Consider the following 57,671-nt stretch of genomic DNA (forward strand, 5'->3'; position numbering starts at 1 on the left):
ATACACGTTAAACCGGTTCAATAAGTGCAACTCAAATCATGAATGAATAATTCAGGATACAATAGAACTGTAAGTGAAAGCATTGCTTTTTAATACAGAGATCTAAGGGGGATTCACAATGATTAAGAAATCACGTGTTAAATATTTAGGTGTGGCCGCAGCGGCTTTATTAGCCGTGGCACCCGCCGTTACAACTGCAGTATCACCTGCATTTACAGGGAATAATATTTCAATAGCACAAGCCGCAGATACGACTAGTGGGGTTAGTGGAGAATTTGATTCCACTAAAGAAAATCTGATTTATGTTAAGGCTAAGTCTTATAATGAACAGGCAAAGACGGGTTCAGTATATGCTGATGCGTCTCTCAGTGGGACAGCAACGAAAAAAGTTACCGATGGCCAATTCTTTACAATAACAGGCGTTAATTTAAAAAATGGCGTTGTTTCAGCTTATCAGTTATCTGATTCAGGTGGTTCTTCAGTTTATGGATGGATACAGGCTTCCGATTTCGCTGGATTCTTTGACAAGAAGTGGGGATTTGTACCAATTCCAGGTGATCAAAATACTAAAGATCAAGTATTTAACTTAAGTACAAACCCAACGCTTTATAAAACATCTGATGGTTCAACGTTTACTGTTGCATCTCTGACACTGAACGGAAGTGGTGCAATAACTACATTTACTTCTAATACAGGTGCCACTGCTGCACCTACAGATTTGGTTGCTAAAGATCCATTGGTTGAGGCTGGAATTGACTCCAAGAATTCTTTTGTAAAGCCTAATGCTAGTACTACACCAAAGATTTATAAAGACATGCATACGTCACAAGATACCGGTGAAACCTTAGCTAGTGCAGGGCAAGTAGCCATTGGTACTGTCAAGGATGGTAATGGGAATATTGTCGCTTACAAGTTAGCTGATGGTCAGTATGTTAAAGCTAGTGAGGTTACACCAGGACCAGTACCAGTGGGGAGTTTCGTTGAAGACCCTAATATTTTAGATGGCAAATCACAAGTTGTCGCTAAGGGCTCTACAGCCCAAGTTTATTCTGATAATACAACACAAAATAAAGTAGACGGCAAAACAATTGATAATAAGACACCTCAAAAGGTCTTAGCTTATGTTCGGCCAACTGAAGGCGCAAAAGCTGTAGCTATCAAGATTGGTGACAAACAGTACGTTAAAGTTTCCGATATCAAGTATTACACTGACGCTTCTTCAGGCTTAACCACAGACACTGATGTTCCTGCTAGCAAGTCTGTTGCTAAGACCAAGGGTACGGACAAGGTTCAAGTCTATTCTGACCCTGCCGCAACCCAAGCTATGGACGGCAATATGATTACACCAGGTAATCCTTACAAGGTTATCGGGATTGTCAGTGACGCTGATGGCAACGTGGTTTCTTACATGTTGGCACCGGGTCAATACGTTAAAGCTGGCGACGTGAACGTTTCTGGTGATGGTTCTACCACTGGTAACTACACTGAATTCTTGGAAAATGGTTCGGTGAACGTTAAGAAAGACGCCACAGTATACAGTGACAACAATTTCGCCACTGCTGAAGATACGAAGATCACTAAGGGTCAAACTATTAATTACACCTCTGTCTTGAAAGCCAACGACACTGGCAAGATTTTAGGCTATGGCTTCAAGAATGGCGATCATACTTCTTATATCAAAGTTGCGGATACGGGCGATACGGTTGATACTAACTTAACCATCACCGTCGTCCCTGCTGGTACCTTGACCGTAGATTCAGCTAACAAGGCTGTCAAAGTCTATGACGATGCCGCTACTAGCAAGGATTCCGGTGCGACTTTGGATACCAGCTACAACACTTGGACCGTTACTCGCACGGCTAAGAATGCCGACGGCAAGGTTGTGGCTTATGACTTAGGTAATAACCAATGGGTCAAGGCCGCTGATGTGACTGAAGGTTCTACTGCTAGCAAGGCTACGGTTTCTGATTTGCCAACGGGCACAGCTTTGTACTCTAACTTCATTGGTGCCACGATTTACAGCGATCCTGATACCACGAAGTCCAATGGTTCTTTGAACACCAGCTACGATGAATGGTCTGCTTTCAAAGTTGCCAAGGATAGCAATGGCAATCCGGTTGCTTACGAATTAGGCAGCAACCAATGGGTTAAAGCCATGGACTTGCAATTGCAAAAGAATTTGAACGGGACCTTTGCTGCTAATGCCGGGACTGCTTTGTATAGTGCTGATGGGACTTTAACTGGCACCATTTCTACCAGCGGTTTGTACAAGGTCTTTGCCGTTACTTATATCAACGGCCATCAAGCTGTTAAGCTGGGCAACGATAGTCAATGGATTATCGCAGCAACTGGGGATTACTATCCAGCTTAAAGTGATGTTTTCAAAGCCAGGGATTGGCTGAAATGATTTTCGATAGATTTTATAATCAAGGGGCAAACCAAACTTTGCCCCTTGATTTGTACATAGGATAGTGCACCTTTGCACGAACACATAGGAGGAGAAAAAATGGGCAAGTCTAGTAAAAAAGTAAAATATTTGGGGACCGTTGCGGCAGCTTTGTTGGTTGTTGCGCCGGTGGTAACAACTAGTGTGACACCAGTTTTTGGCAGTGATGGTTTAACGCAGGTGCAAGCAGCGACAACTGCGGGGATTAATGGGGAATTTGCGTTAGAAAAGAATGATATTAATGTTAAAGGTACAGATGGTAAACCTATCTATGCGGACACAACGCTAGATCCAAAGAAGATTAGTAGTGAGCGCAGTAAAATGGGATTGCTTGACACATATAAACTAATAGGCGTTGAAATTCAAAATGGTGCAGTTCATGCTTATGAGATTTCTGATTCGAATTACAAAACGCCTTATGGTTGGATTCCAACACAGCCAGATGGGTTTTACGGATTCTATCAGAGTTGGCATTTGAATCCAGACAAGAATGATCAGACTTATCAACTAACGGTGCCAACAAATCTGTATAATCTAGAGGATGGCACGACATTTAAAGCTGCTAAATTAACATTTGATAAAAATGGCGTATTAAAATCAGTCACAGCCGATGATGGTAAGACTACAGTAGCACCAAGTACGTTAACCTCTGAAAATCCACTGTCTGAAGATGCACAAATTGATCCTGCGAATCCATATTTAAAAGTTAATGCCCAAACTGCTCAAATTTATGGTGACATGGCTACTTCTCAAGCAACTGAAGGTCAAAGAATTAACACAGATACCAAGATTGTGGCTTATGTTAAAAATTTAGATGGCAAAATTTTAGCTTATAAGATTGGTGACGAGCGTTATGTTAAAGCTGGGGATGTGACCCCTGAAGCGACACCGCTACATGAAGATACAGAGGTTTCTATGGCTAAACCTTACCTCAAACCAGTTAAGGACCCAGCTCAAATTTATGAAGATATGGCAACCACTACGCCAATTAAAGACCAAACGTTAAAAACTGATGTAAAAATTGCTGCCTATGTAAAAGATCCTGATGGCAAGATTGTGGCTTACAAGATTGATAAAGGACAGTACGTTAAAGCTAGTGAAGCGCAAGATGAATCTGTGCCATTAACGGAAGATATCAATATTGTTGCTGATAAATCATATGTCAGAACCAATAATGGTGCTAATATTCAAATTTACTCTGATGCAGCGACTACTGATGCAATATATGGGTTAGTGACAGATAAAACTCACAAAGTGCTAGCTTATGTTAAAAATCCAGATGGAAAAGTAGTGGCCTATAAAATTGCGGAAAATCGCTATCTTGCTGCTTCTGATGTATATGTAGGCGGTGCACCATTAACAGTAGATGCTAATGTTGACGCTACAAAGCCATATTTGAAGTCTAAGCCTGGAATTAGTGCACAAGTTTATGAAGATCCTGAGACAACTGTGCCAAATGGAAATCAAAAACTTATTGTAGAAACCAGAATCCAAGCCTATATTAGGGACGCTGATGGTAATATTGTGGCTTATAAATTAGGCTACGCTGGCTACGTTAAAGTCGCTGATGCGATTGAAATACCAATGCCTCTCACAGAATCAACAGATATTAAAGCTGATTTTGCTTATGTACAACCTAGATTAGGACAGTCCGCACCAATTTATTCAGATATGGCAACGACTAAAAAGACCACAGATGAGTTTATTAGTGGTAAAAAAATAATGGCTTATGTATTGTCTCCAGAAGGAGAAACAGTAGCGTATAAGATTGCGGAGAATCAATATGTTAAAACTGATGATGTATACGCAAGTGAAATTCCAACAACGAAACCTGAATTTACTGAAGACACCAATATTGACAAGGCAAAGTCCCAACTAACTGCCAGAAATACACAAGGTACGTTGATTTATCGAGATAATACTTTAAAGGATTCAAGTGGTAACTTAATAAATAATAAAACGAAATATCCAATTTTAGCCTATGTCAAAGATGAAAATGGCGTGCTTGTTGGCTATAAGATTGGAAAAAATCAGTATGTTAAAGCTGAATACGTACTAGTCTCTGGAGATGATGGCTCTACGACACCTAACACTAATACCGAAACCAACGCCACCGGTTCCGTCACCACCACTAAGGCAGCCATCCCCTACCGGGACAAAGATTTGACCATCGTCTTAGGCGCACCTGTAGCCAAGGGCTTGACCTTCACTTATAGTTCCGTGGTCAAAGATGCCAATGGCAAGATCGTGGCTTATGGTTTCAAGAATGGGGCGCTGACCACTTACTTGAAAGCTAGCGATGTGAAAGTTAATAGCGATGATTCCGGCAACAATGGCGGTAATACCGGTTCTGGTGATAACAACAATAATGGCAATACAGGCAGTGATGACAATGAGGATAACACCGGCAATACTGGCGAAGATGATACGGATGACAGTAACGATGCCAATCAGAATTTAACCATTGTCCGGATACCTAAGGGTCAAGTCACAGTGAGCACTGGCAACAAGGCGTTACACGTGTACACGGATGGGGCGACGACTAAGGATTCCGGGGCGAAGCTGGCCACGGATTATGATCTTTGGACAGTGACCCACGTGGCTAAAGACGCTGGCGGCAACGTGGTGGCTTACGACCTGGGGAACAACCAATGGGTCAAGGCCAGCGAGGTGAAGTTGTTTGCGGTGCCAAATCCAGGGGCTGACCAGACCCAGGTGGACGCTATGCCTAAGGGGACGGCGATTTATTCTAATTTCAAGAATGCCAAGATTTACAGTGATGCCGCTGCCACCAAAGCCATCGGCCGGTTGAACACCCAGTATGACGAGTGGTCAGCTTACAAAGTGTCCAAAACCGCCAACGGCAACATCGTGGCTTACGACTTGGGGAATAACCAATGGGTCAAGGCCAGTGATTTACAGTTGCAAAAGAATTTGGCTGGGACTTTTGTGGCTAAACAAGGGACCGCTTTGTATCAAGCTGATGGCACATTAGCGGGTGTCCTAGGTGCTAGCAATGCCTACCGGGTCTTTGCCGTGCGGTATATTAACGGCCATCAAGCGTTGAAACTGGGCAATGACAGCCAGTGGATCATCGCGGCTACTGGGGATTATTACCCCGCTTAAGACGCAAAAATAGCCCAGTGCAGAAGTACGCTGGGCTAAGGAGATAAAAATGTGGCGGCCGGCTGGCGTTAGATAAGTGACATGCCAAGGCAACACTTATCAGAGCCAATCGTTTAGGAGACGATGCGGATTTTTTTTAGATGATGTTTTCAGACTTGATAGGCGCGACCTTGTCATGGTGAAAGTGATTTGGCGGCCGTCAACGCCTTTATTGTAGTTCAGGCAGTTGGCCTAAGACAATCCGGCAAAGGGGTCAATGTGTCCGCAATCGTTGCGTTAGTTAAGATATTAACTGCAAAAAACAGCTTTAAAAGTAAATTAGTGTTGGCCCATGATTTTAATTGTGGGGCAACACTTTTTTTAGTGATTTGATATGATTTTGGCGCACCAAAATAGCCTAGCGTTGCGGGCGTTAGGCTATCGGCTAATGAAGTGGTAACTCATCAGGAAAGGAAATTTTTGAAGTGCTTTAAGCTACTTGTTAATTGCTGAAGGACTGTGAACAACGGTGTTCGTTGCTTGTTTTGCGGCGAAATAACTTACAGACTAATTTGAAAATAACAATATTTGTGTTAGGGACTAGTATGATGTTCGGACGGCATCAAGCGATTTCGTTTCAAAACAATAGCGCACACCGCGTAACAGCTCACTGCTAAATTGGGGCAACTCTGATGGCATACCCCCCAAGGCACAGATTGATTGGAATCAATAGAGCGACAGTTGTCTCATGCTAAAATCTAAGGTCGTGGTAGACCAGATCTTGTCACAATAATAAATGAGGATTTGGCTGACTTATAACACATGCGGTTGATTTGTTGTGTGACCCAATTTAGCCAGATTTGCCAGCAAGGCCTAGCCGCATTCGGCGTGACGGCTAGTCGCGGACAAGTAGCTTTTGTTAGGCATTCCTAACAATATTCATTGTAGCGCTCAGAATTGATTCCGTGAATGAACAGAAAGTGCCATATGTCCGGTTGGTGGGCATGCTCAGTCGGTTCAAATGGGTCATTACAAGGTAATGGTGCACACGCTGATAGCGGTTGATAATGTTAAATCATTACACTGGCGTGATAGACGCCGTGATGGTATTCTTGCAGAGATGACGTTGGGCTGTACTAAAAATAGATAAGACGTAATACGTAAAATCCAGAAGGAGGTTTCAATATGGATGATCTGTCTGCAAAAATGTCGGCAAAGGGTCAAGTTATAATTCCGGCTGAACTGCGTCGAAAATTAGGGTTAGAACCAGGAACGAAATTTACAGTATATACTGATGATCAGGATAATATTGTCTTTGCCAAGGTACCAGCGATGTCTGATTGGGGAAAAGTCTTGGCTAATATTCCAAACGAAGATGTTGCCATTGATGAGAAAGGTCATTTCGATTCTAAAAAATCGCCGAACTTTGCTCAGTGAATGAAAGAGGGCTAGTTAGTTAAGACAACTTCAAAAACCTATCATGGCTATCTAAGGGTTGCAGTAACCGTAGGACCATAGGATTCCTTGTTCCTCAGAAAAACATCTGAGGAGTAAGGATTTTTTTTGATCCACACTCACCCATAAGCAGAAGAAATCAAAGAAAACAACCAACCAGGAAAAGGAAGGTGATTGGTGGTCTAGCAGGAAATATAAATAGCCTTAGGGGCAGGTAATGATTAAATGGCAGTAGGCATTAATATTTTAATACTGTTATCGAAATGACACAAAATTGTTACTGGTTAATGATATTCTTTGGCCACATTCTAAGCTACAATTATTCTACAGCAGGTGGAGACGTTCAGCAGTTGGCAGTTTTAGGAGAATGGGGAAATTATGGGGATGTTATTTGGGGTAGCTACGGCTAAGTTAGAATTTTCGAAAAAACTTCATAACTATGGCGCAGGTTCTTCGTTATTTTATCGCGATTTTCCCACAACTGGTCCTTATACTTTAGTTACTAAGTAAAACAAGGGACTTTTGTGTGATGAAATTTGCGAATATCAAATTTAAATATGTGGGCTTGACCATGGCGGCATTATTAGCCACAGCGCCCATTACCACCACGGCTTTGACAGCGATTGCCGGGCAAAATAATCGCACGGTGCAAGCCGCAACTACCACCAGTGGGGTTACCGGAGAGTTTGCCTTCACCCCAGATAAGGCCAATGGTGCCCATTTTAACGACGGTGCTAAGATTTTTGCTAATTCGGCGTTAAATTCAGATACGGGACGGACCATTCAGGGGCCGGCAGTTTATACCATGGTTGGCGTTGCCTTGGATGCGGGGAATATCACCGCCTATCAAGTGGCTAATCCGGATGGCCAGGTAGTGGGTTGGGTAGCCGCTGCTGATTTCAAAGCTTATCTGGGCCCAGAATCCACCCACACAGTAGATTTGAGTACACCGGTGATTATGTATGCCCAGCCGGATTCCACCTGGCGCAGTGTGTCGGATATCAGCATTATCATCAAAGCTGATCCCGGGGCAGCTTTAAAAGTGAAGAGTTTTGTGCTAAATAATCGCGCCCAAATTTCCGGGGTCATCGGCACCAATAATGCCGGCACCCGGTATGCGGCCGATGTGGTGAAATTAACCAATAACAAGTAGAACCATTAGTCATTTGAGCCACTAGCAATTTGCCTGGGGACTGACAGAACGCAGGCAAGTATATTAATTATTGCAAGTTACAACTTTGAGCAGCATGCACCCCAGTCGCAAGCTTTAGGACTAGCGATGAATGTAGATGTAAGCAATTGAGCGATTCGGGTTCGTGCTAAAGTTGGCTGGCGGTGCATGTAGAAGCGTTGATACGGGAAATTTGCCTGTATTGGCGTTTTTTTGTCCGCAAAGCTTATTGGTAACTTTAGCCACAATAATTTGGTATAATTTGAGTGTTACATAAACTCAACATTGGAGGGATTTTTATGGCAGATGATCAAATTTTAGTGGTAACCACCGAACATATTCCAGGTAAAGATTACGAGGTCATTGGTGAAGTCTTTGGCTTGACCACCCAATCTAAAAACGTGTTTAGTAACATTGGGGCCGGTTTGAAGAACATTGTGGGTGGCGAAATCAAAGCCTACACTGACATGTTGCACGAATCCCGGGATGAAGCCGTTGCCCGCTTGCGTCAAGCGGCGATTGATCGTGGCGGCGACGCCGTGGTCATGATGCGCTTTGATTCTGGTTCCATTGGCGGTGAAATGCAATCCGTTGTGGCCTACGGCACAGCTGTTAAATTCAAATAATTAGTTTCAGGGACACCTGATTGGGTTTTTCAAACCCGGTCGGGTGTTTTTTTGTTTTTTTATAACAGTCGTTGTTTGATCGAAATCCCGTTATATTAGGCTTATAAGTGAGTTTAGTCTCTTTTGCAGACTAAGTTTGATACAATTAACTTATAGTGTTTATAAGTGTATTCGTAAAGGACGTGAACTGGATGAAGCGAGACAATATCGTGAAATTAGCCGTGTTAGGTCTAACGACCATTGGGCTAGTGGGCACCGCTGCTTTGATCCCCGTTAAGACCGCCGTTTCTGAAACACAACCGGTCACTTTGCGGGCAGGTAAGATCAAAACGGCCCGGGTCAAAGCTACCATAACGCCTCAAGAACCAATCCCTAGTCTGACTGCAGGTTCCCACCGCACCGTACAGCCCTGGTACCAAGCCGGCAGATATCAAAATACTTATGATGCGTTCTTAGAATAAGGTATCGTCGGGCTTTTGAAAAAAATAACCCAAAATGTGGTCATTGCTTGACTAGATTTTGCCGGTAAAAATTAACTTAAGAAAACAAAATATTTGGCTAGCAAATTAGCCAAATTAAACGTACCAAATTGAAATGAGCCTTGGTATAACAAGGTTTCAACTGCCTTAGGCGTTTGATTTCTGTTCGGAATTTCCCCGGTAACTTTGAAAAAATAAACACCAAATAAGGGCTAATATCACTGCTGTTATTTTTCGAAAACACTGTTATATCAAGCCTCAATGGCATTTTTATAAGAATTTTTTTTCGACTTGCTATACTAATTGCCATAGATAAATCAATGTTATCTATAGCCAAATTTTTTCAATCCATTAAAGGAGGACTTTACGCAATGAAAAAGACGCATAAACTCAGATTTTTAGGTGTGACGGCAGCCGCATTATTGGCAGTAGCCCCCATGGCCGCCCCAGCTATCACCACTGCCTTACCGGGCCCCCATATGGGTGTGGTCCAAGCAGCAACGGCCAATGTGACCTCTAAGTTTAATGTTCCAGCCGGTATGGACATCACCCTAGAGACCGGAGCCTTGCAGTATGACGGGCCGAATTTGCAAAATCCTGGGGAAGCAGTGGCTGACCCGAATGTGAAAATTGATGCCATTCATGTTGTGGATGGTAAAATCACGATGCTTAAACTGGTGAATACTGTCGATACCTGGGTCGCTTTCTCGGATATCCGGATGTCGACGACTTCTTTAAACTTTGTGATTGCTGAGCCGAGCGATGATGGTGAAGCTGAAACGCTGCCATTGTTGACTGCTAATGCCAATACTGTTTGGACTGATTCTGGCAATCCAGCAGTGACTAGGACGACCGATGCCGGTGTGACTGTTAAAGCTACAACGTTAGTTACTTCTGGGGGTGTCATCACCCGGGCCCTCGTGGCTGAAAATGGCCGAACTTGGTATGTCCGCGGTGCAGATTTAACCACTGATCCAGCCGCTTTGAACAATTATGAAGATGGCAATGTGGCTTCTAAGGACACCAGTGTCAGTCCGAAATATGTTTCTGGTGCCCAAGTTTACTCGGATGTGAATTTGAAGAACCCAATTGCTAACGACGTCATCAGCTATGGTACCCGGGTGCCGGTAATCGCTTATGTCCGGGATGTGAACAAAGCCATCGTGGGCTACAAACTGGCTAATGGCCGGTATGTGAAAGCCGAGCTAGTAACGCCAAATGCGGTGACCTATACCAAGGTCTACCAAAGTGGCACGGTGACCACGAAGAATCAAGCGGTCACTTACAATTACAACACTGACGGCAATGCGACCCCGACGAATAATCGGATTGGCGCCAAACAAAGCCTGAACTATGTGGCGGTGCTCCAAGACGCCAATGGGGAAATTTACGCCTATGGTTTCCGGGATACCAGTATCAATAACGATATCCCCGGCACCGACGGCTTGGTTTATGTCCGGGCTAGCGATGTGACCACCGGTGCCCCAACGAGTGATCTGACCATCACGGTGGTACCAGCCGGGACCTTGACCGTGGATTCTGGGAAGAAAGCGGTTAAAGTTTACGACGATGCGGCTACCACCAAGGATTCTGGGGCCACTTTGAGCACTGATCATGATACTTGGACCGTCACTAGAACTGCCAAAGATAAAGACGGCAAAGTTGTGGCCTATGATTTGGGCAATAACCAGTGGGTAAAAGCTGGGGATGTGACCGAACATGAAGCTGAGAAATATGAAGTGTCTGACATGCCTAAGGGGACAGCCCTTTATTCCAGCTTCCGAGCTGCAGCGATTTACAGTGACCCTGAGACCACCCAAGCCAACGGCAAGCTGAATACCAGCTATGACGAATGGACAGCCTTCAAGGTGGCTAAAGACGCTGATGGCGTGGCCCATGCTTATGACCTGGGGAATAATCAGTGGGTGAAGGCCTCAGACCTAGCTCTGGTGAAAGATTTAGGCGGGACTTTTGACGCCAATGCCGGCACACCGCTGTATAATCGCGACGGTGAGCGGACTGGCCGCATCAATACTGATGGGCTGTATAAAGTCTTCGCCGTGACCTATATTGATGGCAAACAAGCTGTCAAACTGGGGAACGATAATCAATGGATCATTGCTTCTGCTGGGGATTACTATCCTTAAGCCACAATTACCACCGGTTTAAAACTGGCCTGCCACTGGTTTTAAGCGAACCGACTTCCTAGATCAGTTATTAAGTTCTACTGCTTGCAACACATTCAGCCTAGTATGATCTTGACACCGATAAATTGCACCATCTGCAACTACCTTTTCAGCAACACCATCCTAATATGTGACACGTCAGTCCAAGCTGGCGTGTTTTTTTGGGTCATCTGAAACAAGGGATGGCATACACGTCCGATAATTAAGCTATAATAGAATTAGACATTTAAAATTAGGAGGTTTTAATTGATGAAAAAAGTTCAATTTGGTTTATTGGCGGCAACTGCGTTATTAGCAGTTAGCCCAGTGGTTGCTGTTTTGGGAACACCCACTGTGCACGCGGCGGCGATTCCACCAATTACCACCCCTGGGCCGGAAGTGCCCACCAAACCAATCACGGATAGCTATACCTTGGTGGACTATACTGACGGCACCACAGTGGATACCCATAAGCAGGCCGTAACGATCTATCAAGACCCTAAGATGACCCGGGATACCGGTAAAAAGCTGAGTACGACCCAAGCAATTTGGACGCCCACCCAAGTGGCCCGGGATAGCAATGGCGTTGCTGTATCTTATAACTTAGGGGATAATCAGTGGATTGCTGCCAGTGGGGTCACCGTGATCAAGGGCACGCCAGATACCGATTTAACGGTTGCCAAATATACCAGCAATGACCCACTATATAGCATTGGCAGTGCCGTGACGGTTTATAGTGATCCGGACACCACCAAAGCCAGCGGCACCTTAGCCACTGGTGTGACGGAATGGCAAGTCAACCGTACCGCTGCTGACCCCAAGACTGGGACCATTGTCGCCTATGATTTGGGCAAGAACCAATGGGTAAAAGCCAAGGACTTGAGTGCGCAAAAGGCATTATCTGGGACCTTTAATGTCAACGCCGGTACGCCATTATTAGCCGATGATGGCAGTCAAGTAGACACCATTGCAACTAGCGGCAGCTATCAAGTTATTGCCGTCAGCTATTTTGATGGCCAGCAAGTGTTGAAATTAGCTGAAAATAACCAATGGGTCCAAGCCACTAAAGGGGCTTTTTACCCAGCCTGAACAATATGCTAGAATAAGACTAGGATCTAGTTGATAGATAAGACAATCTTTTCGGTAGTGACGAAGAGGTTGCCTTATTTTTAATGGTTACAATTATATGAAGAAATAGAGGGCAAATATGTTACAAGCAATTGATGTGTCAACCAAAATGGCTGATTATGAATCACTAAAACAACTGTATTTACGGGCTTTCCCCCGAGAAGAACGTTTTCCGTTGTTCTTTTTGATCCGCCAGACTAAAAAAGCCGGCATTCGCTTTCAAGCTTGGTATGATGGCCCAACTTTTGTGGGCTTGACCTATATTATTACTTACCAAGGGATGACGTATCTGTTATTTTTGGCGGTGAATGATCAAATTCGCTCTAAAGGCTATGGCAGCCAAATTTTAAAAGCCATTGCCAAGATTTACCGAGGCAATACCATCACTTTATTGATGGAAGAAGTAGTAACAAGTGCCCCTAATTATCAACAACGACTGAAACGGCAAGAATTCTACTTTAAAAATGGTTTTCGGGATAGCCGCCACACCACGGTGGAATATGGGGTGAAGTATCAAATGTTAGTATTAGGGTCTGATTTCACCGCCAAACAATACCGGGATTTGTTCATTTACTTTGTGGGACCCTTTGTTTACCGCTTTTACGGCACGGATGTGGTGTAATAGTTCCAAGCTAGTTTTAAAAAGCTAGGGGAGTGGTAATATTTCCCGGGAAATTTTAAGCAATGATCGGGGATTTGACGGCTATTTTGAAGCTGACAACCAGTTTGACTTGTTGCGCAACAGCTAGCGTTATGTTGTGACTTTATTACAAGCAAGTGGCTTTCAAAGACCCCATTTTTCAGGTTGTTTGCAATCATATTACAGTTTCGTGAATGTGAATTTTCCATGACGAGAATATGTTATTGTTGTAGCTAGAGTTGGGCCGATATTTTTAAAAAAGCATGTTATTTTCTAAACATGCACCAGGTCCCTAAAAGATTTGGCAGTTACGCTTATTATAGGAATTTAGGAGAATTTATAGATGAAGATGAAGAAGTCAAAGCGCGTCCTGGTTTCGCTATTTAGTGCGGCTTTATTAGCTGGCGCGGGTAGCTTTGTGACCAATGAAGTACAACAACAACATGACCCCCAAGCCGGTAAGGTGCAGGCGGCCAGTTATATCAATGATTACATTAACAGCCAACAATTTGGGAATCCCCAAATCACCACTTATAACTCCAGCTTCACCAATTATTTTGGGTATGAAAACGGGGTGGGCCGTCCTGAAGGTATCGTGGTCCATGAAACGGCCAACCCAAATTCCACCATTGATGGGGAAGTCAGCTACATGATGAACAACTGGAATTCCATTGGCGCTTATGTCCATGCCTTTGTGGACCACAGTCGCATCATCAATATTCACCCTACGGATTATGCCGTTTGGGGTGCTGGGCCCCAAGCCAACAAGCGCTTTATTCAAATTGAATTAGTTCGGGAACATAGTACGGATAACTTTGCCCGCTCCATCAACAACGATGCTTACTACGTGGCTTATTTGTTGAAGCAATATGGACTTTATCCATCTTTAGCTGACAATACCGGTAGTGGCACGGTTTGGTCTCATAACGCCGTTTCTTATTGGTTGGGTGGGACCAACCATACGGATCCCGTGGGCTACTTCAGCCAATGGGGTTATGACATGAACCAATTCTATGCCATGGTTGAACAAAAATATGGCGAGCTCACCGGCAATGGCGGTGGTGGCGGCACCGTTGCCCCAAGTTACGATTCCCCAACGTCTATTTCTGATGTTTCCAAACGAGCCGTGGTCCATGGTAACGCCAATAACGGCGTGTATTATTTGGTGAATAATCAATTCCAACCATTTGGGACCAGCATGGATTATGATGGCCAGCCTTATGATGTCTATCAAATCGCTAAGACCAAAAATGGTGTGGAAATGGCTTTGATTGGTAGCGGTGGTACCCCAGCGCTTTGGATCAATGCCAAGAACTTGGAATATACTTCAGCAGACAAAGTTAAAGACCAAACCAGCTTTGTGGGCACAGCTAAAATGAACCCTAACGTGCAAACTTATTACTATATAAATGGTGGCTTCACCGGTGCGGATCGCTTTGGCAATCAGAACGTGAAGATTCAACAACGTATCACTACCACTGACGGCAAAATTTACTACCTGGTTCAAACTAACCGGGATTTACGTTGGGTCCGCAACTATGACTTAAGTGGCATCACCCAAGATAAAATCACCAACCATGACACTTATAATGGCACGGCTTGGCTGAGCAACGGTCAGACTTATTACTTTAATGGCAGTGGCTTTGATGCTGCCGATGATTTTGGTGGCGAAAATGTGACCCTCCAACAACGTATCCAAACTCAAAGTGGAGCCATGTATTATTTGGTCAGCACGAGTCATGGGGATCGTTGGGTCCAATCTAATAGCTTATCCAACATTGTCTCTGATGCCATCCAATCCATTGACAACTTTGGTGGCACGGGCTCGATTGGCAGTGATACCCAGACGTATTACAACGTTAACGGCATCATGACCAAAGCCGATATCCAAGGCAAAACCAGTGATCCAATTACCAAAGTGGCTAAAACTAGCAATGGCAAGACCTTCTACCTATTTACCCGGGCGGATGGCGATTGGCGCTGGATCAATGCCGACGATGTGACTTTAAACTAATACAGTTTAATCAGTAAAATGAGACAGATGCACAACCCAAAAGGGCGGTGCATCTGTTTTTTAATGGCCATTTTAGGGCGGTCAAAAGCTGATTATGAATGTTTTTTAATCTAAAATAATTAAATCTCATATTCTTAAAATATTCATATTGTAGAATGGATATCGGTGAACTTTCAGATAACATTTCCTATCATTCTTGTTTTAATAACCGGTTAATCAAAGCCAGCAGAGTTGTTATTTAAGGAAGTAAGCGTTTACATAAATCCTGAGATATGATAAGTTGGCGGTGTTACGAAATAAATAGTTTGTGAAAGGATGGTTCCAGTGACTAAAGAATACGGCTTCTCAACGCAACAGATTCATGCAGGACATCTTAAGAATAGTGCAGGGGCTTTGACCAGTCCAATTTATCAGTCCTCCACGTTTGTGTTTGATAATGCCCAACAAGGGGCGAATCGTTTTGCGGGCGAAGAAGACGGCTTCATTTACACCCGCCTGGGGAATCCCACGGAACAAGAGATCGAATTGAAATTAGCAGCCTTAGAAGGCGCAGAAGCAGCCTTATTTACAGCCTCGGGGATGGGCGCTATCAGTGCCACCATGCACACCTTTTTACAAAGTGGCGACCACGTGATTTCTTCAGAAGTGGTTTATGGCTGTACCCATGCCTTGTTTGATGAAGGTTTGCGGAAATATGGCATTGATTTCGCTTTTGTGGATACCACTAAAACAGACGCCATCGTCAAAAATATCAAACCTAATACCAAAATGATTTACATAGAGACGCCCGCTAACCCAACCTTAGACATCTCGGACATTCAAGCAATTGCGGCCATTGCCCATGAACATGACTTATTATTCGTGGTGGACAATACATTTTGTACCCCATATCTACAACGGCCCATTGAATTAGGGGCTGATTTAGCGGTTTATTCGGCGACTAAATACATCAATGGTCACGGCGATGTGGTGGCCGGGGCCGGGACTGGGAAACAAGATATGATCGACCAAATTCGCATGGTGGGCTTAAAGGATATGACCGGTTCGGTGATTTCCCCATTTGATGCCTTCTTAGTGAATCGGGGCATGAAGACCTTGAGCTTACGCATGGACCGCCATGTGCAAAATGCCCAGAAGATTGTTGAATTCCTGGAAAGTGAAGCTAAAGTGCAACAGATTTTTTATCCCGGCAATCCTAACTTTGCGGGTTATGCCGTGGCCCAACAACAAATGAGCCAGCCGGGGGCGATGATTGCTTTTGATCTCAAGGGTGGCCGGGCTGCTGGGGAGAAATTCATTAATTCCGTTGAATTAATGTCCTTGGCGGTGAGCTTAGGGGATGCGGAGACCTTGATCGAACATCCCGCCAGCATGACTCACTCCACTTATTCCGAAGCTGATTTGAAACAAGCTGGGATTTCCCAAGGCTTGATCCGGGTTTCGGCGGGCTTAGAAGACGCGGCAGACCTGATCAACGATATGGCCCAAGCCTTCGCAAAGTTGGATACGGTTATCCCGGTATCCTAGGTTGGATGTGATGAATAATGAAAGATGATGTCACAACAGATAAGGGGAATTTCATTGGCCTAGTGCCCTTGATTTTCTTCTTAGCCCTTTATATTGGTTCCGGGATCATCACCAAAAATTTCGATTCGATGCCGTTACTGGTTGCCATGGTCATGGCCTGCATGTTGGCCTTTGCCTTAAAGGGGGACAACAAACAGGACAAGTTTGAAGACAAGCTGAAGGTATTTTGTAAGGGGGCCGGGCAAGAGACCATGATTTTGATGATCGTGATCTTTATGCTGGCGGGGGCCTTTTATTACGTCACCAAGTCCATGCAAGCCGTGGACACCATGACCAACATTGGCCTGACCTTCTTGCCCAAGCGGTTTCTGATTCCCGGGATTTTCATCCTGGGCTGTATCATCAGTTTTGCCATGGGGACTTCCATGGGCACCGTGGCCGCTTTGATGCCCGTAGCCGCCAACATTGGACAAATGGCCGACATCAGCATGCCTCTGCTAGCCGGTGTGGTGGTGGGGGGCGCCTTGTTCGGGGATGACTTATCCTTGATTTCCGCGTCAGCCATCATTTCCGCTAAGACCCAGGACGTGAGCATTTTTGCTAAGTTTAAGACCAACGCCATCATTGTGACCCCGGCTTTTATTATCACCGTGTTGCTGTTGATGATTCCCCACGTGGGGGTCATTTCCCTGACCAGCCTGGGGCATATTCAATGGATCAAAGCCTTGCCCTATGTGGTGGTGATCGTGGCCTCGTTTTTAAATATCAATGTGCTGATGGTCCTAATTTTAGGCATTGTGTCCGCCGTGGTGATTGGCTTAGTGGGTGGTGACTTTACGGTGATTCAAGCTATGGGCGCCATTCACAAAGGCATGCTCTCCATGGCTGATGTGAGTTTTATCTCCATCATCGTGGGCGGCTTGGCCAGCCTCATGACCCATATGGGCGGGGTAGCCTGGTTGCTGCACAAAATCACCAAACGGGTCCGGGGACCTATCGGCGGTAAGATTTCCATTGCCTCGCTAATTTTATTGTTAGATGTGATCACCACTAATAATACGGTGTCCATCATGATCGCCGGCCCCATCGCCAAGAAATTGAGCAAAGCTTACAAGATCTCCCCATCCTATACCGCCAGTATTTTAGATATTTATGCCTGTATAGGCCAGGGGATGATTCCTTACGGGGCCCAGCTGCTGATGGCAGCGTCCATTGTGGGGGTATCTGCGGCGGCTATTGTGCCGTATAGCTGGTATTGCATGGTATTATTCGTGGTTTCCACCATTTTCTTATTCACGAAATTCTCCCCCCGTGATAAACTGGATGAGGCTAGTGCAAAGGTCGCCGAAAAAGCGGCTGAACCCAAGCCGGCCAAAGCCTTAGATACGCTTTAAAGTTTCTGAAAATTGATAAAAAAGGACAGAATGAATCATGACAAAAGTTGCAATTATTGGTATTGGCCACGTGGGCAGTACCGTGGCTTATACCTTAGTAGCCCGCCAGTTATGTGATGAATTGGTCTTATTAGACCAAGACAAAGACTTAGCGGAAGCTGAAAAACAAGATTTACTCACCGGCCAAGTGGGTCGCACCGGGGCCGTGGCTATTACCGCCTCCAAACCGGAAGAATTAGGCAGCTGTGATTTGATTATTTTTGCAGCTGGGGATATCACCATTTTGCAAAACAACACGGACCGGTTTGCGGAATTGACTTATACCCGCACCACCGTGGAACAATGGGCGCCAATTATTAAAGCGGCTAATTTTAAGGGTGTGATTTTAAACATCACCAATCCGTGTGATGTGATCACCCAATATATGCAACAACTCACCGGCTTTTCTAAAAACCGGGTCCTGGGTACCGGGACGACTTTAGACACGGCCCGGATGCAATTAGTCGTGGGCAACCACTTTGGGGTTAGTCCTAATGCCATCACCGGTTATGTACTAGGTGAACATGGCAATTCTCAATTCGTAGCTTGGTCTGGGGTCCGGGTGGGCAGTGAAGATATCACCAAACTCAGTGATGCCAACACCTTGGCCGGCTTTGAAGATGCGGCTAAAGCCGATGCTTGGCATACCATTAAAGCCAAGGGTTATACCTCTTATGGGGTAGCCGATCAAGCGGCCATCGTGGCGGAAGCTATTTTGAAAAATAGCAAGCTGATTTTGCCAGTGACCCATTATAATGAAGCGGTGGCTTGTTACCTAGGTCATCCCGCGATCATCGGCAAAGATGGCATTATCGCCAGCACCGAATTGACCCTGACTGCCGTGGAACAACAACGGTGGGTTCAATCGGCTAATAAAATCAAAGACATGTTTGGCACGCTTTTTGTGGCGGCCAGCTAATTGGCAACTCGGAAGACAAAATCAGTGAATTTTGTCTTCCTTTTTTTAAAAAGTGGTCGTTGCGCAAGCGAATTGCATTTCAAACCGAGGCAACGGCCCAATTTATTATGGCAGAACAAAAAAATTTTTTTGGTATAAATAACTTGCAGTTGGTGGGAAAATCAGGCAAACTAAGAAGTGTTCTCATTAAAACTTAATCTTTTAGAGGAGAGGGACCAAAATGTATAAACGCTATAAAGAAGTGTCGTTGATTTTAAAAATTGTGATCGGGATTATTGTGGGGGCAATATTAGGGATCGCCGTCCCGTCCTGGTCGTTTATTGATATTCTGGGGAAACTATTCGTCGGTGCTTTGAAAGCGATTGCGCCATTGTTAGTCTTTTTCTTAATTATGTCCGCTATTTCCAAGTATCGGCCGGGGGCCAAGAACCATTTTGGCACTGTCATTATTCTTTACCTTAGTGCCACGCTGTTCTCATCCATGGCGGCCGTTGCTGCTTCCTATATGTTCCCCATCAAATTGGTGTTGCCTGGCGCTATGAAAATCGCCGAAAGTGCCCCCAAAGATTTGGGCACCGTGGTCACGGGTTTACTGACCAACGCCGTTTCCAATCCCATATCGGCTTTGGTTGAGGGGAATTACTTAGCGATTCTTTTCTGGTCCCTGTTGATTGGGTCCGGCCTGCGTATGACCAGTAAAGCCACCAAGCATGTGGTGTCAGAACTGTCTGAAGCTATCAGTTCTGTGGCTCAAAACGTCATCCAATTTGCCCCTTTTGGGATCGTGGGGCTGTTGCACGAATCTCTGAGTAAAACTGGGATCAAAGGGGTCATGGCTTACGGCCAAGTGCTGCTTTTATTAGTGGGTACCATGGCTTTTGTTTACCTGGTGGTGTATCCGTTGATGGTTTGGGTGATGACGCGCCAAAATCCGTATCCATTGACCTTCTGGACGTTGAAAACCAGTGGGATTCCGGCCTTCTTCACCCGAAGTGGCGCCGTGAATATTCCCATCAACTTGAAAGCTGCTAAAGACCTGGGTTTGAATGAAGAAAGCTATGCCATTTCCATTCCCCTAGGCGGTTCGGCTAACTCTGGGGGCGCGGCCATCACCGTGTCCATCATGACCTTAGCTGCCGCCAATACCATGGGCGTGCAAGTTAGCATTTTCTTAGCCTTACTCCTATGTTTCATGTCAGCCATTGCTTCCACCGGGGTTTCCGGGATTGCCGGGGGCTCCTTGCTACTGATTCCTATGGCCGCCTCGTTATTCGGAATTTCCAACGACATTGCCATGCAGGTCGTGGGTATCGGTTTTATCATCGGGGTGGTCCAAGACTCCGTGGAAACGGCCGTTAACTCCGCCTCTGATTTACTGTTCACCGCTACCGCTGAATATGCCGATAGTCGCAAAGAAGGTAATCCCGTTGACATTCGGGCGGCCATCAAAGCGGCCGGCAACGGCAAGCGCAAAGCCGGTGTGCCGGATGAAGTCAGTCAACCTGTGGAAAGTGAACGAATTTAGTCATAAACTTTGTGAAAATTTACAATGTATTTTGAAAGACAAAATCTGCGGATTTTGTCTTTTTTACTGGCTTGAAAATTTCATTGCTAATTTAAAATAGCTTCGCATCAAGGCTTTCAGGGTGTTTTCAATTTGGCAAGGGTAGCCATTTTAAAACCTTGTGCTAGAATGGGGGTCGAATAGATGTTACAGAATTTTTACAAAGTAGGTTTGTTGATAAGGAAGTGTTTTGATTTTGCCAGCACAAGCAAAAGAAAAAGCCGCTCGGACCTATGCCCAAGAGGATTTAGACCAAGTGTTTCACGAATTTGATTCCGGCCAGAGTGGCTTGAGTTCCAAACAGGCGATTAGTCGCCTCAAGCATTTTGGGGCCAATACCATTCAAAAGACCCAACAAGAAGCTCAGTGGAAGATTTTTTTGAAGAACTTCACCAGCCTCATGGCCATTTTGTTGTGGGTCAGTGGCGTCATCGCCATTGTTTCTGGCACGTTGGAATTGGGGATCGCCATTTGGTGTGTGAACATTATCAATGGTTGTTTCAGTTACTACCAGCAGCACGAGGCCCAAAAGGCCACGGATTCTATGTTGGCCATGTTGCCCACTTATACCGAGGTTTACCGGGATAATAAGTTGCAGCAATTGGACTCGAAAAATCTTGTGCCCGGGGATGTTTTCATGCTCACGGCCGGGGATGCGATTCCAGTGGATGCCCGGATTTTGCAGGCCACGTCCTTACAAGTTGATGAGTCGGCCTTGACCGGTGAATCAGTGCCAGAATCTAAAGAGGAAAAGTATGCCCCCGGGGAGGGCCAGTTTGCTGAAACCAACATGGTTTATGCCGGCACCTCAGTGGTCAATGGGACTTGTAGTTGTTTGACCATTGCCACGGGGATGAACACGGAATTTGGCAAGATTGCCCAGTTGACCCACGCTCAAAAGAAGGTGGCCAGTCCGCTACAAATTGAGTTAAATCGCTTAACCCGCCAGTTGTCCATTATTGCCTTTGGCATTGGGGCTGCCTTTTTCCTAGCTTCCATTTTATTTGTCCATTATGCCCCGGCCAAGGCCTTTATTTTCGCCTTGGGGATGATCGTGGCCTTTATTCCAGAAGGATTACTGCCCACGGTGACTTTGTCCTTAGCCCAAGGGGTCAAGCGCATGGCTAAAAAGCATGCCTTGGTGAAGGAATTAAATAGTATTGAAACTTTGGGGGAGGCCACGGTGATTTGTTCAGATAAAACCGGGACCTTGACCCAAAACCAAATGACCGTCAATCATATTTGGACCAAAGCCAACACTTATACGGTCAGTGGCCAAGGCTACGCTGTTAACGGCAAGGTCCAGCTCAATGACCAAGACGTGGCTTACAAAGATTATCCAGATTTAAAACAAGCGTTATTGATTTCAACCTTAGATAACGAAGCTAAAATTCAAGCTGATCCTAAAAATCCCGGCCAGCAAAAAATCGTCGGGACTCCTACGGAACGGGCATTGATGGTCACGGCCTTAAAGGCGGGCTTTGATATCGAAGCGGCTTTAAAGGCCCAACCTAGATTGCAGGAATGTCCCTTTGATTCCCAAAGAAAGCGTATGACCACCATTCATCCAGCAACCAATGGCCAAAAATTGGTTTTGGTCAAAGGGGCTTTAGATGGCATGTTGCCTTTATGTGACCAGATTCAAACCGATGGTAAGCAACAGGAAATAACCGACGCCGATGTCAAACAGATTCAAGGGGCCAATGAACACTTTGCCGCCCAGGGTTGGCGTTCGCTTGCCTTGGCTTACAAAGTGGCTGATGACCCTCAAGCGAAGGTCAGTACTTCTGCGGCCGAGTCCCATTTGATTTTCGTAGGGCTAGAAGTCATGTCTGATCCCCCAAGAGCTGAAGTTTATCAAGCCGTTCAAAAGTGTCACGATGCCCGGATTCGCATCATCATGGTCACTGGGGACAGTGCCTTGACGGCCAAATCCATTGCCGTGAAAATCGGCATCACTGGCGACAACGCTCGAGTGGTCACCGGGGATGAATTGCATAAAATGACCGATGATGAGTTGAAAATTGCCTTGAGCGGTCCTGTGATTTTTGCCCGGGTGGCCCCGGAACAAAAGTACCGTATCGTCTCTAATTTGCAAGCCCGGGGTGAAGTGGTGGCTTCCACGGGGGATGGGGTCAATGATGCCCCTGCCTTGAAGAAAGCCGACATTGGCATCGCCATGGGCAAGATGGGTACCGATGTGGCCAAGGATGCCGCCGATATGATTTTGACCGACGATAACTTTGCTTCCATCGTGGCCGCCATCGAAGAAGGCCGAGCCGTTTACAGCAACATTCAAAAGTTCTTGTTGTATATCTTAAACTCCAATATGCCCGAAGCCGTGCCTTCTGCCTTGTTCCTGTTCACCCGAGGCGCGATTCCCCTACCTTTGACCGTCATGCAAATCTTGACCGTTGATCTAGGGACAGATATGCTGCCAGCTTTAGGTTTAGGGTCGGAGCGGGCAGAACCTGACGTCATGAAACAACCGCCACGGCCGAGAAAAGCCCATTTGTTGCGGAAGAATATTGTTTGGAAGGCCTTTGGTTGGTATGGCTTAATGGCCAGCACCATCTCTAGCTTTGCTTACTTTTATACCAATTTCCAACTGGGGCGGACCTGGACAACTTTGGCCACCAGTGGTCCCATCTATCGGGAGGCCACGACCATGACCTTAGCGGCCATCGTCTTCTCCCAAATCGCCGCTGTCTTGAATTGCCGGACCCAACAATTGTCCGTCTTCTCCATTGGTATTTTTAGCAATAAGCACGTGTGGTTTGGGATTGCCTTTGAGATCGTGTTGTTGGCCGTTTTGATCTACACCCCATTTTTACAAGGGGTCTTCAACACCACCGGCATCGGGTTGCGGGAATGGTTGTTCCTGATCTGCATTCCAATTCCATTGTTCTTAATTGAAGAATACCGCAAGTACTTGAGTCGCAAGCTATTTGCCCACCGGAACAAGTTGTATACCCAATCGGCGGTACAACATTAGGTGTGACTGTTTGATTTAAAATTAAAAGCTCTTCAGTAAGTCCTTAAAACGGCTATGCTGAAGGGCTTTTTAGCTGGCTAGCAAACTGAAAAATAAAGTTACTTGTCAGTATATAATACTTTGCAATAAAAAGTATTTATGCTATATTTTAATTGAAAAATAAGTTGGTTAGAACTAACAGATAAGTGTGGTTAATGATGATGAAAAATTATCGACAACAGTTAAAAAAAGGCATTATGGCAACCGTTATTCTGAAAATTATTGCCAGCAAAACCACTTACGGCTACGAGATCATTAAGGCCCTGCGGCAATACCAAACCTTAGTGACCAAAGAGGGCAGTCTTTACCCGATTTTATATCGTCTGGAAGATGAGGGCTTGATCACCAGCGATTGGGTGCTGTCTGATAATAGTAAAAAGCCCCGGAAGTTTTATACCATTACGGCCAGCGGGCGCACCGAGTTAAAACAGGTGAGTGCGGAGTGGCAGTTGTTTGCCAGTGAAGTGAGTGCAGTATTGCAAGATGGGAGTGAGCAAAATGGATAAAGCCCAATATTTACAAGCGTTAACCGATAATCTGCGGGTAACCCCAGAACTGCAGGCTAAAATTGTGTTGGATATTGGTAGTGAAATTGATGCGGTTTTAGAAGAAGGCACTAGCTTTGCGACGGTCATGCAAGATTTGGGAACCCCAGAAAAATTGGCAGCTGATTTTAATAGACATTATGTGACGGATGAACAAATCGCATATTTTGAGTATAAAAGTAACCCCGCCAGTAATTTTCCTTTGATCCATTTGGTCATCCCCAATCGCAAACGGAATAAATTGTTACATCCCGAAAAACTCCCCACTGCTAAGGGCGTGATTGCCATCGGCCGCAATGCTCAAGGCATCATTGCCTTGGGATTCTTTGCCCGGGGGATCATCAGCCTAGGCTTGTTGAGTATTGGCCTATTTTCCATCGGTATTTTGAGCATCGGCTTAGTGGCTTTGGGGACAATTGTGGTGGGTGGTCTGTTGGCCGGCAACATCGCCCTAGGTGTTTTGACGTTGGGTAATATTGGCTACGGGTATGCCGCCTTGGGTAACATTGTGGCCGGGCAATATACCATGGGTAATATTGCCGCCGGTAGTTTTAAAGTTACTTTGAGCAACAATCCGACGCTGGCAGAAATTCAAAACGGCCTGCAGACCATGATGACCCAAACCAAGGATGGCAGTCTCGCCCACTGGTTTTTCACCAGTTTAAATCACGTGACCGCCAATCCAGTGGTGGTGAGTTTACTGGGGACTGGGTTCTTGCTTTTAATTATTGTAATTTTACTGGTGACTTATCTTAAAAATATGCGCCATCTTGAGCCTCGCTAAATCTCAGACTATTGTGTGGCCCATATTATTAGTAATTTAAAAGCACATCCCATTATTTTCTGGGATGTGCTTTTTATGAGGCAACTTATTTGAATCATCAACAAACAGAATCAATCGAGGAGGATTTATAAACTATTTATTGTCTCAGCTAGAGAGGTCACGGTGGCCCCGGGGCCATAGAGGCTTTCCCAATCAGCGCCAAAGTCCTGCACGGCACTGGCGATGGCCGGCATCCCCAGACCAGCGGCCACAATATCAGCCCCCATGGTGACGGCTTGGGCGCCATTTTCAATGGCGGCGGTGACTTGGCCCACGTTGTGGAAACTGGCGGCGAGAATCTTGGTGGTGCTGTGGGTTTGGGCAATGGTTTGAGCGAAACAGTGAACCACCTCAGCGGCATCAATGTTCATGTTCGCCATGCGGTTGTAGTAGGGCGCAATGTAATCTGCGCCGGCGCCGATGGCCAATAGTCCTTGAAACTTGGTATATATGGCCGTGGCGGTGACGTGGTGGCCCTCGGCTTTAAGTTGCTTCATCACGGCCAGGCCATTTTCTGTGGTGGGAACTTTGATATAAACCTGATCATCGATGTTGTCTAAAATAGCATGGGCATCGGCCAACATGCCAGGCACATCTTGGCTCACTACTTGGGCATGCAGGGTCGCACCTTTATCTAAAATCTGCCGAATTTGACGCATTTGTTGAAAGAAGTCCACCTTACCAGCCTTTTTTACAATTGTGGGATTAGAAGTGACCCCGGCTAAAGGGAGAATTTGGTTGTACTTGGTAATGGTGGGAATATCAATCGTGTCTAGTAAAAATTCCATTTATGTTTACCTCGCTAAATTTCTTGTTCTGTTCGTTGAATAATATCGTCTTGGGTTTCCTTGGATAACCCCACGAAGAAGGCGGAGTACCCCGCCACCCGCACGATCAAGTCCCGGTGCTTTTCCGGCTGGGCTTGGGCGTCTAACAAGGTTTGCCGGGAGACAATGTTATATTGCACATGGTAGCCCTCCAAGCGGTTGAAGAAGGTCCGCAATAGGGCAATGAGCTTCAGACAGTTCTCCGGGGTGCGGAGAATTTGTGGGGACATCTTTTGATTTAGCAACACGCCGCCAGTAATGGCTTTGGTATCGAGTTTCGACACACTCTTGAACACTGTCGTGGGGCCGTTGACATCCATGGCATGCGCTGGCGAACAGCCTTCTGCTATCGGTGTCCGGGCGAACCGGCCATCCGGCGTAGCCAAGGTGCTGTGACCCTGACCCACGTTGGCCGAAATGGAACTGGTGCCGGCATAACGCAAGCCACCAATGGGACCGCGGCCATAACGGGTGTTTTTATACTTGGCGATTTCATCAATATAAGGCGCATAAGCGTCTACCAATAATTGATCCACGGCATCGTCGTCATTGCCGAATTTTGGTGCGTCATTTAGCAGCATTTGCCGAATCCGTTCACCTTCGGCACCTTTGAAGTTTGTTTGCAAAGCTTGCCACAATTGGGCGGGGGTCAAGCGTTGTTCTTCAAAGACCAATTGTTTAATGGCGCTCAAGGAATCGGCTAAGTTGGCGATACCCACTTGCAGGCCACTGATGAAGTCGTAAACCGCGCCGCCTTCTTTGATAGTCTTGCCCCGGCCGATACAATCTTCGGTGAGGGTGGAACAAAGAATGTCCGGATAACCCTGTTCCAGTACTAAATCACAGGTGTTTTCAATGATGACACTCTGCCGGGTCATTTCCCGCAAAGATTTATCCCAGGCGTCAAACAGCTGCTGATAGCTGGTCATCTGGTTAAAGTGGCCGTAATCCGGCAACAGCCGCTGGCCGGATTCAGGATCCACACCGCCGTTCATGACGATCAATAAGGTCCGGGGAAAATTAATGAAACTCATGCCAGTACAGCGATAACCCCACTTGCCGGGGATGGCGGTCTCCACACAACCGATGGCACTGTAATTATAAGCATCGGCTTTTTTCACACCTCTAGCGATGAAACTAGGGATAATGACTTCGTCGTTATTAAAAGCCGGCATCCCCAAACCCTGTTTAATCACCGCCACACAAGCCTGCATAAATTTGTCACTCAACCCTTTGTGGTAACGGACGGTCAGATTAGGTTGGGGCAAATGGGCTTGCGAGACGGCCTGTAAAATCAAATAAGATAAGTCATTGACCGCATCTTTACCTTCGGGGGTCTGGCCCCCAATGGTGATGTTTTGGTACAAAGGACTGCCGGCGGAAAATTGGGTATGACCCCAAGGCCGCACTTTATTAATGGTCAAGGTCTTCAAACATAGATTGGTCAACAGTTCCACGGCTTTATCAGGGGTAATGTGGCCCTGTTGCAAGTCCCGTTGGTAGAAAGGATTCAAATATTGGTCTAAGCGGCCGTAAGAAACGGAGTGGCCGTTGGACTCGATTTGCAAGACCAAATGGGTCAACCACACAGCTTGTACCGCTTCTTGGAAAGTTTGCGCCGGTTCGTAAGGTACGTGATTGAGGGTATGGGCCATTTGCAATAATTCTTGGCGGCGCTGACTATCGGTGGTGGCTTGGGCCTGTTCTAAGGCTAATTTGGCATAGCGCTGGGCAAAGTTTTTCACAGCATTGATGACAATTAAACTGGATTGATAGAAATACCATTGTTTTTGGGCGTTGATATCCGTGAGGTCTAAATTTTCTAAAGCAGTATTGACCCGAGCTTCGTACCATTTCAAGCCCTTGGTAATAACGCTTTCATAATTGACGGCAATATGGCCATCCCCGGAGGTAATATTCCCGGTGGCCCCAATGACTCCTAAATCGTAAAGCAGGCGGCTCTTAGGCGGAAAGGCAGCCAAGCCTTTATCTTCTAGGGTGTTGTTCTGCCAGAAGGGGGCAATGGCTTTTAACTGTGTCTTGGCTTCCGACGTGATGTAAAACACATCCCCGGGGCGTTTTTCGAAACTATCCAATTCAGCGATGACCCACTTCATGGAATATTCCGGAAAAACCGGGGCCCAACGGTTATGTTGGGCCTGGTTGCCGGCAATCAGGGTATCGGGTTCGATGAAAATCGACATCTTAGACAAAATGTTCTCTAACATATGGGCCCGCAATAAGTCCACTTGTTCCTGCTGGTGGGCTTGATAAGCCTCAGTGGCCAACACCGCCCGCTGGGGATCCACGTAAGGTTTGGCCGCTAAAATGCTGTCCCGCAGCCGGGTCATCTTGTGGGTCAAGGTGCCAAAGGGGTTATTTTGAGTTTGAATTGTTTGCATAACCATTGCCTCCTATTAAATTTCAAACGAAGCGTATAAATATTTCTTTCGTAACTAATTATAATCAATTTTGTTGGAAAGTTCAATTTTTTCGCCAAAAAAATACAAGCCTAAGCATCGACTTGTATCAATTGGACGCCATTTTGGGTTAAAACCCGGCTGCAGGCTTGGGGAATCCCGCTGTCCGTGACCACTGTGTGCACTTTATCCGCGGTAAAAGACCGGATAATACTAGGGGCATTAAACTTACTGGAATCCGTTAAAATATTGAGATCCTTGGCATTTTCGGCCATGGCCTGGACGATATCCGTGCGCATGATGTCATTGCCATAAAACCCGGTGTTAGGATCAAAGCCATCAGTCCCAATAAATAACTGGCCTACCCGGAAGTTGGCCAGGGCGGCTTTAGCCATGGGACCCACCACCACTTGGGAATCAGATTGATATTTACCTCCCAATAAAAACACATCTAAATTCGGGTAACGTTCCACGAAATTGGCGATGAAATAAGAAATGGTAATAATGGTGACATGCTTATCTAGCTTACCTAATTGCGCCGCTAAAAGGGCACAGGTGGAGCCGGATTCAATCATGATGGTCTCGTCTACTTCCACCATCTGGGCCGCACGTTGGGCGATGCGCAGCTTGGTATCGTAGTTTTGGGCCAGACGATAGCTCAGGTTATTGGGATTGTTGATCAAGGCAAACCCGTGCTTGCGCTGCAGGAGGCCTTTATCCTCTAACTTGGTTAAATCCTTGCGAATGGTAACTTTTGAAACATGTAATTTATCGGCAAGCTGGGTCACGTCAATTTTCTTGGCGTCATTGACCAGCTGTAGTATTTTATCGGCACGATCATTTGGCATTGTGCTATATCCTCCAATCACTTTATTTAGCATGTTAGCTTATAAAACAGTAGTTTCAAAAACAAGTGATTTATTTACGAACGAAACTGATTGTGCTATATTATAGGTGCATTCAGTCAAAGGAGGGGATTTCGATGCCACCAATCACTGTGGATCAAACCAAACCAACGCCGGCAGACACCCAACTCAAGGGTCTAATTTTTAATATCCAAAAATTTAGTTTAAACGATGGCCCCGGCATTCGCACCGTGGTTTTCTTCAAAGGGTGTCCTTTACGTTGTGCTTGGTGTGCCAATCCGGAGTCTCAAAGTGGGCTGCCGGAAACCATGCAAGCCGAAACCCGGTCACAACCTAAAACAGTTGGCACCTATCAAACCGTTGATGAAGTCATGGCCACGATCTTAGAAGATTTACCCTTTTACGAAGAATCCGGCGGTGGGGTGACCTTATCCGGTGGGGAAGTGTTGTTTCAACCCAAATTTGCCATCGCCTTAGCCAAAGCCATCAAAGCCCACGGTATTCACCTGGCCTGTGAGACCACCGGGTTCGCCCAACCGGCAATTTTTGAAGAATTTATGGCATATGTGGATTTAATGTATTACGACTGTAAGCAGTGGGACACCGCCCAACATAAAGTGGGGACGGGTTTGGGTAATGAATTAGTTCTGGCTAACTTAAAGCTAGCCGTTGCCGCCAAACAGAACCTTTGTGTCCGCATCCCAGTGATCCCCGGGTTTAATTATAGCGACACCGACGCCCAGCACTTCGCCCAATTGTTTAACCAACTGGGTATAAATGACGTGGAATTATTGCCATTCCATCAATTTGGCCTAAAAAAATACGCCGACTTGCATCGCAAATATGCGTTAGCTGACGTAAAACAGTTACAAACTGCTGATTTATTAAGCTTTCAACGAATTCTTGTACAGCAAGGGATCACTGCTAAAATCAACGGGTGGTAACTAAAAATCGGTAAAATCATTCGGCGCTGTTAATTGGGCCACCACCTGCATGCGCCAATAATCAGCTTGCCAATAGCCATCTTTCCATAGTATCGGCGTCAATTGGGCGTAGGTATTGTCGATGATGGCTTTTTGTACGGCTTCAGGTAACGGTTCCAAATCATTGGCAAAAAATTGCCGCAGCCAATTAGCCAGCCCATGATGCCCATCCGCCAATTGGGTGGGGCGATAGTAATGGGACAGGCGCTTGACTTCAAACCCATGCTGTTCCAGTAATTCTTGATAAGGTTTAGCATGGGGAAAGAAAAAGTTCAAACTACTGCGCAGGCCGTAGTGGGCCAAACTATGTTTAAAGGCGTCACAAATATATTCAATATTATAGGCACCACCGAACTCCGCAATCAATAATCCATTGGGCTGCATCAATTTGGTGATCTGCGCCAACAATAAGTTTTGATCCTCAGGCGGGATCCAATGAAAGACCGCATTTGAAAAGACCACGTCGTAGCGGTGGGCATCTTCATAAGTTAAAATATTAGCCTGCATCACGTCTAGTTGTGGAAATTGTAGCTTCGCTTGTTTCACCATCTCCCAGGAACTATCGATGCCCCGGACAAAGGTGGCTTTGTGGGTCAGCAGTCGGGTCAATTCCCCGGTACCGCTGCCGATATCTAAAATTGCATTACAGTCAGGGACAAATTGCAGCAAATTTTCACCGTATTTTGCCACAAACCCATGATCATGATCATATTCTTCCGCATCCCAATGCAAACCAGAAAGACCCCCATCTAAAATTAAGTATTGACGTTATTATAGCAGAGTTTAAGGTTTATGAGGACGAAATTAGAATTAGTTTTGTAAATCAAGGGAATACACTCAGCGAAAGGTGATGGTCACACGCGATTTTCTGAAACAGGGTCTGCTGGCAGTCCTTAAATTACAAAATAATTTGTTTTTGCGTTATATAACATTATGAAATTTTTAATATTTAATTAGAAAAAATGCTTATTAAAAGAAACCCAACACGTGGACTATACCAAGTAACGGGCTATTTAGCGGTGACGCGGATGGCATCCCAAATCAGCGGATAGATTTGGGCAAAGCCGTAGTCTTTTTCCAAATACACGCCCCGGCGCAGGTTTAAGCTGTGGTTGTAGACCACATTAAAAACCAGGGCCATCACTAAATTCACCGGAAGGTCCTTTAGGATTTTTTGCTGGATGCCAGCCCTTAGCAAGTTGGTCACCAAGTTGTCCACGGCAAGGTCGCCAACCAGGTTGGCGGTATTTTCGCCTTTCAAAAATTTAATTTGTTGAATTAAAGTCAAACTGTCTGGATCGGCCACCGCATAAGTATAAATCGTGTGGATATAAATCTGAATCCGTTGAGTTAAAGGTAAACTGGTGTCGCTAATTTGTTGAAAATTAGCGGCGCTTTTTATTTTGACCATTTCCCGCTGAAAGACACTGTCAATTAAGGCCGCCTTATTTTTGAAATACAAATAAACATTGGACTGGGCAATCCCGACTTTCTTGGCCACGCGAATGGTGGAGACAGCGGTGATGCCCTCGGTTAAAATCAACGTGGCCACGGCGTCTTGAATTTTTATGATTTTATCATCGTCTCGTTTTTTCATAATGTCAGTGTACGCAAAATAAAATTGAAATTCAAGATTGACAAAGATAGACCTATCTTTTATACTAGTCAAAAATAATAAAAGATATAGTTATCTTTTAAAAGAGGGCATTTATTTATGAAAATTACCATGTTAGGTTCCTTAGGTCATATCAACCAGATCGTCATCCCCCAATTAATCGCCGCTGGCCATACCGTGACGGTGATCACCAGCAGTCCCAAGCGCGTAGCCGCCATTGAAGCCCTTGGTGCCACCGCCGCCGTGGGGACCATGGCAGATGGGCAATTTTTGACCCAACAATTTCAGAATCAAGATGTGGTTTATCTGATGATATCCGGTCCGGCCTTCAACACCACGGATATGATTGCTGGGGCCAAGGCCCAGGGCGAAATTTTTTACCAAGCGATTCAAACTGCGCAGGTGAAAAACGTAGTGGACTTGAGCAGTATTGGCGCCGATGCAGGGCCAGAAGCCGGGGCGCTATATGCCTATCACTTCATTGAAGATCAATTAAAGCAACTGACAGATGTGAACCTGGCCTTTGTGCGCCCGGTGGGATTTTATAGTAATCTCTATAGTCATTTGTCCAACATTAAAGCCCATCATCGCTTGGCCACCCCTAATGATCCTAATCTGTTGGCTGCCTATGTGGCCCCAGCCGATATCGCCGCGGTTATTTTGCCCTTATTGACCCAAACCCCTGCAGGTGTGTCGGTCCATTACGCCATCAGCGATATGTTCACATTAAACGAATTTGTGACCACCTTGCAGCAGACACCGGCTCTGGCGGATTTGAAAATTGATTTGATATCCGATGCCCAATATGCCGCTGCCCTGGCAACGAACAAACTGCCTCAAACTGTGATTGACAATTTTGTCCAAATGGTTCGTTTTGAACGGGACCCTGAAAAAGTTTACAGAGATTTGAAGCAACATCACCCCACCTATGGCCACGTGAAGTTGGCAGATTTTGCCAGGGCCTATGTCCAAGCTATCCTGGGGGATGCAGATGACGCCAAGGCCAATACTATTGTGAGTTAAATAAAAAGTGCTGCCTACGATTATGTAAGCAGCACTTTTTGCTTATTGGAATAACTCTTTTAATTGGTCGTTCAGGCTAGGGATTTTATACCCCAGCACGTCTTCGAAGTCCGTGGTGTTTTCGTTGAGTTCCCCATCCCGGATCAAGGCTTGAATAGCCGTGACCACTTTGGCGGTATCTGCCCCTAAATTGATGGCTGCCTGTTCTTCAAAGGTATCTAATTCTAAGGCTTGCACCTTAAATTCTTTTTCGGCAATTGAAGCCACGGCTTGGGCCAACTCTTCATAAGTATGGGCGGGACCAGCGAATTCATAGATGACTTTAGGGTCGTCTAACACTAAGACCTTGGCAGCAGCTTCGGCGTAAAAGCGTTCCAAAGCCCAACCTACCCGGCCTTCACCACCGGCATAGACGAAAGGTTCACCGGCTTGGGCGGCTTTGAGGCGGCTGAGTTCATCTTCTAAATACCAGTTGTTCCGCAAGAAGCTGTGGGCCAGCCCACTGTTGTTCAAGGCCAGTTCCGTGTTGCGGTGGTCTTCCGCTAATGGGGCCCGGGCCTCATCGGCATGGGGAAAACTGGTGTAGGCCACATATTGCACATCGTTATTTTTAGCAGCGGTGATCACGTTTAAATGTTCTTGAATGCGGGGCAGGGCACCGCCGGGAATCGAGGAGATGAATAACAATCTATCCACACCCTTTAAGGCGTTGTGCAAGTCACCGGGGATGGTGTAATCCCCAGGACGAACTTCAATACCCTTGGGCAACAGCTGACTTGCTTTTTCGGTGTTGCGGGCCAAGGCGATAATGTCTTTGGGGTCAACCAACTTGGCCAAGGTCTTAACGGCCATGGACCCTAACTTGCCAGATGCTGCGGTTACTGCGTATTTCACGAAAATTTCCTCCAGTCGTTATTTTTTTTCTTTAATAATGTAGCGGGGACGATTTTTAACTTCTAAGTAGATGTTGCCGATGTATTTGCCCACGATACCCAGGCAAAATAGCTGTAGGCCACCGATCATTAAGAAGATGGAGACCATGGACGGCCAGCCGGGAGTGGGATCGCCATGTAAGGCGGCCCGGATGATGATGAAGACTAAGAATATCAAGGAGACAAAGAAGGATAAAAAGCCCACCCAAGACGCAATGGATAATGGGAATTCCGAGAAACTGACGATCCCATCTAAGGAATAACGCAACAGGCCCCAAAAAGACCAGCTGGTATTGCCAGCCACCCGTTCCACGTTCTTATATTCTATGTACTTGGTATCAAAGCCCACCCAACCAAAGATACCCTTGGAAAAACGATTGTATTCTTGCACGGACAAAATAGCGTCCACTACTTGGCGGGTCATCAACCGGAAATCCCGGGCCCCATCCACGATGGGGGTTTCGGAGATTTTATTGATGATCTTATAAAACCAGCGGGAGAAAAACGAGCGAATTGGCGGCTCGCCATCCCGAGAAACTCGGCGAGCAGCCACGCAGTCGTGCCCGGCTTCTATACCCTTTAACATGGTCAGCAGCAGTTCGGGGGGATCTTGCAGGTCCACATCCATCACCGCCACCAAGTCCCCATCAGCGGCCTCTAAGCCCGCTAACAAGGCGGACTCTTTACCAAAGTTACGGGAGAAGGTCAAGTAATGGACCCGGTCGGGATTTTGGGCGTTTAATTGGCGCATTTCGGCTAAGGTGTTGTCCTTTGAGCCGTCGTCCACGAAGAAATAGTTAATGGTATGGTCCGGCATTTTGGCATTGATTTCTTCCATAGTTTTGAAGAAAATTGGCACGGTTTCTTGTTCGTTGTAACAGGGCACAACGACAGAGATTAATTGATTACTAGACATTTTTATCCTCTTGCACATCCTTTTTGCCCGCCAGCGGGTCGGATTTGAAAATGATTTTGCTTAAGACGTAGTTGATGACAATAACAATGATATTATCGACGATTTTCACCGGTAGACCTGGTAAGCCCAGCCAAGTGATCCCGATCAACACACACAGCTCATCAATGCCAAAGCTAGCCACCCGGGCGCCGAAGAAGGCCCAGAGTTCCTTGAAGAAGGCATTTTTAGTGGTGTATTTGGACCCAAAGACATAGGTTTTATTGGTGAAGAAAGCAAATAAAACCGATAGGAACCAGGCGATGACGTTAGCCACCAGGGGATTGATCCCCAAATATTTGGCAAATAGTTGATAAGCGACGATATTGACCACGGTGGTCAAGACCCCAAAAATCCCGTAAGCAATGAGTTGTTTGTATTTATGGATTAGTCCAAGCATAGGGCGTTGCTCCTTTACACATGTTTTAATTATAAGCTAAATAATAGCTGTTCTCAATGGACTAATTTTAGCCGAAAAATGTGACTAGAATATGTAGGTGTTGTGATAATGTCAAGACAAACACCAGCCACGAAAAAAGGTCTTAGGGATATGCCCCTAGGACCTTCAGCTTTATCTGTACCCTATGTTCTCATAAGCTTCCTGTACCGTCTTGCCGGTGCCAATGAAATTCTGATTAATTACAATGAACTCCTGCTTGTCTGGATCAAAAATCACTTTATAGGCCATAAGATACCTCCATTGATAAAACAGATTCCCACGAGGGGTCTTAAGTCTAACCGGGTTAGCCCACGCTGTCAATGGCCATTAGGCTAAAAAATAACGATGGCAAAAATTCGGGCGTTGCTGGCAGGCACTTGTATAATAAGATTCGAATCATATCATTAGTAATTATCGCAGACTTGCCGGTATAATTGAACTATCAAAGCGATAGGAGGCAATATGATGACTGATAAGCAGCTGACCACTAATGCCGGCCAACCTTGGGCTGACAATCAAAATTCTTTAACCGCTGGGGCTAGAGGACCGGTCCTGATCCAAGATGTGGCTTTATTGGAAAAATTAGCCCACTTTAACCGGGAACGAATTCCCGAACGGGTGGTCCACGCCAAAGGGGCGGGGGCGAAGGGCTACTTCGAACTGACCCACGACATGAGTGCTTACACCAAAGCCGACTTATTCAACGGCAAAGGCAAAAAGACCCCGTTGTTGGTGCGCTTCTCCCAAGTGGCAGGAGAAGCCGGGTATCCGGATACTTACCGGGATGTCCGGGGCTTTGCGGTGAAATTTTATACCCAAGCCGGCAACTACGACATTGTGGGCAATAACACGCCCATCTTCTTCGTTCGCGACCCCATCAAATTCCCTGATTTTATTCATTCCCAAAAGCGGGATCCGCGAAATCATGCCCGCTCCCAAGAAATGCAGTGGGATTTTTGGGCCCATTCCCCGGAATCCGTCCACCAGGTCACTATCCTCATGAGTGACCGGGGGCTGCCGGCCTCTTATCGCACTATGCACGGTTATGGTTCCCATACCTTTAAGTGGGTCAATCAGGCCGGAGAGGTGTTCTGGGTGAAATATCACTTCCGGACCAACCAAGGCGTGCACAATATGACTAATGAAGTTGCTGCCAAAATTTCTGGGGAAGATACGGACTTTTTACAAAATGATTTGTTTAACAGTATTGAAGACAAAGATTTCCCATCTTGGACCTTATATGTACAGGTCATCCCTTATGAAGCGGGCTTAAACTATAAATATGACATTTTCGATGTGACCAAAGTAGTTTCCCAAAAAGATTACCCGCTGATTGAAGTGGGGAAGATGACCTTGAATGAGAATCCAGAAAATTACTTCCAGGATATCGAAGAAGCGGCCTTTTCTCCGGCTAATTTTGTGCCCGGTATTGAAGCGTCGCCGGATAAATTGCTCCAGGGCCGGCTCTTTGGTTATAAGGATGCAGAACGGTATCGCCTGGGGGCTAACTTTGAACAATTACCTGCCAACCGGCCATTAAATGAGGTGCAGAACTACCAGCGGGACGGCTTCATGCAGGCGGAAAACCCTGGGGGCGCCGTGAATTATGAACCTAACAGCCAGGATGGTCCCAAAGAAGTACCTAGTGCTCAAATTGCCCCTTATGATGTCACCGGGCAAGTGGCGGCCCAACCCTATGACAGCAGCCGTGATGGCGAGCAGGCCGGGGCGTTATGGCGCCTGCTGCCAAAAGACGAGCAAGATCGCCTGGTGGCCACCGTCAAAGCAGGCTTAGGCAGTGTGGCTAATCCCGAGATTCAAATTCTAGAAACCAAGCAATTCTATCAAGCTGATCCGGAATATGGCACTCGGATCGCCCAGGCTTTAGGCTTAGATATAGAAAAAATCAAAAATTAAGTAAAAAATAAGACCCTGTTGCCGGCTGATTGCAGTTGGTAACGGGGTCTATTTCGCTTTATTTACCGCGGTCGATGACAATGGACTTCAAGCCCTTAAAGTAAACAATGTAGCCATCATTGGGGAATTCCTTAGGATTGGTGGTCAAATCCTGGGAATCGTAATTCACCGCGTATTTGGTGTGGGGATAATAATATAGGGGTGGGACTTTTAAGTGGGTATGGCCGGCTTTGACTTCTTTTTGAATATAGGTGTAGCGGGTGCGCAAGGCTGAGCTGGATTGGTACAGGTCTTTAAAGCCGGGGATAAAGGCCACGATGGCCAAGAGGATGAATAAGTCTTGGACAATGAGCACGGTCAAGCGGCTGCGTTGGTCGCTGGTGGGTAAATCGGCCCGATCGGGGATGCTGGAAAAAATCCCGATGATCAAGAAGACGATGCCCCCAAAGAAGGACCGGCCCCCATCAGCGCCTAAAGGTGACACCGCCAAGACGTACAGGGTGGCAAAGCCGCAAAGCAGCCACAGGTAGGTCTTCAACATGCGGTCCTTGTTATACCACAGGGTATGTAATAAAATAATGGCCACCACGATGGTGATGAGTAGCGGATAGTGCAATTTCCCTAAAGACACGGTGACGTTCTTGATACCCGTCAGTGTCCGGGTGACGATGGAGATTTTTTGGTAGCTGGCCCCTAAAGTGGCGGCGGTACGCACCGCATTGCCCGGGGCGGTGATCAACATCAAAAAGCCAAAGACCGTGGCCATTAAGCCGGTATATTCCCAAATGGCCGGTTTGTTTTTGGCAAAAATCAATTGGTACAATAGCATTAATAAAATGGCCATGATCAAGCCGCCGGAGGTATTTTCATTGGACCAACCGGCCAGTAAGCCTAAGGGTAGGATAAACAGGGCTTTGAGCCAACCGTTGACCCGGTGCTTATCGGTGAAGGTCTGGATATCAAAGGTCCGCACTAGGTAAGGCAGGCCCATGGCTAGAATTAAAACGGTGGTCCAGAGGTAATTTCCAGAACCCGCGGCCCATAAAATCGTTTGCCCGAAAGCTGGGAAGAATAACCAACTGGCGGCAATAATCCCCATGTAGCGCAAAGGGGACAGTTGGCGCCAATTTTTCGACGTATACAATAGAATTAAAAAGGTCAGGATACAAAAGACTAGGGCGTTGAGAATTTTGTACATGGGCCAGGGAATATTCAACAGGGAGCGGAAAATCGTTTGGCCGATGGAGCGGCCGTTCCAGTTATAATATTCATACTTGGCCGCGTCAATAATGGGCGCAAAGGAGCTGTAGCGCTGGGCCATGTACAGGTCATCGTCAAATAAGGGGGCTAAGAAGTTGAGGCCCGCCACTAATAGCCATTGTAAAATGAAGATAATGGGCAGCCAGAGTTTTGAAACTTGTTTTGATTTAGTAGCCAACATGCGTGTCATACCTCTTCCAATTAAAAAGTTATCATATTGGCATATTATAGCATATTGTGGGGTACCCCCTTGGAAAAATTTGGACTTTGGGCCGATGTAATTGGGCGGTTAATCCTTGAAAATGAGAAGAGAAGATGTTTGAATCGACAATAGGGATTTGTAGCACCTTTTTTTATGAGGAGATTTTAAAATGAGCGATAAACCAATTTTAACGATTGGCACCAATAATTTAAAACTACAGACGGGCTTGACCCCCACCGATGATCAATGGCGGGAACTTGCCCATATCCGGGCCTTTAGTGGGTCCGGGGATGATATTTCCAAGCAAGTGCAAATTGACCCGCAAAACTTTGACCCCGAAAAACCTGGGGAATATGAGGCCCAAGTGTTTGTCAGTGATCCCCAAACCCAGCGGATTGCTGGAGCCAGTTTCACGGTGACGTTGATTGCCTTAGACAATGCCATCCCACCCAGTGGGGCTGACATAGGGGTGACCCAAAACCCAACGACTACGACGGATACCACACCGCCCCAACAGGCACCAGTTCAACAGCAACCCCAAGCCCCTTTGACCAATGATAACGCTACTAAACCGGGGCTATATCGGGAGCCAGAACCCCAGTACACGGCGCCCCAGACCCAAGAGCCCATGTTAAGTGCCAAAGAAGCTCAAAAACGGGCCAAGCAACAGGCGAAAAAAGCCAAGAAGGGCAACAACCATCACTTTATGTGGGCGATTTTTGTGCTGGTTTTAGTCATCGTCTTATTATGGCTGATGATTTGGGCCTTGAGTGGCAGTGGCAGCCGTAATGCCAATAACAACGCCGCCACCCAAAGCACCTCCCAAGTGGTGAGCTCTGATTCCACCAGCAGTACGGCCAGCAGTAGTAGTCAAGCCAGCGGCACGTCCAGTGAGATTGCCCAACTAACTAAAAATGTGAAGGCACTGCGCCAAGCCGTCAATGCTTATCAACAAAATGGCAACAGTACCCAATATCAAAATCAGATCGATTCGATTCAAAGCCAATTGGCGGATCTATCGGCCCAGGCTCAACAGAGCAATTCTAAATTAGCGGACGCCATTTCCGCCTTATCGGAAAAAGTCCAAAATATGGGCAGTGAACAAACACCTACTCAGGCTAAACAAAGTCTCCAGCAAACCGAGCAATCCAGTGTCTTGGATTCGATAAAATCGTTATTTTAACGCTAAAGCAAACCCCAGAGTTGCGCCGGGACAAGACAGCGGTATAATAAATGACACAAGGCATTTACTGAAAAAAACTGCCAATCTATTTGGCAATGAGATTAAACCCAATAAGGGTAGCTGTGGAGGTTTATGGGGATGACTTTTTATGAGCGTTTTGTGAGTAACACACGCATTCGCCGTTTTACTGTACTATTGATTCTGGTGGCCGTTTTGTGGTTTGCCCGCAGTGCCATGAGTACCATACTTTTAACCTTTACCTTCACGTACTTAGTGGTTCATTTGATCCGCTGGTTACAAAAACACCTGCACTTCATTCGACCAGTGGCCGTGGTGATCCCACTGTATTTGATCATAATTGGGGCGTTATATTTCGCCATTTCCCACTATGCCCCCATTGTGGTCCACCAATTCTTCAAGTTGTTTCAGAGTCTGTATTCCTTCTACCAGCGGCCGGACGTGGATTCCAATGCGATTTTGCGCTTCATTGGCCAATGGGTACAGCGCCTGAATCTAAATGCCCAGATCCGCAACAGTGTGGCGGAGATTTTCCGCTACATCACCAGTGTTGGTGGCGCCGGGGTGACTTTGTTCATCTCCTTTATCTTAAGTTTCTTTTATGCCATTGAAGTAGATGAACTCAATAAATTCGGTAAGTTATTTTTAAACAGTGATTTTGGTTGGTTCTTTGAAGATTTATACTTCTTCGGGGAAAAATTTGTCCATTCCTTCGGGGTGGTTTTAGAAGCCCAATTGTTGATTGCCGTGGTCAACACTGCGTTAACCACCATCACCTTGAGCTTTATGCAATTTCCAAGTATCGCACCGTTAGCCCTAATGGTCTTCTTCTTGTCCCTGATTCCAGTGGCCGGGGTGATCATGTCCTTGGTGCCCCTATCTTTTGTGGCCTACACTGTGGGGGGCTGGCGGTACATCGTTTACATTGTGATCATGATCATTATTATCCACGCCTTGGAAGCTTATGTGCTAAATCCTAAATTCATGTCCAGCCGCACCCAATTACCGGTATTCTTCACCTTTGTGGTGCTGATTGCTGCCGAGCGCTTGTTTGGCACCTGGGGCTTGATCGTGGGGATTCCCATCTTCACCTTCTTGTTGGATATTTTGGGCGTGAAAGCCATTCGCGGCACCAAGAAAATTAGCGAACATTTACGGTTTCACCATGGTAAAGTTGGGAGCAGAGGCACTAAAGGGACGGTGGTCAAAGATGACAGCAACCAAAGTGATAGCAGTCAAGACCAAAAGTGACCAGCGACAATTGGCCCAGTTGCAAGTAGCCCTGTGGCCAGAATTAGCCGTCTTGGATATTTTAGGCCGCTTAAACATCGAACTACAAAATCCCAAACAACGTTACTTTATGATTAAAATAGGCCAACAGGCAGTTGGTTTTTGTCAATTCACCTTACGTCATACGGGCGTGGTGGGGGCAAAAACCGGCCTGGTGGCCTATTTAAATGGCATTTATGTCCAGCCCGGCTATCGCCTGCAACACTTGGGGACCCAGTTATTTAACGCCGGGGTCACTTGGGCCAAGGCACAAGGGGCCGGGCAGGTGGCCAGCGATGTAGCTTGGGACAATGAAATATCCCAGCGGTTTCATGAAAGCCTAGGTTTTCATGTCGTGGCCCGGTTGATTCATTACCTGCAAGACTTGGAGGACGAGGACAATGCTTAAGAAACATTATCTATGGGGAACTGGCTTAGTGGTGCTTTTGGCAGCGGTACTAGGGTTTGTGATTTTTGAAGACCGCAAGCCCCAAGTGAAACTCAGTGGCTCCCGGGACCATAAAATCGACCAAATTATCACCGCCACCAATTTTAAGGGCACCGCCATGGTCTTAAAGCCCGGCCAAGCCCCGGATTTTCACAGTGTGGGTTATGGCAATGCGGCTAAACAAGAACTGAATACGCCGGATACAGTCTTTGCCATCGCCTCGGTGGAAAAGACCATGACCGCAGCCATGATCATGCAGTTGATTGTGGCCAAGAAATTGAGTTTCACCACTAAGTTAGCCCATTTTTACCCGCAAATTCCCGGGGCTAGTCAGGTGACCATGCGCCAATTATTGGATCACCAAAGTGGTTATCTCACCGATGAAATCCCCCTGGCAGAACAGCCCCAGTCGGAAAAGGGGGCCATTGCTTTTGCCATCAGTCAAATCAATGACCAGACCAGTCAAGCTTTTCAATATGACAATGCCAATTACGTGTTGCTAGCTGGGATTATTCGCCAAGTTACCGGAAAAAGTTTTGCCGCTAATTTGCAACAGCGGATCATTCAGCCCTTGAAACTACAACACACCTTTAATTTTGACCAAATTCCCCCCATGCAAAAGCTGGCCTTGCCCTATGCTAAGACCAGCCGCCGGGATTATCACCCGGCCCATATTACCCCCAAGCTCTACGGGGCTTTGTTAGGGGCGGGGAATTTGTTCATGAGTATTCGGGATTTGACCACCTTCATGGCCAGTTTGCATAATGGCCAGGTTCTAACGGCCAGCCAGTTTCAAACTTTGACAAAGCGCAATGCTGATAGCAATTATGCCGCTGGTTGGTTTGCCCTGGACAATGGGGATTTGGCGGTGATGGGGATGTATGACGACTATCCCGGGACTTATCAGGCCTACGTGGCCTATAATCATCATTTCACAACCGGCGTGATTTTATTGGCCAATCAGTCCACCGATGTGGCTTTGCAGGACTTGGGGGATGAGCTCATGGGGCTAAATTAACCGGTTATTTTCAAGTTGGGACTATATATTTTCTGTAAATAAGTGTAAAATGAAAGTATAAAATAAAATAAGTGAGGTATTGCTCTTTATGGCTAAATTAGTATTGATCCGTCATGGTCAAAGCGAATGGAACCTGTCTAACCAATTCACTGGTTGGGTTGATGTGGACTTAAGTGAAAAAGGTGTTGAAGAAGCTAAGCACGCCGGCGATTTAATCAAGGCGGCTGGTTTGGAATTCGACCAAGCCTATACTTCTGTTTTGACACGGGCCATCAAAACTTTGCACTATGCTTTAGAAGAATCTGGTCAATTATGGATTCCTGAAATGAAGACTTGGCGCTTAAACGAACGTCACTATGGTGCTTTGCAAGGTTTAAACAAAAAAGAAACTGCGGACAAATATGGTGCTGATCAAGTGCATATCTGGCGTCGTTCTTACGATGTTTTGCCACCATTATTGAAAGCAACTGATGAAGGTTCTGCTGCTAAAGATCGCCGTTACGCTGACTTAGACCCACGGATCATCCCTGGTGGGGAAAACTTAAAGGTTACTTTGGAACGGGTTATTCCTTTCTGGGAAGATCATATCGCCCCAGACCTATTAGCTGGCAAGAACGTCATCATCGCCGCACATGGTAACTCATTACGGGCTTTGACGAAATACATCGAAAACATTTCTGACGAAGACATCATGAATCTTGAAATGGCAACTGGCGAACCTGTTGTTTATGATTTCGACGACAAGTTAGCTGTTAACAGCAAGACAAAATTAGACTAATTCAACCACAACTTTAAGGTTGAAATTTTCTGAAAGAAAACATTTACTGGCTTTAATTAGCAAAACTGGTAGTTCACTGAAAAAATTCAGTGGCTGCCAGTTTTTTTGTGTCATCGCTTTGATAGCTAAAGCTAAACAACTGCGAGTTATGCCTTAAGCTGCTGAAGTTGGGGATGAGTTATTAACGGCCCGGATTCATTTTTTAGTTAAAAGGAATGCGAATTAAAAAAATCTAGATGCTGACTTAGTGGTGTGTTTTTTATCCTTGGGGATAAAAGGCAGGCCGCTAAGTGCGTCTAGACAGCTTAGCAGTACTTAAATAAATTTTTTAAACTGCTGCGGGGTTACTTTATGGATGCGTTTGAACTGATGGATAAATTGCGATGTATCTTGGAAGCCCACGATGGTCCCGATGCGTTTGATTTCCCATTCGGGCTTGGATAACAATAACTCCCGGGCCTTTTGCAGGCGGTATTCGGTGAGGTATTGCAGGGGGGTGATGTTATAGGCCTTTTTAAAGACGCGATTTTGGTAGGTCACGGAATACTGGGTCACCCCGGCCAGTTCTTCGTTGGTGATGGGTTTCATATAGTGCTGGGTGATGTATTCAATGATCGGCATGGTGATTTCTTTGTTCTGCCGATTGAAGGCCTTTAAAGCATCATTTTGTTTCAGGAGCATCACAAACCGATAGATCTCCGTGGATTGATCCAAGATGGCTGCGATACTATGTTGGTTGAACTGTTCAAACTTTTCGGTGGGAAAGGTCAGCAGTTCGGCGGAGGGGGACGGCACATACAAATAATCCGTGACCCCTAAATAATTCACCAAATCCTGGGCTAAGGTGCCGTCAAAGGTAAAAAAGGCAGTCTGCCAATCTTTATTAGGGTCACTGGATTCATAATGATGGGGCACACCCTTGGCTAGAAAAATACCTTGATTTGGTGCCAAGGTGATTTTTTGACCCGCTACTTCCACGATGCCCGTCCCCATTTCAGATTGCAACCAGTGAAAGGCATAATAGCCGTTCTTGCGGGTCATGGGGTCTTGTTGCCATTGGTAACCAATGCTGTCACAATACAAAGGAAAATCTTGGGTTGGTTTATTAAAAGCAATGCGCATAAAATATCACCTCTACTTATATTCAGTTTACCATAATTAAGGTTAAATTTACCTACTTCTTGATTACATTGACCAATTAGTGAAACCCTTGTCATTGTATAATAATAAGGTAGTAATTATTCTGATAATCAAAACGAAGGAGTATTCAATATGGTACAAAATAACGTATCGCAAGCAGATATTAACTGGCTAGACGATCCGCAAGTTTTCCGGGTCAATGCCCTGCCTGCCCATAGCGATCATGCGTGGTACCGTTCCACTAATGAAATCGCTGCTAATAAGAGCAGTTATGTACAGCGCCTCAATGGGCATTGCCAGTTTGCCTATGCTAAAGATCCTAGCCAAAGGGTGCCTGATTTTTACCAAGCTGATTTTGATACCCGTAATTGGGATGATATTCAGGTGCCAGGATTGATTGAATTTGCCGGTTACCACAAATTCCATTACATTAATACATTGTACCCTTGGGAAGGTCACATTTTCCGCCGACCAGCCTATACCATGGCACCGACGCAAAACGGGGCTGGGCAGTTTAGCCAAGCCCCAGACAATCCTGTGGGCCAATATGTAAAACACTTTAAATTGGCGGCGGGCTTGTTAGATCAAACTGTCCGGGTGCGCTTTGAAGGGGTTCAGACGGCCATGTATGTTTGGCTCAATGGCCATTTCTTAGGTTATGCTGAAGATAGTTTCACGCCCCACGAATTTGATTTGACCCCATATCTCACGACTGAGGATAATGTGTTAGCTGTTGAAGTGTTCAATGCCAGCACGGCCAGTTTCTTAGAGGATCAAGATATGTTTCGCTTCTTTGGAATTTTTCGGGATGTGAGCTTGTTAGCCCAACCGGCGGCCCACTTGGAAGATATTCACATTCAACCGCAAGTGGCAACTGATTTTAAGGGGGGCACGCTGACCGTTGACGCCAAAGCTAGCGGGACCTTGTCTGGGGCTAAGGCGTTGATTGAGGTTTGGGATGTATCCGGGAAACCGATTTTTGAGACCACCACGACCTTGCCAGCCCAAGGCACATTAGCCCAGACCACCTTTAAATCGATTCATTTGTGGGATAACTTAAATGCCTATCTATACCATTTGCAGATTACAGTGCTGGGTAAAGGGGGCCAAGTGTTAGAAGTGATTCCTTATGACTTTGGCTTCCGGAGGATTGAAATCAATCAGGATAAGGTCATCATCTTGAACAACCAGCGTCTGATCATCAAGGGTGTGAATCGGCACGAATGGAACGCCGCTTCTGGGCGGGCCATCACCAAGGCAGATATGCGCCAGGATGTGGCCACCATGCGGGCCAATAATATCAACGCTGTGCGGACCTGTCATTATCCCGATCAACTGCCTTGGTACGACCTGTGTGACCAACAAGGTATCTATGTCATGGCCGAAAATAACTTGGAAAGTCATGGCACCTGGCAAAAGCTGGGGGCCGTAGAGCCTTCCGATAACGTCCCCGGTTCCTTGCCCCAGTGGTTGGATGCGGTGTTAGACCGGGCTCAAAATAATTATGAACTATTGAAAAATCACACCAGTATTTTGTTCTGGTCTTTGGGCAATGAATCTTACGCCGGCGATGATATTGCCGCCATGAATGCTTATTACAAAAAGATGGACGCTAGCCGCCTGGTCCACTACGAAGGTGTTTTCCATCGGCCTGATTATAAGGCTAAAATTTCCGATGTGGAAAGTCGCATGTATGCCACGCCCGCCGAGATTGAAGCTTATTTGAAGGATAACCCTAAAAAACCCTTTGTTTTATGCGAATATATGCATAGCATGGGCAATTCTGTGGGTGGTATTAAGGCTTATATGGATTTGTTGGATAAGTATCCAATGTTCCAAGGGGGCTTCATTTGGGACTTCATTGACCAAGCTATTGCGGTGAAAGACGAAGTTACTGGTCGCACGGTCCTGCGGTATGGCGGGGACTTTGACGACCGGCCATCGGATTATGAATTTTCTGGGGATGGGTTGTTGTTTGCTGACCGAACTGAAAAACCAGCTATGCAGGAGGTGCGCTATTATTATGGGAAATACTAAAGCCTTACAAATTGTTTATGGGGACGGCACCTTAGGAGTTACTGGCCCAGACTGTCATTATATTTTCAGCTACAGTCGCGGTGGCTTGGAATCCTTAGTGGTTTCTGGCAAAGAATGGTTGTACCGGGAACCCAAGCCCACTTTTTGGCGGGCCACCACGGATAATGACCGGGGCAATGGTTTTTCCAGAAAATCATTACAGTGGTTGGGCGCTGATATGTTCATTGACGTGGCTAAAATTGAAGTCCAAATCGATGAGCGGCCCATCACCTTGCCGGTAGCTCCCATCAACAATCAATATGGGCCTGAAGAATTCGCGGACCGGGTCCAAATCACTTACTTTTATAAGACGGCGACGGTACCGGCTACCGCTGTCAGTGTGCAATATACGGTTACAGCCACGGGGCAATTGCGCGTGCAGGCCAGTTATCTGGGCAATGCTGATTTGCCGGACTTACCGGTCTTTGGGATGCGCTTTGTGATTCCCACCTTAGCCACGGGGTATGAATATGCGGGTTTATCCGGGGAAACTTATCCGGACCGCTTAATTGGTGGCAAGCCGGGGACTTACCATGTCACGGGCCTGCCGGTGACCCCGTATTTGGTGCCCCAGGACTGTGGGATGCACATGCAGACCAAGTGGCTAAAGGTGATTCGCAATACCACCAAGAACAATGCGGATCATTCCCAAGTGCCCTTTAGTTTGAAGTTTTCCCAAGGCGGTGCCCCCTTTGCCTTCAGTGCGTTGCCTTATACCGCCGAAGAGTTAGAAAACGCCACCCATCAAGAAGAACTACCGGTTCCTCGACGGACGGTGGTGAGTATTCTCGGCGCCGTTCGGAGCGTGGGGGGTATCGACAGTTGGGGGGCGGATGTGGATCCTGCTTATCACATCCCCGCTGATCAAGACATCCTGTTTGATTTTGTTATTGAAGGGGTTTAAAAATATTGGAAGGTCGCTGCGGCGGCCTTTTTGTGTGGCATCAAAAAAACAGCATAGCTTAGCTATGCTGCGGCAATATCTGATAAAGGGGAGATATTGAATCATATTTTAGGATTGGATCGAAACTTGTCATCGGTGATCAAGGCCACCGTTTGGTTCATCTTGGCCCGATAAGCATCGTTTTCTAAAAGTAGGGTGGTGATGATATCTAGGGCGTAGATGATGGCAAATTGGGAATTGACAAAGCGAGTGTTAGCCACGAAATTGCTATTTTTTACTAAGATGGTCAAGTCACTCAAGCTGGCTAGCGGGCTGTCTTCAAAGGCGGTCACCGCCAGGATCTTGGCGCCCTTAGCCTTGGCTAATTTCACCGCTCGGTTCACATCATTGGTGTTGCCAGTCAGGGAGATCACCAAGACCACATCGTCGGCACTGACGATACTGCTGTTGATGTACATGATATGGCTGTCGGTCATGGCAAAGGCGGCAATGCCCATGCGCAACAGGCGCTGGGTCATTTCGTTGACGGTGTAGCCGGAACTGCCTAGGCCAAAGAGATAGACCCGCTTGGCCTGGGTAATATCGGCCACGGCCTGTTTGATATCCTGCAAGTTTAGCCGCTCCAGGGTCCCAGTCAAGATGGTTTGATAGAAGTTATAAACTTGATCAGAAATCTCAGCTTGGGCCGGGGTGGGTTGAGCACTGGGGTGATTGCCGGCTAATTGTAGTTTGAAGGTGTAAAAGTCCCGACAGCCCATTTTTTTCACGAAGCGGGTGATGGTGGCGTTGCTGACCCCCACGGCGTTGGCCAGCTTGGAAATGGTCATTTGCTGGACGACCGATGGGGTCTGCATGACTTTTAGGGCCACTTTGCGCTCTTGGCGGGAAAGGTTAGCATATTGATTTTCAACATTGCGGACAATGTTCATGGTTGTTCAGTCCATTCTTCATCAAATTCTGTGAAGCGTACGTCAATCTGAGATGGCGTCAATAAAACCCTGGGCGATTTGCAAAGGTCGGGTGATGGCACCACCCACTACTACGGCGTGGGCACCTAGGTCTAAGCAAGTCCGCAGTTTGGCGGGGGTATCCACTTTGCCTTCGGCGATCACAGTATGTTTAGCGGTCTTTAAGACCTGTCTTAAGTAGTCAAAATCATCATCTGCCAAACTTAACCCGGTGGTTTCTGGGGTATAGCCGTGCATGGTGGTGCCAATGATATCAAAGCCCAAAGTATCGGCAGTCTGCACATCGGCCAAAGTGGCGGTGTCGGCCATCAACAACGTGTCGGGGAATTCTTGGCGCATTTGGACCACGATGTCTGATAACTTTTCCCCATTGGGGCGAGGGCGATTGGTCACGTCACAGGCCACCACTTCAGCACCGGTAGCTGCCACTGCTCGCATTTCCTTGAGGGTGGGGGTGATATAAACCGGCGAATCAGGATAGTCCACTTTGTTCAAGCCGATTATGGGCAAATGGACTTCATCTTGAATGGCCTGGATATCCACCACAGAATTCGCCCGAATCGCCACGGCCCCAGCTTCTTTAGCTGCTAAGGCCATGCGGGCCATGATAAAGGAACTATACAAGGGTTCCCCCTTTAAAGCTTGGCACGAGACGATTAATTGACCTTTAACTAGGTCTAAAAAATTGTTTGTTGACATAAGACCGCTCTTTTCGTGGGTTTATTTGAGATATTTCGTATAGATTGCCTTGGCCCCGGCAATCATGTCGGGGTTGGGATGACTCATAGGTTCTTTACAGAAGCCGGCCGGCACACCTAGTTCTTGTAAAACTAATTTTAGAGAAGGGTAGATGTCATTTTGAATCAAGTCCGTGATGAGATCATTGCTGACTTGTTGCAGATCCCGGGCTTTTTGAATATCCCCGGCATCAAAGGCCACCATTTCGGCTTTAGCCCGTTTGGCATTCAAATTATAAGTGGAACCAATGGCCCCGTCCACATTCAAAGCAAGGGCTGGTAGGAGCATCTCGTCAAAGCCGGATAAAATCAATTTATCCGGGAAGCGATTGCGGACCCGTTCTAAGAGATAGAAGTCCGCATTGGTATATTTGATGCCAATAATTTTCGGATTTTCAAATAATTCGGCGAATTGATCAATGGATAAGGACACTCCAGTTAAAGCAGGAATGGAATAGATAATTAATTGATTGTCCACATCCTTGACGATTTCATTGTAATAATGTTTGATTTGGGCAAAGGAGAAATTATAATAAAAGGGTGTGACGGCGGAAATAGTCTTATAGCCTAAGTCGGTGACATATTGGGCTAATTCCTTAGCTTCTTCTAAGTTTAAAGACCCCACTTGGGCAATGAGGTCAATGGCCCCGTTGGCTTCTTCAATGACGGTTTTGAAAATAGCTTTCTTTTCCACTGTATTCAACATAAAGGCTTCCCCGGTACTGCCGCCCACGTAAAGGCCATCGATGTGATTCACGTCGATGTTGTAGCGAACCATTGCCCGGACCCCTTGCAAGTCGACCGTGTTATCTTCATTAAAGGCCGTCATTAAGGCCGAATATAATTTTTTCATCAGTTGCTCCTTCAAAAACATATTTTAAGTTAACCCCAGCAAGATGCTGGGCAAATATTGTAATAATCATGCTGATTCAACCGCTTACATGAAGAAGCATAGCGCATGAAATAAATTATTGCAATCATAAATTTGGATAATTATTTTCGTTTCGACAGCTTGACCCCGGGGTGGTGGGATTAGAGCAATTATAAAAATATTTATTTTGTGACTGGTGCAGTCTTGTGATACGATGTAAGCGTTTTAAAATACCCTCAATTCAGCCGCTTAACTTTTAAAACGAGGATGACGATCATGACAACAGCACAATACTTAGTTTTTGACGTGGGTGGTACCACGATTAAATATGGTTTATTAGACGACACCTTACAGCTACAAGCCACCGGCCAGTGCCCCACTTTACCAAATGAAGCTGGCCATATTTTAAAAGAATTGCTGCGCCTCAGCCTAGCTTTTCAAGCCGATTATCCCCTGCAAGGCATTGGCGTTAGTACTGCCGGCATCGTCGGCGTCGATGGGGCCATTCAATATGCAGGGCCCACTATCCCCGGCTATCAAGGCACCCCCATTCAAGCTAAGCTTGAGGCGGCCACGGGCTTACCCGTGTTTGTGGTGAACGATGTGGCAGCGGCTTTACTGGGGGAACAGTTGGCTGGTGGGGCGAAAAATGCCAGTTCTGTGTACTGTGTAGCCCTGGGTACGGGTATCGGCGGTGCTTATTTGGATCACGGCAAGTTATTGTCTGGGGCGAATGGCACCGCCAATTCCGTGGGCTATCTGCTTTATGACCCGGCTACTCAGACCAATTACGAGCAACGGGCGGCCACCTTAGCCCTGGAAGCGCTGGTAACACCATTAGGGGTGAGTGTACCGGACGCCTTTGCCCAGGCTCGCTTGGGGAAAGCACCTTTTGCAGATATCATTAGCCACTGGGCCGTTGCAGTGGCCCAGGGCCTAGCCCAAATTATTTTATTGTTTGACCCAGAAATCCTATTGATTGGTGGGGCCGTCTCCCAACAAGGAGATTATCTATTGACCCTATTGCAAAACGCCTTAACCGACTTTGTGCCCCAGGGCTTATGTCAAACCCGCCTAAAGGTGGCGGAACTGGCAGACAAAGCCCAATTGTATGGGGCCTTTGCCGGGATTCAGGCAAAACGATAATAATTATCTTTTCGATAAAGCGTTTACATTACTGGAATAATATGATACATTGTTCCACGTAATAATCGCTGAAAATTTAACCGCTATTAAAAATAGATACCACGTTTCCCACCAATAATGGTTTGGGCGTAAAGTGTATCTTTTTAAGAGTGGTTTTTTGTTTGCCTTTCAAAGGAGGATGTTTCATGAATGTAGCTGTGAATACGGCGGTTTTTCTAAAAGATCTGCAAGCTGGGGTCCCACAAATCGATTGTCTGCGCCGATTACAACAATTGGCCCTGCCCATCCCCGCCGTTGAAGTCCGGGGCGAATTTTTTGACCCCCAGCAACAAGCCAGTGAACTAGCCCAGATTGCCCAACTTTGCCAGCAGGCAGATTGGGAGCTTTATTATTCTGTTCCTGAAGCGCTGTTCACATCTGAAGGCGTGGCCGCCAGCTTATCAGAAAACTTACAACTGGCCCAAAAATATCAGATTCGTTCTTTGAAATATAGTTTTGGGAACTTGCCGGACTTGACCCCGGCGACCATTGCTGATTTAAGGGCATTGCTTACCCAAAGTGGGGTGCAAGTGACTATTGAAAATCAGCCCAATGCCCACGGCACGTTACGCCAGATGCAACAGGATTTAGCTTGGGTCCGCCAGCACCAGTTACCGTTGGGCTATACCTTTGATGCAGGAAACTGGTATTGGGTGGCGGAACATCCGGAAGTGTCCTTTGGCCAGTTGCAAGATCAAGTGACTGTGTTCCACTTAAAGGATATTAAACACCAAGATACGGTTTTATTAGACCAGGGGTGTACCGATTGGCGCAACTTGGTCAACCAACTGCCAGAGACCGTGCCCGTCTTTCTAGAATATGCCGTGGACCAAGGCCAACTGGCTGATCAAATCAAACTGGTCAACGCCGCCTTGAGTAGGTGAGGAAATGACGTATTTAGGTCAACTGGTCTTGATTTTGTTGTGTACCAAAATAGGGGCCCATGTGGCTAGCCGTCTACATTTACCCAGTGTCATCGGCGAGCTGTTAGTGGGGGTTTTGGTGGGGCCAGCGGTGTTACATCTCTTAGTGCCCAACACCTTTAACCATTACTTTTCTGAAATCGGGGTCATCGTGTTGATGTTTATCGCCGGTTTAGAGGGGAACTTGCACCTATTACTGCGGTACTGGCGACCGGCTTTAACGGTGGCAGTTTTAGGGGTGATTTTCCCCACGGTCACCGCAGCCTTGTTATGTGTGGGGGTCTTTCATTTAGCTTGGACCACCGCTATTTTCTTGGGCTTAATTTTAAGTGCCACGTCGGTGAGCATCACCGTGCAAGTCTTAAAAGAAATGGGCCGTTTAAACAGTCGTGAAGGCGCCATTATTTTAGGAGCCGCCGTGGCCGACGATATTATCTGTGTGATTTTATTAGGGCTTTGCGTCAGTATTTTTGGTAGCGGTGCCAATGTGCAACAAGGTTCCCTGGCGCTGATGCTCCTGCCAAAAATTGGTTTTTTCATTCTAATGTTTATCCTGGGCAAATGGGCTGTCCCTCGGTTCTTGAAATACTTCAGCCAATTGCGGGCCAGTGAAAATAGCGCTGCGGCAGCTATGATCCTATGTTTTGGCTTTGCCGCCTTAGCCACGGCCATGGGTATGAGTGATGTCTTGGGGGCTTACTTTGCCGGGCTGGCGATTTCAGAAACCCAGTACGCCACCAAGCTGGCCCCGAAGATTGAAACCATTGGCTATGCTGTATTTATTCCCGTATTTTTCGTCAGCATTGGGTTGAATATTACCTTCAAAGGTCTCCAAAATGACGTTATTTTTATTATTGCTTTGATTATCGTCGCCATTATTGGCAAACAAATCGGCGGCGTGTTAGGGGCAAAATTATTTGGCCTGACCTGGTCCCAAGCCAATGTGGTGGGGGCGGGGATGATTTCTCGGGGTGAAATGGCATTGGTAGTAGCCAACGTGGCCCTAGGCGCCAGACTTATCGATCAAAATCACTATACCGCCATGATCCTGGTCACCGTGATCACCACCTTATTAGCGCCAGTGATCTTGAAATTATTTATCCAACAAACTGCTAAAACGCGCGAACAACGACAAGCAACACCAACAAAAATTTTGAAAGTGCATGAGGTGAAACAATGACTAAAGCAGGATTTGGGATGTGGAATTGGATTGTTTTAATTATTTACTTACTGGCCATGTTGGGCGTAGGGGTTTACTTTACTAAAAAAGCCAGCAAAAATACGGATGCCTTTTTCAAAGCGGAGGGGAAGATCCCCGCTTGGGCGGCGGGATTTAGTATCTACGCCACCACCTTAAGTGCCATTACCTTTATGTCCACGCCGGAACAGGCCTTTTTAAACGACTGGGCCTACGCCATTGGTAACTTTTCGATTTTATTGATTATTCCGTTATTGGTTAAATTTTACGTGCCTTTTTTCCGCAAATTAAATGTCACCACCGCTTACGAATACTTAGAAGAACGCTTCAGTCCGGTGATGCGGGCCATCAGTAGCTTGTTATTTATGCTGTACCACATTGGTCGCATCGCCATTGTCATTTACTTACCGATCATCGCCATTACCTCCGTGTCCAACATCAACCCTATTGTCATCGCCTTAGCCATTGGCCCGTTGTGTATTATTTATACCTTCCTCGGGGGTATTGAAGGGGTCATTTGGAGCGACGTGATCCAAGGTTTCCTGCTCTTAGGGGGCGCCCTATTGGTTTGTATCCTAGGGGTGACTTACATCAAAGGTGGCTTTTCCACGGTCTTCCAAGACATCAGTACCCACCAAAAAGTCCTATCCGGGGCCGATTTCAACGTCCATGATCTGTCGAAATTTGTACCCTTGATTTTAGCTGGCCAAATTTTCAACAGTTTGTATCAATACACCGGCAGCCAAGATGTGGTCCAACGCTATCAAACCACCGGCTCCATGAAAGAAGCTAAGAAGTCCCTTTACACTAACGGGCTGTTGGCTTTGATCACCATCCCTTTATTCTTTGGCATGGGAACGATCTTGTTTAGTTTTTACCAACATGCCGGGTCTTTACCAAAAGGCTTCAACACCAGCGCCGTGGTCCCTTATTTCATCATTACGGAAATGCCGGCTGGGGTGGCTGGTTTGGTGATTGCCGGGATTTTCGCCGCCGCCCAGTCCACCATCGCTTCCAGTTTAAACGCTATTTCTTCTTGTGCGGTGACTGACTTTAAGCAACGTTTCTTTGATGATAAACTCAAAGGCTTAAAAGATGTGACCCTCGCCCGGATTATTATTATCATCGCCGGCGTCTTGAGTTTGAGTGTGGCGATTTATCTCTTAATGGGGAATGCTTCCCAAACTTGGAATTTGTTCTTAACAGTGACTGGGATCTTCGGGGTGCCAATTGCCGGGATTTTCGCCGTGGGTATTTTCACCAAACGGGCCAATACCACAGGCGTGTTGATCGGTTTAGTTTGTAGTGTCGCCTTATCATTTTATGTCCAATCCTTAAATATCTCTTCACTGTTAGTGGCTTGTTCAGCGTTTATCTCTTCATTCATTTTAAGTTATGGCATCAGTTTACTGGTACCTACCCAGCTTAAAAACATTACCGGTTTAACGGTGAGCACCATCAAGGAAACCTATGTCCGGGAAGGCAAGTAACAACAAGTCACCTGAAAATTAAAATGACATTAACATTTGCTATTTTTTCCAGAAGGCCTTATTGTCGGCCTTCTTTTTTTAGCGTAATATGAAAGTTAAAATTGAACGCAAGAGAGGAAACAGACGGCATGGCAAAAGTGACGATTTCTGACGTGGCGCAAGCCGCGGGTGTGTCCAAGGCGACGGTGTCCCGATATTTAAATAAACATTTTGAACGCATGTCCCCTAACACTCGTCAGAAAATTGCAAAGGTGATTGAAGATCTAAACTACCAACCTAGTTTTCAAGCCAGCGCGTTGAAGTCCAACTGGACTCATTTGGTGGGGGTAGTGGTGGCTGATATTTCGAATATCTATTCCACCCTTTTGATCACTGGTATCAATGAAGTAGCCAAAGCCCATGGCAATCAGATTATGATTGGGGATGCCTCGGATGATTTAAACCAACAGCAGGAATCCATTGAATTATTATTGCGGCAAAATGTGGACGGTTTGATCATTCAACCCATGAGTCAAGATCCCCACGACTATGCTTATTTGCGCCAGAGCGGGACCCCTACGGTGATGGTGGACCGTCTGACCAAGCCTTTATTTTGGCCCACGGTGACCTCTGATGACTATGCTTCGACTTATAAGCTAGCCCAGGCAGTATTGGCGGCAGGGTATCAAGATATTTTGATCTTTATCAATAAGATCAGTGTGGCCTCCACGCGCCAAATGCGGGCGCAAGCATTCTTAGATGCCACCCAGGATAAAGCCCGAGTGACCTTGTTAGAAACGGCAAATGATGATCCCAAAGTGGTGGCCGACTGGCTAGTCCAACATCCAAACGCCCACCCCGTGGTCTTTGCCGGTAATGGCCGGTTACTGATGGCCTTGTTGCTGTGGATCAAAGATCAAGGCTTGACCTGCCCGGAAGACTTAGGGGTTTGTGGTTATGACGATTGGCGTTGGGCTGCTTTAGTAGGACCGGGCATCAGCTGTGTGACCCAGTATCCCATTCAAATTGGGCAACAAGCCACGGAACTATTGGCGCAAATTATTGGGGGCAAACGCCTACCAGCAACCCAGGTCAAAGTGGCGGCCGACTTGAACTTACGGGGTTCTTTTTAAGAAGCTTATTATAGCAACATTTAGACACTTATTTTGAGAATTTTAATTCAAAATAAGTGTTTTTTGTTGACAAAAACTGGAAGCGGTTTTATGATAGGTGTTGTTAATAAGGAAACCGGTTTCCTAACTTCGTAACCAATCCACTACGCTTATAAAACTTAGGAGGTTTTATATCATGACCCAACCAACAATTAGCGCCAATTTACTGTTATTAGCTGATAAATGGCAAGCCGGGGCCGACCAAGTCACCCTAGCCGCACAACTGGCTGATCTAGGTTTTAAAACGATTGAAATTCGCCGGGAATATTTCCGAGATATTGCCAAAGAAATCCCGGAAGTTGCCAAATTAGCCGCCGATAAAGACTTGACCCTTTACTACAGCATCCCCGCTGAACTTTTCGTCAATGGGCAATTAAATCCTGAATTAGAAACCTTTATGGATGAAGCAAAAGCCATGGGTATCCAAAAAGCTAAATTTAATATTGGTGATTATGCTAATTTTAAAGGGAATTTGGCCCAAACCCTACAACCACTTTTAAGTCACGGTATTGAAGTCAATATCGAAAATGATCAGACCCAAGCAAGCGGCCGTCTAACCCCCGTGCAGACCTTTTTGGAAGCCGTTCAAGCTGCCAAATTGAATCTGGGTTATGTTTACGACTTGGGCAACTGGCCCTTTGTTCGTGAAGATCCCCTAGCAGCTGCGAAAGCACTCAGTCAATATGTCCGCTACATTCATGTGAAAGACGACGTGACCAGTGGTGCCGATCCCGTTACCGTGCCCCTGGATTTAGGGGATTTACCTTGGCGTAAGATTTTAGACATCTTGCCTAAGACGGTGCCCGTGGCCTTAGAATATCCCACTGCTGATGCCGACGTGATCAAGTTAGGCCAGGAAAAATTAGTCGATTACTTCAAAGAATCAAAAGATTAACGGAGGATGAAACAACATGGCCAATCAACGTATGCAAATCGATCCCGAGAAGTTTGCGGCCCAATTTATGGCAACCGTGAACATTACCTTGGATCCAGATAAAAGTAATATGGAAAGTGCCGCTAAAGAGGCGCTGGCAGCGTATCTGTCCGCTTATTATTTAGCCCAACGCTTTAACAACACTGAAAACGAATTTTTTGCCGATCCAGACCGCAACAAGAAAACATCCGGCTACCAGCGCATTTTAGGCGAGCTGAATCAATACTAATAGGAGGCAAATTTTATGGCTAGTCTCATTACCGGAATTTTGCTGATTGTGTCCTTTATCCTGTTCATCATCTTCGCCATGCGCGGCGGCAACTTGACGGTTGGCTTCTTCGTGATGGCGATTGTCTGGACAATAATTGGCCTAATTCCGCTCCACATTGCAATAAAAGAAATTTTTACTGATCCCGTTTTAAATTACGGGAAAACCGCTTTGTATATCATTTTGGGTTCTTGGTTTGGGCGGGTCCTGGTGGATACCGGGATTGCCGGCAGTATCAGCCGCCGAACACAAAAAGTCGGGGGTAAGGCCCCAGTACTAGCAACAATTCTGATTGCCATTATCACCGCTTTGATTTTCTCAAGTGCTTACGGCGTGGGCAGTGCCATTGCCGTTGGGGTTATTTTATTCCCAATCATGTTCTCCATGGGTGTGCCTAAGAAAGTGGCCGTATCCGTGTTCACCATGTCCATTGGGGCAGCGATGTATATCAACCCGGTGTTGTTTAACCAGTTTACCGTGTTCTTTAAGGGCGTCACTTGGGGGGATCATTATCTGAGGTTTGGCTTTGTGGCCATGGCCGTGCAAATGGTCGTGGTCGTGGCAATGATTTTATTTTACGGGCCCAAGATTCGCAATGGGAA

Annotated in this window: 48 protein-coding genes (1 of these 48 running past the window's edge); 35 read left to right on the forward strand and 13 right to left on the reverse strand. The window is 46.3% G+C overall.

Going from position 1 to position 57,671, the window contains the following annotated elements:
- Positions 1-118 precede the first annotated feature (118 nt).
- The 17 genes from FC83_RS01975 (at position 119) to FC83_RS02060 (ending at position 25,035) form a co-directional block, all read left to right on the forward strand.
- Entirely contained in the window at positions 119-2,371 is a 2,253-nt protein-coding gene (locus FC83_RS01975; RefSeq protein ID WP_035452838.1) for a hypothetical protein, read from the forward strand.
- Between the two features lie 135 nt (positions 2,372-2,506).
- Positions 2,507-5,572, forward strand: coding sequence for a hypothetical protein (locus tag FC83_RS01980; RefSeq protein WP_035452840.1), 3,066 nt, complete (start codon positions 2,507-2,509; stop codon positions 5,570-5,572).
- Between the two features lie 1,164 nt (positions 5,573-6,736).
- Positions 6,737-6,988: an AbrB/MazE/SpoVT family DNA-binding domain-containing protein gene (locus FC83_RS01990; protein ID WP_035452845.1), complete on the forward strand. Its 252-nt coding sequence runs from the start codon at positions 6,737-6,739 to the stop codon at positions 6,986-6,988.
- 547 nt (positions 6,989-7,535) lie between these two features.
- Positions 7,536-8,159, forward strand: coding sequence for a hypothetical protein (locus FC83_RS01995; protein WP_035452847.1), 624 nt, complete (start codon positions 7,536-7,538; stop codon positions 8,157-8,159).
- A 317-nt stretch (positions 8,160-8,476) separates the two neighbouring features.
- Positions 8,477-8,803 (forward strand): heavy metal-binding domain-containing protein, encoded by a 327-nt coding sequence (locus FC83_RS02000; protein WP_035452849.1) that lies wholly within the window; start codon positions 8,477-8,479, stop codon positions 8,801-8,803.
- A gap of 191 nt (positions 8,804-8,994) precedes the next feature.
- Positions 8,995-9,264 (forward strand): hypothetical protein, encoded by a 270-nt coding sequence (locus tag FC83_RS02005; protein ID WP_035452851.1) that lies wholly within the window; start codon positions 8,995-8,997, stop codon positions 9,262-9,264.
- 389 nt (positions 9,265-9,653) lie between these two features.
- Entirely contained in the window at positions 9,654-11,429 is a 1,776-nt protein-coding gene (locus FC83_RS02010; protein WP_057002319.1) for a hypothetical protein, read from the forward strand.
- A 288-nt stretch (positions 11,430-11,717) separates the two neighbouring features.
- Positions 11,718-12,536, forward strand: a complete 819-nt coding sequence (locus FC83_RS02015) for a hypothetical protein (RefSeq protein ID WP_035452855.1) — start codon at positions 11,718-11,720, stop codon at positions 12,534-12,536.
- Positions 12,537-12,654: 118 nt separating this feature from the next.
- A complete protein-coding gene (locus FC83_RS02020) occupies positions 12,655-13,197 on the forward strand; it encodes a GNAT family N-acetyltransferase (RefSeq protein WP_052004637.1) in 543 nt (180 codons plus the stop codon).
- Positions 13,198-13,558: 361 nt separating this feature from the next.
- Entirely contained in the window at positions 13,559-15,229 is a 1,671-nt protein-coding gene (locus tag FC83_RS16985) for a peptidoglycan recognition protein family protein (protein WP_052004639.1), read from the forward strand.
- Positions 15,230-15,553: 324 nt separating this feature from the next.
- Complete coding sequence (gene megL / locus FC83_RS02030) at positions 15,554-16,756, forward strand: methionine gamma-lyase (RefSeq protein WP_200868854.1); 1,203 nt, start codon at positions 15,554-15,556, stop codon at positions 16,754-16,756.
- A gap of 17 nt (positions 16,757-16,773) precedes the next feature.
- Positions 16,774-18,150 carry a Na+/H+ antiporter NhaC family protein gene (locus FC83_RS02035; protein ID WP_057002320.1) on the forward strand — a complete coding sequence of 459 codons (1,377 nt, stop codon included), beginning with the start codon at positions 16,774-16,776 and terminating at the stop codon, positions 18,148-18,150.
- A 37-nt stretch (positions 18,151-18,187) separates the two neighbouring features.
- Entirely contained in the window at positions 18,188-19,108 is a 921-nt protein-coding gene (locus tag FC83_RS02040) for a lactate/malate family dehydrogenase (protein WP_035452859.1), read from the forward strand.
- A 220-nt stretch (positions 19,109-19,328) separates the two neighbouring features.
- Positions 19,329-20,633, forward strand: a complete 1,305-nt coding sequence (sstT, locus tag FC83_RS02045) for a serine/threonine transporter SstT (protein ID WP_057002321.1) — start codon at positions 19,329-19,331, stop codon at positions 20,631-20,633.
- Between the two features lie 235 nt (positions 20,634-20,868).
- Positions 20,869-23,667, forward strand: a complete 2,799-nt coding sequence (locus FC83_RS02050) for a cation-translocating P-type ATPase (protein ID WP_057002322.1) — start codon at positions 20,869-20,871, stop codon at positions 23,665-23,667.
- A gap of 236 nt (positions 23,668-23,903) precedes the next feature.
- The gene (locus FC83_RS02055; protein WP_161633800.1) at positions 23,904-24,212 is read left to right on the forward strand and encodes a PadR family transcriptional regulator; all 309 of its coding nucleotides are present in this window, start codon (positions 23,904-23,906) and stop codon (positions 24,210-24,212) included.
- Positions 24,205-25,035: an HAAS signaling domain-containing protein gene (locus tag FC83_RS02060; RefSeq protein ID WP_052004647.1), complete on the forward strand. Its 831-nt coding sequence runs from the start codon at positions 24,205-24,207 to the stop codon at positions 25,033-25,035. Before FC83_RS02055 ends, FC83_RS02060 begins: the two co-directional genes overlap by 8 nt.
- 125 nt (positions 25,036-25,160) lie before the next feature.
- On the opposite strand, the gene FC83_RS02065 is transcribed toward FC83_RS02060, so the two are convergent.
- The 3 genes from FC83_RS02065 to FC83_RS02075 all read right to left on the reverse strand — a co-directional run bounded on the left by FC83_RS02065 (position 25,161) and on the right by FC83_RS02075 (position 29,169).
- Positions 25,161-25,862: a fructose-6-phosphate aldolase gene (locus FC83_RS02065; protein WP_035452861.1), complete on the reverse strand. Its 702-nt coding sequence runs from the start codon at positions 25,860-25,862 to the stop codon at positions 25,161-25,163.
- Between the two features lie 14 nt (positions 25,863-25,876).
- Positions 25,877-28,309: a glycyl radical protein gene (locus tag FC83_RS02070; protein WP_052004649.1), complete on the reverse strand. Its 2,433-nt coding sequence runs from the start codon at positions 28,307-28,309 to the stop codon at positions 25,877-25,879.
- A 104-nt stretch (positions 28,310-28,413) separates the two neighbouring features.
- Positions 28,414-29,169, reverse strand: coding sequence for a DeoR/GlpR family DNA-binding transcription regulator (locus tag FC83_RS02075; RefSeq protein WP_035452864.1), 756 nt, complete (start codon positions 29,167-29,169; stop codon positions 28,414-28,416).
- Between the two features lie 134 nt (positions 29,170-29,303).
- Between FC83_RS02075 and FC83_RS02080 the strand changes: the two genes are divergently transcribed.
- The gene (locus FC83_RS02080) at positions 29,304-30,131 is read left to right on the forward strand and encodes a glycyl-radical enzyme activating protein (RefSeq protein WP_035452865.1); all 828 of its coding nucleotides are present in this window, start codon (positions 29,304-29,306) and stop codon (positions 30,129-30,131) included.
- Here the strand turns inward: FC83_RS02080 and FC83_RS02085 are convergent, their stop codons facing one another.
- Positions 30,132-30,902, reverse strand: a complete 771-nt coding sequence (locus FC83_RS02085; RefSeq protein ID WP_057002324.1) for a class I SAM-dependent methyltransferase — start codon at positions 30,900-30,902, stop codon at positions 30,132-30,134.
- A 277-nt stretch (positions 30,903-31,179) separates the two neighbouring features.
- The gene (locus FC83_RS02090; RefSeq protein ID WP_035452866.1) at positions 31,180-31,767 is read right to left on the reverse strand and encodes a TetR/AcrR family transcriptional regulator; all 588 of its coding nucleotides are present in this window, start codon (positions 31,765-31,767) and stop codon (positions 31,180-31,182) included.
- A gap of 117 nt (positions 31,768-31,884) precedes the next feature.
- Here FC83_RS02090 and FC83_RS02095 point away from each other — a divergent pair, with 117 nt between their 5' ends.
- Positions 31,885-32,808, forward strand: a complete 924-nt coding sequence (locus FC83_RS02095; RefSeq protein ID WP_035452867.1) for an SDR family oxidoreductase — start codon at positions 31,885-31,887, stop codon at positions 32,806-32,808.
- Between the two features lie 42 nt (positions 32,809-32,850).
- On the opposite strand, the gene FC83_RS02100 is transcribed toward FC83_RS02095, so the two are convergent.
- From FC83_RS02100 to FC83_RS02110, 3 genes are read right to left on the reverse strand one after another with little or no spacing between them, the layout of a single operon-like run.
- Positions 32,851-33,702, reverse strand: a complete 852-nt coding sequence (locus FC83_RS02100; RefSeq protein ID WP_057002325.1) for an NAD(P)H-binding protein — start codon at positions 33,700-33,702, stop codon at positions 32,851-32,853.
- An 18-nt stretch (positions 33,703-33,720) separates the two neighbouring features.
- Positions 33,721-34,656, reverse strand: coding sequence for a glycosyltransferase family 2 protein (locus FC83_RS02105; RefSeq protein WP_057002326.1), 936 nt, complete (start codon positions 34,654-34,656; stop codon positions 33,721-33,723).
- Positions 34,649-35,092 (reverse strand): GtrA family protein, encoded by a 444-nt coding sequence (locus FC83_RS02110; RefSeq protein WP_035452868.1) that lies wholly within the window; start codon positions 35,090-35,092, stop codon positions 34,649-34,651. Before FC83_RS02110 ends, FC83_RS02105 begins: the two co-directional genes overlap by 8 nt.
- Before the next feature lie 504 nt (positions 35,093-35,596).
- Between FC83_RS02110 and FC83_RS02115 the strand changes: the two genes are divergently transcribed.
- Complete coding sequence (locus FC83_RS02115) at positions 35,597-37,048, forward strand: catalase (RefSeq protein WP_057002327.1); 1,452 nt, start codon at positions 35,597-35,599, stop codon at positions 37,046-37,048.
- Between the two features lie 58 nt (positions 37,049-37,106).
- Here FC83_RS02115 and FC83_RS02120 read toward each other — a convergent pair whose 3' ends face one another.
- Positions 37,107-38,489, reverse strand: a complete 1,383-nt coding sequence (locus tag FC83_RS02120) for a DUF3329 domain-containing protein (RefSeq protein ID WP_035452870.1) — start codon at positions 38,487-38,489, stop codon at positions 37,107-37,109.
- 190 nt (positions 38,490-38,679) lie between these two features.
- Between FC83_RS02120 and FC83_RS02125 the strand changes: the two genes are divergently transcribed.
- The 5 genes from FC83_RS02125 (at position 38,680) to FC83_RS02145 (ending at position 43,224) form a co-directional block, all read left to right on the forward strand.
- Complete coding sequence (locus FC83_RS02125; protein ID WP_035452871.1) at positions 38,680-39,693, forward strand: hypothetical protein; 1,014 nt, start codon at positions 38,680-38,682, stop codon at positions 39,691-39,693.
- 138 nt (positions 39,694-39,831) lie between these two features.
- The gene (locus FC83_RS02130) at positions 39,832-40,962 is read left to right on the forward strand and encodes an AI-2E family transporter (protein WP_082622545.1); all 1,131 of its coding nucleotides are present in this window, start codon (positions 39,832-39,834) and stop codon (positions 40,960-40,962) included.
- Positions 40,922-41,389, forward strand: a complete 468-nt coding sequence (locus FC83_RS02135; RefSeq protein ID WP_057002328.1) for a GNAT family N-acetyltransferase — start codon at positions 40,922-40,924, stop codon at positions 41,387-41,389. Before FC83_RS02130 ends, FC83_RS02135 begins: the two co-directional genes overlap by 41 nt.
- Positions 41,382-42,446 carry a serine hydrolase domain-containing protein gene (locus FC83_RS02140; RefSeq protein ID WP_057002329.1) on the forward strand — a complete coding sequence of 355 codons (1,065 nt, stop codon included), beginning with the start codon at positions 41,382-41,384 and terminating at the stop codon, positions 42,444-42,446. The genes FC83_RS02135 and FC83_RS02140 overlap by 8 nt, the downstream gene beginning before the upstream one ends.
- Before the next feature lie 88 nt (positions 42,447-42,534).
- A complete protein-coding gene (locus FC83_RS02145) occupies positions 42,535-43,224 on the forward strand; it encodes a 2,3-diphosphoglycerate-dependent phosphoglycerate mutase (RefSeq protein WP_035452876.1) in 690 nt (229 codons plus the stop codon).
- 315 nt (positions 43,225-43,539) lie between these two features.
- Here the strand turns inward: FC83_RS02145 and FC83_RS02150 are convergent, their stop codons facing one another.
- Positions 43,540-44,346, reverse strand: coding sequence for an AraC family transcriptional regulator (locus tag FC83_RS02150; protein ID WP_035452878.1), 807 nt, complete (start codon positions 44,344-44,346; stop codon positions 43,540-43,542).
- 150 nt (positions 44,347-44,496) lie between these two features.
- On the opposite strand from FC83_RS02150, the gene FC83_RS02155 reads away from it, so the two are divergent.
- Both FC83_RS02155 and FC83_RS02160 read left to right on the forward strand, forming a co-directional pair.
- Positions 44,497-46,401, forward strand: coding sequence for a glycoside hydrolase family 2 TIM barrel-domain containing protein (locus FC83_RS02155; protein WP_057002330.1), 1,905 nt, complete (start codon positions 44,497-44,499; stop codon positions 46,399-46,401).
- A complete protein-coding gene (locus FC83_RS02160) occupies positions 46,388-47,344 on the forward strand; it encodes a beta-galactosidase small subunit (protein ID WP_035452879.1) in 957 nt (318 codons plus the stop codon). Before FC83_RS02155 ends, FC83_RS02160 begins: the two co-directional genes overlap by 14 nt.
- 101 nt (positions 47,345-47,445) lie before the next feature.
- On the opposite strand, the gene FC83_RS02165 is transcribed toward FC83_RS02160, so the two are convergent.
- The 3 genes from FC83_RS02165 to FC83_RS02175 are packed head-to-tail and all read right to left on the reverse strand — an operon-like array spanning position 47,446 to position 49,902.
- Entirely contained in the window at positions 47,446-48,273 is an 828-nt protein-coding gene (locus FC83_RS02165) for a MurR/RpiR family transcriptional regulator (protein WP_035452881.1), read from the reverse strand.
- 42 nt (positions 48,274-48,315) lie between these two features.
- Complete coding sequence (locus tag FC83_RS02170) at positions 48,316-49,011, reverse strand: N-acetylmannosamine-6-phosphate 2-epimerase (protein ID WP_035452883.1); 696 nt, start codon at positions 49,009-49,011, stop codon at positions 48,316-48,318.
- A 21-nt stretch (positions 49,012-49,032) separates the two neighbouring features.
- Positions 49,033-49,902: an N-acetylneuraminate lyase gene (locus tag FC83_RS02175; RefSeq protein ID WP_035452885.1), complete on the reverse strand. Its 870-nt coding sequence runs from the start codon at positions 49,900-49,902 to the stop codon at positions 49,033-49,035.
- A gap of 294 nt (positions 49,903-50,196) precedes the next feature.
- Between FC83_RS02175 and FC83_RS02180 the strand changes: the two genes are divergently transcribed.
- The 8 genes from FC83_RS02180 to FC83_RS02215 all read left to right on the forward strand — a co-directional run.
- On the forward strand, positions 50,197-51,066 hold the full coding sequence (locus FC83_RS02180; protein WP_035452887.1) for an ROK family protein: 870 nt from the start codon (positions 50,197-50,199) through the stop codon (positions 51,064-51,066).
- 185 nt (positions 51,067-51,251) lie between these two features.
- Entirely contained in the window at positions 51,252-51,989 is a 738-nt protein-coding gene (locus FC83_RS02185; RefSeq protein WP_035452889.1) for a sugar phosphate isomerase/epimerase family protein, read from the forward strand.
- A 4-nt stretch (positions 51,990-51,993) separates the two neighbouring features.
- Positions 51,994-53,208 (forward strand): cation:proton antiporter, encoded by a 1,215-nt coding sequence (locus FC83_RS02190; RefSeq protein ID WP_035452891.1) that lies wholly within the window; start codon positions 51,994-51,996, stop codon positions 53,206-53,208.
- Entirely contained in the window at positions 53,205-54,716 is a 1,512-nt protein-coding gene (locus FC83_RS02195) for a sodium:solute symporter family protein (protein WP_057002331.1), read from the forward strand. The genes FC83_RS02190 and FC83_RS02195 overlap by 4 nt, the downstream gene beginning before the upstream one ends.
- Positions 54,717-54,844: 128 nt before the next feature.
- Positions 54,845-55,828, forward strand: a complete 984-nt coding sequence (locus tag FC83_RS02200) for a LacI family DNA-binding transcriptional regulator (protein WP_057002332.1) — start codon at positions 54,845-54,847, stop codon at positions 55,826-55,828.
- Between the two features lie 175 nt (positions 55,829-56,003).
- Positions 56,004-56,762, forward strand: a complete 759-nt coding sequence (locus tag FC83_RS02205) for a sugar phosphate isomerase/epimerase family protein (protein ID WP_035452895.1) — start codon at positions 56,004-56,006, stop codon at positions 56,760-56,762.
- 16 nt (positions 56,763-56,778) lie between these two features.
- Positions 56,779-57,030 (forward strand): hypothetical protein, encoded by a 252-nt coding sequence (locus FC83_RS02210; RefSeq protein WP_035452897.1) that lies wholly within the window; start codon positions 56,779-56,781, stop codon positions 57,028-57,030.
- 15 nt (positions 57,031-57,045) lie between these two features.
- On the forward strand, positions 57,046-57,671 hold the start of the coding sequence (locus FC83_RS02215; RefSeq protein WP_057002333.1) for a hypothetical protein. 646 nt of this gene lie beyond the right edge of the window; only the first 626 of its 1,272 coding nucleotides appear in the window; its start codon is at positions 57,046-57,048; the stop codon falls past the right edge of the window.

Source organism: Agrilactobacillus composti DSM 18527 = JCM 14202, assembly GCF_001436375.1.
Classification (GTDB): domain Bacteria; phylum Bacillota; class Bacilli; order Lactobacillales; family Lactobacillaceae; genus Agrilactobacillus; species Agrilactobacillus composti.

Excerpts from the sequence above, each read along its gene's own strand:
- FC83_RS01975 (WP_035452838.1), top strand. The coding sequence starts at position 119 with ATGATTAAGAAATCACGTGTTAAATATTTAGGTGTGGCCGCAGCGGCT.
- FC83_RS01980 (WP_035452840.1), top strand. The coding sequence starts at position 2,507 with ATGGGCAAGTCTAGTAAAAAAGTAAAATATTTGGGGACCGTTGCGGCA.
- FC83_RS01990 (WP_035452845.1), top strand. The coding sequence starts at position 6,737 with ATGGATGATCTGTCTGCAAAAATGTCGGCAAAGGGTCAAGTTATAATT.
- FC83_RS01995 (WP_035452847.1), top strand. The coding sequence starts at position 7,536 with ATGAAATTTGCGAATATCAAATTTAAATATGTGGGCTTGACCATGGCG.
- FC83_RS02000 (WP_035452849.1), top strand. The coding sequence starts at position 8,477 with ATGGCAGATGATCAAATTTTAGTGGTAACCACCGAACATATTCCAGGT.
- FC83_RS02005 (WP_035452851.1), top strand. The coding sequence starts at position 8,995 with ATGAAGCGAGACAATATCGTGAAATTAGCCGTGTTAGGTCTAACGACC.
- FC83_RS02010 (WP_057002319.1), top strand. The coding sequence starts at position 9,654 with ATGAAAAAGACGCATAAACTCAGATTTTTAGGTGTGACGGCAGCCGCA.
- FC83_RS02015 (WP_035452855.1), top strand. The coding sequence starts at position 11,718 with ATGAAAAAAGTTCAATTTGGTTTATTGGCGGCAACTGCGTTATTAGCA.
- FC83_RS02020 (WP_052004637.1), top strand. The coding sequence starts at position 12,655 with ATGTTACAAGCAATTGATGTGTCAACCAAAATGGCTGATTATGAATCA.
- FC83_RS16985 (WP_052004639.1), top strand. The coding sequence starts at position 13,559 with ATGAAGATGAAGAAGTCAAAGCGCGTCCTGGTTTCGCTATTTAGTGCG.
- FC83_RS02035 (WP_057002320.1), top strand. The coding sequence starts at position 16,774 with ATGAAAGATGATGTCACAACAGATAAGGGGAATTTCATTGGCCTAGTG.
- FC83_RS02040 (WP_035452859.1), top strand. The coding sequence starts at position 18,188 with ATGACAAAAGTTGCAATTATTGGTATTGGCCACGTGGGCAGTACCGTG.
- sstT (WP_057002321.1), top strand. The coding sequence starts at position 19,329 with ATGTATAAACGCTATAAAGAAGTGTCGTTGATTTTAAAAATTGTGATC.
- FC83_RS02055 (WP_161633800.1), top strand. The coding sequence starts at position 23,904 with ATGGCAACCGTTATTCTGAAAATTATTGCCAGCAAAACCACTTACGGC.
- FC83_RS02060 (WP_052004647.1), top strand. The coding sequence starts at position 24,205 with ATGGATAAAGCCCAATATTTACAAGCGTTAACCGATAATCTGCGGGTA.
- FC83_RS02065 (WP_035452861.1), bottom strand. The coding sequence starts at position 25,862 with ATGGAATTTTTACTAGACACGATTGATATTCCCACCATTACCAAGTAC.
- FC83_RS02070 (WP_052004649.1), bottom strand. The coding sequence starts at position 28,309 with ATGGTTATGCAAACAATTCAAACTCAAAATAACCCCTTTGGCACCTTG.
- FC83_RS02075 (WP_035452864.1), bottom strand. The coding sequence starts at position 29,169 with ATGCCAAATGATCGTGCCGATAAAATACTACAGCTGGTCAATGACGCC.
- FC83_RS02080 (WP_035452865.1), top strand. The coding sequence starts at position 29,304 with ATGCCACCAATCACTGTGGATCAAACCAAACCAACGCCGGCAGACACC.
- FC83_RS02090 (WP_035452866.1), bottom strand. The coding sequence starts at position 31,767 with ATGAAAAAACGAGACGATGATAAAATCATAAAAATTCAAGACGCCGTG.
- FC83_RS02095 (WP_035452867.1), top strand. The coding sequence starts at position 31,885 with ATGAAAATTACCATGTTAGGTTCCTTAGGTCATATCAACCAGATCGTC.
- FC83_RS02105 (WP_057002326.1), bottom strand. The coding sequence starts at position 34,656 with ATGTCTAGTAATCAATTAATCTCTGTCGTTGTGCCCTGTTACAACGAA.
- FC83_RS02110 (WP_035452868.1), bottom strand. The coding sequence starts at position 35,092 with ATGCTTGGACTAATCCATAAATACAAACAACTCATTGCTTACGGGATT.
- FC83_RS02115 (WP_057002327.1), top strand. The coding sequence starts at position 35,597 with ATGACTGATAAGCAGCTGACCACTAATGCCGGCCAACCTTGGGCTGAC.
- FC83_RS02120 (WP_035452870.1), bottom strand. The coding sequence starts at position 38,489 with ATGTTGGCTACTAAATCAAAACAAGTTTCAAAACTCTGGCTGCCCATT.
- FC83_RS02125 (WP_035452871.1), top strand. The coding sequence starts at position 38,680 with ATGAGCGATAAACCAATTTTAACGATTGGCACCAATAATTTAAAACTA.
- FC83_RS02130 (WP_082622545.1), top strand. The coding sequence starts at position 39,832 with ATGACTTTTTATGAGCGTTTTGTGAGTAACACACGCATTCGCCGTTTT.
- FC83_RS02135 (WP_057002328.1), top strand. The coding sequence starts at position 40,922 with ATGACAGCAACCAAAGTGATAGCAGTCAAGACCAAAAGTGACCAGCGA.
- FC83_RS02140 (WP_057002329.1), top strand. The coding sequence starts at position 41,382 with ATGCTTAAGAAACATTATCTATGGGGAACTGGCTTAGTGGTGCTTTTG.
- FC83_RS02145 (WP_035452876.1), top strand. The coding sequence starts at position 42,535 with ATGGCTAAATTAGTATTGATCCGTCATGGTCAAAGCGAATGGAACCTG.
- FC83_RS02150 (WP_035452878.1), bottom strand. The coding sequence starts at position 44,346 with ATGCGCATTGCTTTTAATAAACCAACCCAAGATTTTCCTTTGTATTGT.
- FC83_RS02155 (WP_057002330.1), top strand. The coding sequence starts at position 44,497 with ATGGTACAAAATAACGTATCGCAAGCAGATATTAACTGGCTAGACGAT.
- FC83_RS02160 (WP_035452879.1), top strand. The coding sequence starts at position 46,388 with ATGGGAAATACTAAAGCCTTACAAATTGTTTATGGGGACGGCACCTTA.
- FC83_RS02165 (WP_035452881.1), bottom strand. The coding sequence starts at position 48,273 with ATGAACATTGTCCGCAATGTTGAAAATCAATATGCTAACCTTTCCCGC.
- FC83_RS02170 (WP_035452883.1), bottom strand. The coding sequence starts at position 49,011 with ATGTCAACAAACAATTTTTTAGACCTAGTTAAAGGTCAATTAATCGTC.
- FC83_RS02175 (WP_035452885.1), bottom strand. The coding sequence starts at position 49,902 with ATGAAAAAATTATATTCGGCCTTAATGACGGCCTTTAATGAAGATAAC.
- FC83_RS02180 (WP_035452887.1), top strand. The coding sequence starts at position 50,197 with ATGACAACAGCACAATACTTAGTTTTTGACGTGGGTGGTACCACGATT.
- FC83_RS02185 (WP_035452889.1), top strand. The coding sequence starts at position 51,252 with ATGAATGTAGCTGTGAATACGGCGGTTTTTCTAAAAGATCTGCAAGCT.
- FC83_RS02190 (WP_035452891.1), top strand. The coding sequence starts at position 51,994 with ATGACGTATTTAGGTCAACTGGTCTTGATTTTGTTGTGTACCAAAATA.
- FC83_RS02195 (WP_057002331.1), top strand. The coding sequence starts at position 53,205 with ATGACTAAAGCAGGATTTGGGATGTGGAATTGGATTGTTTTAATTATT.
- FC83_RS02200 (WP_057002332.1), top strand. The coding sequence starts at position 54,845 with ATGGCAAAAGTGACGATTTCTGACGTGGCGCAAGCCGCGGGTGTGTCC.
- FC83_RS02205 (WP_035452895.1), top strand. The coding sequence starts at position 56,004 with ATGACCCAACCAACAATTAGCGCCAATTTACTGTTATTAGCTGATAAA.
- FC83_RS02210 (WP_035452897.1), top strand. The coding sequence starts at position 56,779 with ATGGCCAATCAACGTATGCAAATCGATCCCGAGAAGTTTGCGGCCCAA.